Raw genomic sequence first — 57,671 nt, 5'->3', positions numbered from 1 at the left:
ATGCGACCACTAATAGCCCAACTCCCATTCCTGCAATCGCCCCTTGCTTCGTAATAATTTGACGTGGAAACAAGCTACATACAAGTGCAGGGAAAAGTTGTGTAACGATACTGTATCCCATTAATAGAAGTGCTCCTATTGTTTCTCCTCCTTTAAATGTAAATAAAACTGCCACGAGCGTTACTACAGGCACAAATAATTTTGCCATCTTAGCAACTTGTCTATCTGAAGCAGATGGAACTATCGTTCGATAAATATTTTTCGCTAACAGTGTAGAAGCCGCCATAACAAGCATCGAACCTGGAACCAATGCCGTTAATACTCCCGCACTACCAATAATTCCAATAAACCAAGGGTCAAACGTTTGAAGAGCAAGTCTGAACAATGAAAGGTCTACATCCGCTCCTTTTAATCCCGGAACCTGTAATATAGCAGCAAATCCTGCAAAAAATACGAAAAGTAAAACTAAAGAATACAATGGCATAATTGCTGCATTTTTACGAAATACTTTTTCATTTTTTGCAGAAAAAGCAGAAGCAAATGTATGAGGCCACATATAGAAACCGAGGGCCGTTAATATAATAGTAGAAACAAACCAAGAAATACTCATTCCTTCTTCAGGTAAAGATAAAAATCCCGGTTTCGCTGCCTCTACAGCCTCAAACATCGGCTGAAATCCTCCATAATAATGATAAGGTAAATATATACCTAAAAACATAACGATAAACAGTATCATAATATCCTTCAAAGCGGCCGTCCAAGCCGAACCATGTATACCTGAAACCATTACATATATAGTTATAACAATAGCACCAATCCAAACCGCAACAACAGGTGACACCCTTCCGTAAGAAGCTTCTGAAACGATAATTCCCAGTCCTTTTAACTGTAAAACAAGATATGGGATGATGGAAACAACACCAACAATTGAAACAATAATCCCAAGCGCTTTACTTCTATATTTCTTCGCAAAAAAATCCGACTGTGAAACAAGGTTATGCTCTTTCGCATACTTCCAAATCGGTGGCAATAAAAAATACGATAAAAGATAAGCTAAAGCGCCATAGCCTAAAATATAAAAGGTAGGTGCTCCTTTACTATACGCCCAGCCACTTCCTCCCAAAAATGTAAACGTCGTATAAATTTCACCTGCCATAAGGAGAAAAACAAAAATAGTGCCAAACCCTCTTCCCCCAACTGACCATTGCTCTAAATTCATATCTTTTCCATGTTGTGCCCGAATCCCTAAAAATAGTGCGAGAAACAAAAATAAAATAATGATAAGTAATGCAGTCATTTTACATCCTCCTTATTAGCAGGATCAAACACGTACACAAGCCCCATACAAAAAGATGTAATAAACACTGATAATAATACCCAAAATAATAAAAATGGCATCCCTAATACGTAAGGAGTAACTGAATTCACAAATATTGGCCCAACTACTAAACAAAGAACTGGGATAAGCGCTAGAATGTGTATTTTCTTCATCTCATTCTCCTTTACTTATAAATTTCATAATGGCTGATACAAAGACTTCCACTCCAATCGGTAATGCATCTTCGTCAATCGTAAAACGAGGGTGATGGTGAGGATATATAATACCTTTCTCTTTATTTCCCGCTCCGATAAAAAAGAATGTCCCCGGTGCCTTTTGTAAAAACGCTGAAAAATCTTCTCCAGCCATCGTCGGCTGTAAACGAACAACTCTATCCCTTCCATAAAGTTGTAATGCCGTTTGTTCAATAAGCTCTGTAGCTTCATAGTCATTTACAACTGGTCGATACCCATATTCATATGAAAATGTATATTTCGCTCCGTAAGATTCCGTAATATGCTTCACAATCCGCTCAATCTTCTTCTCTGTTTCACCTCGTAATTCATGTCTTAAACTTCTCACTGTCCCTTCAATCTCGGCTTGCTCTGGTATTACATTATGAGTTGTCCCCGCATGAAATTGCGTAACAGATATTACGAGAGAATCTAATGGATTCGTGAGGCGAGATACAATTTGCTGAAGTTGCGAAACGACTTGTGTTCCGATTGCAATACTATCCACCGTTTCATGAGGGATTCCAGCATGTCCACCTTTTCCCTCTATCTTAATTTTAAAAACATCCGGTGCAGCCATTGCAGGACCATAAATAACACCTATTTTCCCAACCTCTAACGACGCCCAAAGGTGAGCACCAATAATATAATCCACACCTTCCATTACACCTGCAGCAACCATCTCCTCTGCACCACCAGGAAAATTCTCTTCAGCATGTTGGAATAGAAAACGAATCTCCCCTTTAATCTTCTCTCTTTCTTCTACTAACTTATATACAACCCCAAGTAATATCGCTATATGTCCATCATGACCACATGCATGCATTACACCTTTATATGTAGAAATAAAATCAAACTCATTTTCTTCATGAATAGGAAGAGCATCCATATCGGCGCGAATCGCAACTGTTTTGCCCGGATGTTTACCTACTAACTTTGCCATCACACTATATTTAGTCGGCCGTGACACTTCTAAACATGGAAATTTCCGAAGTATATCGAACACAAACTGCGATGTTTTTTCTTCTTGAAAAGATAACTCTGGATACTTATGAAAATGCCTTCTCCACTCAACTAACTGATTTTTTGACAAAACAAGTTCCTTTGCAACATCCATTTCTCTTCTCCCCTTCTTCACCAAGTTAAATGTTATTATAACGTGAATTGTTAACTTTTAAAAGAATATTCTGAATTTTCAGTGATGATAAACTAAAAAGAAAAAGCCATCCAAAAGATGACTTTTTCATTATTATAAAATAGTAATTGCTTGTTTTCCCATTTGCTCCCAAGCTTTCTCAAATTCTGCTCGCGGAACAGCCAAACGTGGATTATTTTTAAGAGGATCATTTACATATACAAAGTTTTGATCATATCCAATTACTACTGCACTATGCTCATAATATGTAATTTTCACTTCGCCTGAACTCGTATTCCATGTTTCAAAACTACTTTCAGCTAGCGGCTTAAACGTCGTATTAATAATGACCCATACCGGAGAGCCTGAACTAATTACTTTATATATATCTTGCATGTCTCTACCTGTTAAATTAATTACTTTTTCAGGAACATATTTTTCTGCTAAATCAAAGATTGGTTTATTGTACACACCATATCCAGGCTCTGCCTTTGTATAAATATTTCCCACAAATCCCTCGTAAGGATTTCCACGCAAACCATTTTGTTCAAATGGAACACGATGAATTTCGCTAGCAAGTTGCATCTTATCTACTTGTACACCTTTATATTGCAGCAACATAGCTAAACTTGTCACTTCACATCCTCGAGGTAATTCTGGTAATTGTTTAATAAACGGAACATCTTCAATCATAGCTGCTTCTTTCATTTCAGATAGAAATTCTAGGCGTAGAACTTGCGCCTTTTGCATGATTTTATCTTTCCCTATAAAAAACGCAGCAGCAATTATAATCCCAAAAACAAAAAGATATTTTAACTTTTTCATTATAAACAAAACTCCATTAATTATTATTTTACAGACACAACTCTTATCATTGTACCCTTCTTCTTACTAGTTTGCTAGAAAGATCATGTGAATTATCGCTCATAGAATGAATTATAAAAATTCTAATTATTTTTAATAAAAAGAAAAATAAATATACATTTCCAGAATATTTTGCTAAAATCAAAATTGTTAACATAGTGAAGATATCACCATGTTAACAAACATTCTTAGAGTATTTAGTCATAGTTCGTTTTTTACATACTCCATTCATTTCATAGCAAATAAACCGAGTGTGTTTTGCATCCCCCACTAATGATTAAAAACTCAGAATAAAACGAAGTTTACACATTCAAAAAAATACGGGGTGAGGGGCATATGAATCAACAAATTGAACAAACAGATTTAAAACGAACAATGAAAAGTAGACACCTATTTATGATTGCACTCGGCGGTGTTATCGGAACCGGGCTATTTATGGGATCTGGTCAAATCGTCCATAATGCCGGACCTGGTGGTGCTATTCTTGCATTTTTAGTCGGTGGATTTGTTATGTATTTAACGATGTTATGTCTTGGTGAATTATCCGTTGCTATGCCAGAAGCAGGTTCATTCCAAAGTTATGCAAGCAAATTCATTTCACCTGGTTTTGGATTTGTTGTCGGTTGGATGTATTGGTTAAATTGGGCTGTTACAGTTGGCGTAGAGTTAACAACTGTAAGTATTTTAATGAAACGCTGGTTTCCAGAAGTTTCTTCCTGGATTTGGTGCGTTACATTTGCAGCAGCACTCTTCCTCGTAAACGCTTTATCAGCAAAAGCATATGCAGAAGCAGAGTTTTGGTTCGCAAGTGTAAAAGTCGCGACAATTGTCATTTTCATCGTGCTTGGTGGCGCTGTTATGTTCGGTCTACTAGACTTTAATGGAAAGCCAGCTCCAATGCTTCATAATTTCACTGAAAATGGCGGGCTATTTCCCAACGGTGCATTAGCTGTTCTTCTTACGATGATTACAGTAAATTACTCCTTCCAAGGAACAGAATTAATTGGAATCGCTTCAGGAGAAAGTGAAAATCCTGAAAAAACAATTCCAAAAGCAATAAAAAATACAATTTGGCGAACTCTCTTCTTCTTCGTCTTAGCGATATCAGTTGTTGTAGGTTTACTCCCATGGCAAGAGGCTAATCTAGTTGAAAGTCCCTTTGTACTTGTATTTGATGTAGCCGGTGTCCCATATGCAGCAGACATTATGAACTTTGTTATTATTACAGCTGTATTATCCGTTGCTAACTCTGGTCTATACGCAAATTCTCGTATGCTGTGGGCGATGGCAAAACAAGGAATGGCAAGTCCAGCATTTACGAAATTAACTAAAAAAGGTGTACCGCTAAATGCATTAATTTTCAGCCTAATTTTCGCTAGCCTGTCCTTACTAACAAGTGTATTTGCGGCAGATACTGTCTTTCTAGTTTTAACATCTATTGCAGCAATGGCTGCCGTTGTAGTTTGGATGTCAATCGCCGCTTCACAGTTTTTCTTCCGTAGAAATTTCGTGAAAAATGGTGGCGACATAAATGATTTAAAATATCGTACACCGCTCTATCCACTCGTTCCAATCGTAGCGTTCTCGCTCAATTTCATTACATTTGTTAGTTTGGCTTTCATTCCAGATCAAAGAATTGCTCTTTATTGCGGCATTCCATTTATGATTATTTGTTACATTTTATACCAAGTTAAATATAAAAAAATTGTCACACTTGAACAGCCACGAACTGTCACACGAGAAATAAACTAAATATACAAAATATTCAGCTATCTTTCTTATAATAAGATAGCTTTTTTCTATTTCTTGGATATCCTGGTATAACTTTATTTATCTTAAAATTTTCACAATCACGTTTTTCTCTGGAAAATAGTTTACAATGTAATCAAGTTACAAATGATATTCACCTTAAAAAGTGTGCATTTGTGTCTATTTTTTAACAATATATCAAAAACTATTGCCTTCTATAAATTAATAGGTTTATATTGTTTTATTGGCATAGTTTCAATCCAAGGAGAAAGGAGATTTTCAATCGTGCAACTAAAGAAAGCGTTTTGGAAGTTGGCTTCGCTTCTTCCGTTATCATTACTTCTGTTCCTCGGTGGCTGTGATAAAAAACTCGCAGTATTAAATCCGCAAGGACCTGTTGCAAAAGCACAGTATGATTTAATTGTTTGGTCATTCTTGCTTATGTCATTAATTATCGCAATTGTATTCATTCTGTTTACAGTCATCTTGATTCGTTATCGTGAAAAACCAGAGAATATGGACTATGAGCCACCTGAACAACACGGTAACACATTACTAGAAATTATTTGGACGCTTGTTCCTGTTATTATCGTTATCGCATTATCGATTCCAACAGTAAAAGCAACTTATGCTTCGGAAGAGGTTCCGAAAGAGTCCAAACATATTAAACCAGTTGAAATTTATGTTACATCTGCAAACTGGAAATGGTTATTCAGTTACCCAGAGGAAAAAATTGAAACCGTTAACTATTTAAACATCCCAGCTGGTGTACCAATTCAATTCAAACTGACTTCTGTCGGCCCAATGAATGCTTTCTGGGTACCAGAACTTGGTGGTATGAAGTACACAATGGATGGCATGATTATGGATCTTTATTTACAAGCTGATAAGCCAGGTTCTTACCTAGGTCGTAGTGCGAACTTCTCTGGTGAAGGATTCACTCACATGGAGTTCGAAGTTGAAGCGAAAACTAAAGAGAAATATGACAAGTGGGTTAAAGAAGTACAAGAAACTGCTCCTAAACTAACAGAAGCTAAGTACAACGAAATTGTTAAACCTGGTGTAGTTGGTCGTATGACATTCTCTAGTCACCACTTAAGTTATGTAGATCCAAAATCACTTGAATATTGTGATTACAACTACTACAAAAACAAAAAATAATAGCTATTATTCCAACAGATTGGAGTGAACACAGTGAAGCTTGATGAATTCTTTGTCACAGGTGATCCGATTATTTACGGTGCAGACGCTTCTATCGTTCTTGTGACATTAGCAATCATTTTCGTACTAACAAAGTATAAAAAATGGAAATGGCTTTGGGACGAATGGTTAACAACTGTTGACCATAAAAAAATCGGAGCTATGTATATTATTTCTGCGGTTATCATGTTATTCCGTGGTGGTATGGATGGTTTAATGATCCGTGCACAATTAACATTCCCAGAAACAACTTATTTAAACGCTGAACACTATAACGGGATCTTTACAACACATGGTACAGTAATGATTCTTTTCATGGCAATGCCATTCGTTATGGGATTAATGAACCTTGTAGTACCATTACAAATTGGTGCTCGTGACGTTGCATATCCGTTCTTAAATGCTTTAAGTTTCTGGTTATTCTTTGTCGGAGCAATGTTATTCAACATCGCTTTCGTAATTGGTGGTTCTCCAGACGCTGGGTGGACTTCTTACTTCCCAATGGCAGGTACAGAGTTTACTTCGGGCGTAGGAAATAACTACTACGCAATTGCATTACAGATTTCAGGTCTCGGTACGCTAATGACCGGTATTAACTTCCTTGTTACTATCTTAAAAATGCGTACACCTGGTATGACTTTAATGAGAATGCCAATGTTTACTTGGTCAATCTTAATTACAACAATTATCATTATTTTCGCTTTCCCAGTATTAACAGTTGCTCTTGCATTAATGACATTTGACCGTCTATTCGATGCTCACTTCTTTACGATGGCGAGCGGCGGTATGCCGATGTTATGGGCCAACCTGTTCTGGGTATGGGGTCACCCTGAAGTATATATCGTTATTTTACCGGCATTCGGTATTTTCTCTGAAATCATTAGTACATTCTCACGTAAGCGTCTATTCGGTTACAGTGCGATGGTATACTCAATGGTTGCAATTTCTTTACTAAGTTTCGTCGTATGGCTTCACCACTTCTTTACGATGGGTGCAGGTCCAGCGGTTAACTCATTCTTCTCGATTTCGACAATGGCGATTTCGATTCCAACCGGGGTTAAGATCTTTAACTGGTTGTTTACACTGTATAAAGGACGTATTCGTTTTACAGTTCCAATGCTTTGGTCATTGGCATTTATTCCAAACTTCGTAGTCGGTGGGGTTACAGGGGTTATGCTTGGAATGGCAGCTGCTGATTATCAATACCATAACAGCTACTTCCTAATCGCTCACTTCCACTACGTATTAATCGCAGGTACAGTATTCGCTATGCTTGCTGGATTCACATTCTGGTATCCAAAAATGACTGGTCATATGTTAAATGAACGCCTAGGTAAATGGACATTCTGGATCTTTATGAGCGGATTCAACATCTGTTTCTTCCCAATGTACTTCTTAGGTTTAGACGGTATGACTCGTCGTATGTACACTTACTCTGAAAGTCTTGGATGGGGATGGCTAAACCAAATCGCATCTGTTGGTGCGGTAATGATGGGTATCGGCTTCCTACTTCTTTGCTACAACGTAATTTGGAGTGCACGTCACGGTGAACGTGACACAACTGGAGATCCATGGGATGGTCGTACACTTGAATGGGCAACTCACTCTCCTGTACAACATTACAACTTCGCGAAGCTTCCTGAAATTAAAGAAGCTGATGCTTTCTGGTACATGAAAAAACGCGGAGAAACAGTTACACCAGCAGCAGAAGATATCAAACCAATTCACATGCCAAGTAACTCTGGTGTGCCTATTATTGCGTCTGGATTCTTCGGTCTTGCAGGTTTCGCATTAGTATTTAGCTGGTTCTGGCTTGCAGCAATCGGTGGAGTTGGTATTTTAGCTTGCTTAATCTATCGTTCATTCGATTATGATGAAGGTTACTATATCAGTGTTGATGAAATTAAAAAAACAGAACATATAGCATGAGAGGTGAAATGACATGGCGGCTTTAGATAAAAGCTTACCTTTGGAATATCAATCCGAACAAAGCAGATTGAATATCCTAGGATTCTGGATTTTTCTTGGGGCTGAAATTATGCTGTTCGCAACACTTTTCGCCTCTTATCTAGTCCTTGCTGGTCGTACGGCAGATGGCCCAACACCAGCGCAATTGTTTGAACTTAAAACGCTTTTAATTCAAACATTACTACTTTTAACAAGTAGTTTTACATGCGGTATCGTAATTCATGAAATGCGTAAGCATAACCAAAAAGCGATGCTTGGATGGTTCGTCCTTACATTACTTTTAGGTGCAGGTTTCCTATTCTTTGAGATCGAAGAGTTCATTATGTACATTGGTGAAGGCGCAACAATTCAAACAAGTGCTTTCTTATCTGGATTCTTCGTTCTTCTTGGAACGCACGGAGCTCACGTAACAGGCGGTATCATTTGGGCAACTTGTGTTATTATCCAAATTTTAAAACGAGGTTTAACACCAGTTACAGCTCGTAAAGTATTCATTATCAGCTTATACTGGCATTTCCTTGATCTAGTTTGGGTCTTTATTTACACACTAGTTTACTTGAACGGGATGGTGGCGTAAATGGCTCAAAACAACAATCAAGCAAACGGGCATGCGCATAGCGGATTCCCTTGGTCACACGTTTTCGGATTTATTTTATCGCTTGCATTAACGTTTCTAGCGTTATACGTGGCACTTTACACAACATTGCCACTTTCAACAGTCTTAACAACTATTATCATAATGGCTGTTGCGCAAGCATTGTTACAATTAATTATGTTCATGCATTTAAAAGAAGGAGAAGGAAGAGTTCAAATTCTTACAATGATATACAGTTTCTTCGTTGCAACTGCAACAGTTGGTTTAACTGTATGGATCTTCTTCTCAATGTAATGTACATGAAAAAGACTGCTGAGATTCCTCAGCAGTCTTTTTTTATCCCCTCCCCTATTACATCCACATTACGGAATTAACAACAGAATCATGAAAAATATACTTATTATGACAAATGTTAAGAAAAATCTTTCTTTATGAAATCGAATCCATATGCGTTGCTTTTCTACCTATTATATGGCTAAATAGGTACTATATTTATTTGAAGGGAGAGAACGCAATGGAACATCATACTTCTGTTCTATCACTTATGGTTGTCGTTGCAATCGCGTTTTTCGTTCCCCTTTTGTTACAACGCTTTAAATTAAAAGCACTTCCTGTTGTCGTTGCAGAAATTATTGCAGGAATCTTTGTAGGTAAAAGTGGGTTTAATATTATTGAGCCAGATATATGGCTTCAAGTTTTATCAACATTAGGATTTATCTTCCTCATGTTCTTAAGCGGTTTAGAAATTGATTTTTCTATCTTTAAACAAAAAGGGAAAAAAAATACGACAAACGAGCCAAATACATTTCAAGTAGCAAGCATTATCTTCTTATTTATTTTCATCTTATCTTATGCCCTATCATTACTATTCGTATGGCTAGGATTTGTAGATAATGCAATGTTCATGACTTTAATTATTTCAACTATTTCTTTAGGTGTTGTTGTACCAACATTAAAAGAAAACAACCTAGGAAAAACTGCAATCGGACAAATCATTTTATTAGTTGCTGTTATCGCAGACTTAGTTACAATGATTTTACTCGCTGTTTTCGTCGGATTAAATTCCGAAAGCGGTCAAAGTATGTGGCTCTTACTTATTCTATTCGGTGCCGGTATTGTCATTTACTTTATTGCAAAACGCTTTAAAAACATTCCATACTTAGATAGTTTAAAAGCTGGTAGTGTACAAATTGATACACGAGCTGTTTTTGCACTCATTTTAATCTTAGTTGGGTTATCGGAATCTGTTGGAGCAGAAAATATTTTAGGTGCCTTCTTAGCAGGTGTACTTGTATCGTTATTATCACCAAATGAAGATATGGTGGAAAAACTTGATTCTATCGGCTATGGTTTCTTCATCCCTATTTTCTTCGTAATGGTTGGTGTAAATCTAGAGGTGTGGTCTATTTTCAAAGAACCTTCTAGCATGCTAATGATTCCAATCTTAATTGTAGGACTCTTTATTTCGAAACTCTTACCATCACTCGTCTTAAGAAAATGGTATCCACGTAATATCGTACTTGGAAGTGCAATCTTATTAACATCGACACTTTCTTTAGTTATTGCGGCTGCACAAATTGGTGAAAAACTGGAGATCATCAGTCCAAGTTTATCTGCCTCTCTTATTTTAAGCGCAGTTATTACTTGTATTTTTGCACCTATATTGTTTAAAAAAATGTTCCCAAAAGTAGAAACACCAAAACCAAAAGTAGCTATTATTGGCGCGAGCAGAATTACCCTTCCGTTATCACTAGATTTAAAACGAGAAGATTATGACGTAACGCTATATATGATGCGTCAAAACAAAATAAATGATGAAGAAGCGAAATCACATGACTTCCCTATCGTGAAATTAGATGACATCACAATCGCATCATTAACTGAACAAACAGCATTTGATGCAGATCGCGTCGTTGTTGCAACAAGCGATGATGAACAAAACTTATTATTGGCAGAACATGCAAAAGAGCTAGGTGTTGAACATGTTATTGCAAGTGTAGAAGATCCACTTCTACAAGAAAAAGCAACGCAAGAACATATCGCTGTATTCTCAACAATTAACTCTACACGTATTTTATTACGTGCACTTATTGATAAACCTAGTCTCGTTCGCTTAATTACAACAGCAAACGAAACAGTACGTGAAGTTGAACTGCGCAGCAATAAATATAACGGCGTTGCGCTTCGCCGCCTCCCGTTTTTAGGTGATGTACTTGTCATTCAAATCTACCGCGGTAACAAAGCATTAATACCACATGGTGATACAAGACTACAACACGGTGACACATTACTTGTAACAGGTTCAAAAGAACATATCGATACACTAAAAAACATATTAGAGTAAAAAAATGCCCCTCACATAATTGAGGGGCATTTTTTTAACTTCATATGGTAAAATGTTACTATCACATATTATGAGGATGGATCACATTATGTCTATTGTAACTTTAGCTCTTTTATTATTAGCAGAAATACTCGTTGCCATTATTCTCATCGGTGTTAGTATTGAGATTTGTAGTTACGGATGGAAAAAATCGAATGGAATAAAATATTCTTGCCTCCTACTTTCACTCCTTCTCGGAACTGCTAGCATACTCGGACTTCTCGCCGCACCTGCTTATTTCTTTATACAATTAACAGAAAAGGCCTTATAAGAAAGGATGTTAATATGATTATCGTGAAAAATATTGAGGGATCTGAAACTTACGTATTACGTCAAAAAATTTTACGCCCCAATCAAACATTAGCAGATTGTAAATATCCTTCCGATTATGAAACAGACACCTTCCACTTAGGCGCATTTATAAACGATGAACTAATTAGTATCGCTTCCTTCTCAAAAGAAATATACCCTGACCTACCAGCCGGTATTCATTATCGTCTACGAGGAATGGCCACATTACCTGAGTTTCGAAACAACCACGCTGGAAGCTCCTTAATTCAGAATGCAGAACAAATCTTACAAGAGCGTCAAGCAAATATGTTATGGTGTAATGGCCGAATTACTGTAGCTGACTATTACAAGCGATTAGGCTTTCAGGAGCATGGTGAAATTTTTGAAATTGAACCAATTGGCCTTCATAAAGTTTTGTATAAAAAGATATAAGAAAAGCTTTCCTCAATACGGGAAAGCCTTTCTTATATTTCAATCTTCTCTTTTTATTTTTTTCATATATATGTATATAAACAAACTAGGAACTAAAAAACAAGCAAACATAATAAGTCCTGTCATACTAATTTCCTTTATCGAAATATCTGGTGTTACAACGATACAAATAGCTAAAATCCCAATAATAATACCCACCGGAATGAATAATAGCTTCATAAAATAACGACGCGACACTCCGCCCGTATGCTCATACACTTCCACTGAATTTTTCAGATTTAAAAAGTTAATAATTATTATCCCGCCCATAAATACCATTAATAAATCCGAAACACTTTCATATCCTGCCCCTTGCAAGACATAGCGGTAAAAGACGATAGCTAGTATGACGATATTTTGTAAGATGAAAGCTAATCTAATATGTTTTAACCCTTCAATCATTAAACGTTCATCTTTCACGATTTTCATCCTACCACTCCTTTTCCTCCCAAAACAAATCATTCAACGTTTTATCTACTGCATAACAAATTTTTAAACATAAATCTAAAGATGGATTGTATTTCCCCTTCTCAATTAAACTAATCGTTTGCCTTGTAACGCCTACTTTTTCTGCTAATTGTTGCTGTGTTAAATCTAACTGAACACGCGCGACTTTTATTTTACTTACAGCCATTCATGTTCCTCCTCCACCTTTATTGTAACATATATATTGCATTATGTAATTTATATTTTACGAAACCAATTAAGTTTTCACCTTATCCCAATTGGTGCGGGCTAATACACAGTGAGGATATCCCCTACTGCCTATAGTTTCACTTTATTATACACAAAAAGGGAGCCTCCCATAAGAAGGCCCTCTCCTATATTTATATTATAAGAATAAATGACATCCAAATAAGAATGCAAATAAGTATAGTAATGGATGTACTTCCATCCCTTTACCCTTCACAATTTTCAAGACTGGATATACTAAAAATCCAATTGCGATTCCATTTGCAATACTAGATGTTAACGGAATACCTATAAAAATTAAAAATGCTGGTAACGCATCTTCAAATTCATTCCAATTAATATCTCGAATGCTTTGTGCCATTAAACTACCTACTATAATTAATGAAGGAGCTGTAATAGCGGCTACACTTGATAAAGAAGCAATAACAGGACTAAAAAATGCCGTTATAATTGTTAGACCAACAACTACAATCCCTGTTAATCCAGTTTTACCACCTGCAGCAATACCTGCTGACGATTCAATCGTCGCTGCTGTTGGGCTTGTTCCAAAGATAGAACCTGTAGTCCCGCCAATTGCATCTGCAATAAACGCTTTACCAAAACGCTTCTCTGTATTGTCTGTAATTAAACCTGCTTGTTTAATTAAACCGAGTAATGCACCTGTTGTATCGAATAAAAGTACAAGTAAAAATGAAAATACAACGCCGTATAATCCGTATTCAATTACATCTGAAAAGGCATTGATTGGGTTTGAAACGATGATACCCTCTGGTAAATGAGGCATCGCCACAATTTTATCAGCAAACTTCAATTGCCCTGTAAAGAAGGCAATAATTCCTGTCACAATCATACTAATAAATAATGCACCGCTCACACGCAATGTCATTAATACCGCCGCTAATATTAAACCAATTAAAGTTAAAATAACAGCTGGAGAATGAAAATCACCAATCGTAACTAAATTAGACGGATGACCCACGATAATTCCAGAAAGGCGCAATCCAATAAAAGCAATAAATAGTCCAATTCCACCTGCAATTGCATGCTTTAAACTATCAGGAATTGCTAAAATTAACTTTTGCCTAAACGAAGTAAAAGATAATAAAAGAAAAATAATCCCCGTTACAAATACAGCTGAAAAGGCAACTACATATGTAATCCCTTCTGCCTTCTGTACAACAGAATAAGCAAAATATGCATTCATTCCCATAGCTGGAGCAATAACAATCGGGTAATTCGCGAAAATCGCCATACCTACTGTTCCAACAACGGTTGCAATAATTGTTGCTGTAAACGCTTGGTCAAATGGTACACCTGCATCAGATAATATTTTTGGATTGATGACAAGAATATACGCAAATGTAAAAAAAGTTGTGATGCCAGCTAAAAACTCTTGCTTCACAGAAGTGTTATATTTTTGTAATTGAAACATGCTTATGTACCCTTCCTACACCTGAATTATTATCACACATTCTTTTTCTTACTAGTATGTGAGAAATTATAATACTTAATCTTAACAATCAATAAAAAGAAGAGTCAATATATTCCCTAATAGTTCGAATTTTAAGTTTAAGTCTGACAAGTACAGATGTAGTACAGTTCATTATGATTATTTTTGTAGCATAACAGATAGAAATGTTTTATAATTTGAAATAGTTAAATATTTAGTAAACGCATTCAAATATCGTTCACTCTACAAGGGGGATTCTTCTTATGCAGCACACAAACAAATCTGGAACTTTAAATCGTGGTTTAAAAGAACGACATATTACTTTAATGTCACTGGGCTCAGCTATTGGCGTTGGGCTATTTTTAGGATCCGCTTCCGCCATTAAACTAGCAGGTCCTTCTATTTTGCTAGGCTATATGATTGCCGGTCTCGTTATTTTTTTCATTATGCGAGCGCTTGGGGAAATGGCAATTGAACAACCTGTTGCTGGTTCTTTTAGTAAATATGCATATGATTATATTGGACCACTCGCTGGTTATATTACTGGTTGGAATTACTGGTTCTTATGGGTTGTTACTTGTATGGCTGAAATTACAGCAGCTGGCATTTACATGCAGTACTGGTTCCCTGATATCCCGCGCTGGACTTGGGCATTACTTGCTCTATTATTAATGAGCGCTTTTAACTTCTTATCGGTAAAAGTATTTGGAGAACTTGAGTTTTGGTTTGCTCTCATTAAAATTGTCACAATTATCTGTATGATAGTAGTCGGAGCTGGTATTATTTTATTCGGATTCGGAAACGGTGGTATCGCTACTGGTATTTCAAATCTTTGGTCACATGGTGGCTGGTTCCCAAATGGATTTTCTGGGTTACTACTCTCCATGCAGATGGTACTATTCGCTTATTTAGGCGTTGAATTAATCGGCGTTACAGCTGGTGAGGCTCAAAATCCGAAGAAAACACTCGCAAAGGCAATTGATAACGTATTTTGGAGAATTCTACTCTTTTACGTTGGGGCATTATTCGTTATGATGGCAATTTATCCATGGAACGAACTTGGTGAGAAAGGCAGTCCATTCGTATTAACATTCCAGCAAATTGGTATCGCAAAAGCAGCAGGTATTATTAACTTTGTCGTATTAACAGCAGCTCTTTCTTCTTGTAACGGTGGTTTATTTAGTACAGGCCGTATGCTATATACATTAGCTCAGCAGAAAAAAGCTCCTGAAAGATTTGGTCGTTTAAATAAAAATGGCATTCCAAGCCAAGGAATTGTAGCAACTGCTATCGTTTTACTAATTGGTGTTATATTAAACTATCTTGTACCTGCAAAGGTATTTACATGGCTTACTAGCATTTCAACTTTCGGTGCAATTTGGACTTGGGGCATTATATTAGTCGCTCAAATTAAATTCCGTAAAAGCTTGCCTACTCAAAATAAACAAAAGTTATCATATAAAATGCCTTTATACCCATTAAGCTCATATTTCTCACTTGCCTTCCTTGCACTAGTCTTATGTATAATGGCGTATTCAGAAGATACACGAATTGCATTGATTGTCGGCCCAATTTGGCTTATCGGCTTAGCAATCGTATATTACATGAAAGGGTTTCATAAGATTGATGAAACACCTAACTCAAAAATTAGTTAAGCAAAACATCCCTTCCTTATTACTTGGAAGGGATGTTTTTATATCTATATAAATATTTCTCAACAAAATTCACGGTATTTTTACAATTTTTTAATATTTTTTATGTTTTCCGTCTTTATTTTTACAGAAAAATAAATTACATTATTAAAGCACATATATTTATTATTAGGGGGATTCTTCTATGAAGAATAAAAAATGGATTACATTTTCTTTAGCAACAGCAATTACACTAAGTATAGGGACCTCGTTCATACCGTCTACTTATGCCGAAAGCTCTGTAGACCCAGCTCCTGAAATTGCTGCAAAAGTTGTAAATCAAAACAATGGGAAGAAAGTATTATTTGATAATACACACGGTCAAACTGCTGGGACAGCTGACTGGGTTATTGACGGCGGCTTTTCTGACTTCGGAAACGGCATTGCAAAAAACGGATATCACGTAAAGGAACTTCGTAAATCAACACCTATTACGTACGAAGATTTAAAAGATTACAATGTATTTATCGTTCCAGAAGCTAATATTCCTTACAAAAAATCTGAGCAGGACGCTATGTTACAATATGTAAAAAATGGTGGTAGTATCTTCTTTATTGCTGATCATTACAATGCAGATCGTAATAAAAATCGCTGGGACTCTTCTGAAGTATTTAATGGATATAGACGCGGTGCTTGGGATAATCCAGCAAAAGGAATGTCTAATGAAGAAGCAAATTCACAAGCTATGCAAGGAGTAGAAAGCTCTGATTGGCTCTCTGACAACTTCGGTATTCGCTTCCGCTACAATGCACTTGGTGATGTTTCAGCGAAAACAATTGTATCACCTGAACAATCTTTCGGAATTACAAAAGGTGTTTCGTCTGTAGCAATGCATGCTGGTTCTACTCTAGCAATTACAAACCCAAAACTAGCAAAAGGACTTGTTTACCTTCCAGAAAATCCATCAAAATGGAATAACGCTGTTGATAGTGGCGTTTATAATGGCGGTGGTATTGCAGAAGGCCCATATGCTGCAATTGCAAAAGTAGGACTTGGAAAAGCTGCCTTTATTGGTGACTCTTCTCCTGTTGAAGATGCTACGCCAAAGTACGTTCGTGAAGATTCTGGCCAAACAAAGAAAACTTACGATGGTTATAAAGAAGAAAACGATGCTATCTTATTAGAAAACATCGTAAATTGGTTATCGAATAAAGAGACATTTACAAGTTTAGATCAAGTAAATGGTTTACAACTTGATTCACCTACAGCTCTACAGACATTTGAACAGCCAAGCTTATCAACAGAACCACAACCTGAACCTTGGGGTGCACCAAATGCAGGTTATCAATGGTTTAATACAAATACTTTCAAACCAGGTTCATACGGTTATAATGGTGCGGTAACAACAAGCGACTACGTCGTTACACACCCTAGCATTCTACCAAACAATGAAATTTTCCAAATGAAGATTCAAGTAAACAACTTACTACCTAATACAACTTATAACAACTATTCTTTAGGTATCTTCACTACTGGAGGAACACAAGTGGCTAAAGTACAAAATGCAAACGGCACTTGGCCATCTACTTTTGGATATAGCAGTGCATTTTCTTTCACAACAAACAGCTTAGGCTCTGCTGAGAAAGTTGTAAATGTACAGATTGATTCAAATACAATTGGACAAGCAACGCTTCGTCTACGCCAAAATACAACAACGAAATATAATGAAACTGTAACAATTAATAAGAAATAATAAAAAAGGCAATCCATACATGGATTGCCTTCTTCTCACTTCTCTTCCTTCGAGAAAAACATTCTTGAAATAACGATACCTATACTACCGACGATTAGGAATAACACTGCCCTAATCATCATCGATACCTCTGGTAAGTCAAGTAAGAATAACTTCCCTACCGTTACGACTAAAACGACTAAACCAGCATATAATATTTCATTCATATTTCTATTTCTTCCAAACCAAACCGCAAATAATGCATATACCATCCATAATAACGATACTGATACACTAATTACGCTTCCATCTGTAGATAAAACTTCACCGATTCTCGTAATTGTAATAAATACAATTATCATAAACCAATAGAGCACTATAGAATACATATATTTGCCGAAGCTCGCTAATACTTCTTTCGCTTCTCTCATGCAATAATAGAACGTTCCTATTAAAATAAGATGAGCAACAAAGCCTGCCGAAATAAATTGATCAAACGGGCTAAAAATAGTCTGTATCATTCCAATTGCGTAAACCGTCGCACTAACATACAATTTTATCTGTTGTTTTACTTTAATAGAAGTGACCATGCCGAGGAAACCTTGTAATAATAGTACAATCGCTGCATTCACTAAACTATACTCATATAAAATTGCTAAACTAAATGCTCCCATTGCGAAACCAAATAAGAGATTTGTAAATGTAGAATGTCTATTTTTCCTATATTCAAATACGAACATAGCGGCATGCACGATTGCACTAATAATTAATCCCCATGTTGTAAAATCAGGTATTTTTGAAATAGCTAGTATAAAGAACACTGCATTTGCACTAAATATCGCCAAACGTGGTTCTAGTATAAAACTTCTCTCCGTAAACATATGCCAAAATAATAGTAAATGAATCAAACCATATACAATCGTTAACTGTATTTGCAAGTTCTCTACTAACATTGACATAACAGCAAAGAAAACGAAAAGGACAATGGCAGCAACAGCGTAAGAAATCATATATAAGTATTTATAACGATTTTTCAACGCATACCATAATAAACTAAGTGTTAATACTGTCTCATATCCAAAGAAAATATAAGGATTAGGAGTCGTACTATTTAACAAGAATGGTACGAAGAACGCTCCGACCGCTACGAAAATAGTGAGATATTCCGATTGATATCTTTTCGCTAAATAAATACCTAAAATAACCCATGCAATATTACAGAGAAACGCGACACTTGCCGGAATAAATCCATATAAATAATGTGCTGCAAACGTTGTTAGAACAATCCCGGTAATACTTCCTCCAGCTAATACTAACCCTAACGCCTGCCGCTCTCTTTTAATTTGAATATCTCCTATATAATACAATCCGATAGATAATACGATACCAAACACAATTCGTATCGCTGGTGTTAATAAGCCAGCATCTACCCCTGCTTTAAATAACCAGATCACTCCAAGCAACATAATACCGACAAATACACGCGGTAACCATGTTTGACAAAACTTAATAATATTAAATGGCTCTGGTTTAAAAGCAGATATATCTACTTGTTTTACCTGACGTTCTTGCAAAGGCTCTTTTATCTTAACTATTTCTTCTTTTGGCTTTTCCTCCATTACCGTTTCAATATATTCTTTCTTGTTCTTACTAACATGTTGCTGAGCGTTTTCTACTTCTATTTCCCTTTGCTTCACTTTTAATTCAGCAAGTGCTTCTTGAATTGTTTCAATTGCCGTTTCGAGTGCTTCTATTTTCTTATCCAAATCCTTATTCATACGCTCCCCCCTCATTTGTAACTCTCATTAAACCTATATATTACCAATTATCTTTATCATACTCCTAGTCTATTCATTTTCAATAGTATTTTTTCCAAAAAAAGAAAGGCGTCTTCCAAAATCGGAAAACACCTTTTTACTCAGTTATTCTTATTTAAAACAATGCTAACGATGAAACCAAGACACATGCCTACAATAGCTGGAACAATCCACCCAACACCTTCTGTATAAAACGGAATGTATTTTAATGCTGACGTCCACTGATTCATCATTACATTTTTATTTAAAATATCAATTGCACTAAATATCGCTACAACCAAAACAGTTACTGCATATACGTATGCATACTTTCCAATATACTGATGGAATAACCCTAGAATAATAAGCGTTAACGCAATTGGATAAATAAATCCAAGAATTGGTACTGATACTTTTAAAATTTGCGTTAACCCTAAATTAGCTAAAATCATACTAACAACGCTTACTATAAATGCCCACAATTTATAAGATACTTTCGGAAATGCACTCGCAAAAAATTGACTACAAGACGTAACAAGTCCAATTGAAACACATAAACACGCGATAGTAAAAATAAGACCTAATAAAACGACTCCGCCCTGTCCAAATAATGTAATCATAACTTGTGCTAACACTTTCGCACCGTTATCGAATGTTCCTAATGAGCCACTAATTGCCCCCACATATCCAAGGATGACATAAATAATCGATAATAATAATCCTGCCCCAATGCCAGCAATACTCATATATTTCGCTAAACCTTTATCATCTTCAATACCCTTTGCACGTAATGCATTTGCAATAACAATTCCAAAGATTAAAGCAGCTAACGCATCCATTGTTAAATATCCATCTAAAAACCCTTGAAACATAGGAGCTTGTCCATAGTTCCCTATTGGTTCTTTCATATCTCCTACCGTTGTAAACATACTCTTTATAAAAATGAGTGCAATCATACATAATAATAACGGCGTCAAGACTTTTCCAAACAACCCCATTAATTTAGATGGAGATAAACTTAACCAGTAAACAATACTAAAGAAAATAACTGTGTAAAACAATAATAATCCGTTTCCTGCTTCAGGGAATAACTGACCTGGCCCCATTTCAAAAGCTAAACTTCCCGCACGTGGTATACCAAGCCCAGGTCCAATAAATACATACACGATACATGGAAAAATAATTGCAAATGAAGAATGAACCCTACCCGCTAACGTTTGAAAACTTCCTGCTTTTGCAATAGAGATAACACCTAATATAGGAAGACCTGTTGCTGATATAATAAATCCTACTAATGAAATCCAAACATGTTCTCCTGCTTCATATCCAAGGAAAGGTGGAAATATCAGATTCCCTGCTCCAAAGAACATAGAGAATAACATAAGGCTAATAAGTAAAATTTCTTTTTTCTGTAACAATTTCATTTCTTTCTCCTTCTTTAATTTCATCTTTTATGAAATCAATTTCACATATAAAAAGTACAATAACCCGCTTCCTTACAAAGAAAACATAGTCCATAGTCTATCACAAAAGAAACACCCATTCTATAGCTATTCCTCTTTTCCAATTTCTTCTGAAAAATCAACCTTTATTGACTTATAATAGTTAATAAGGTAAAATATTAAATGTACAAAATTATTAACTTTGTTTTTGTTTGTGTCAGGAGGAAAATAACATGGAATCAGCGATACAACTAGAAAGAGAACAACAAAGAAAAAAGAAACATCCTCCAGGTTTATACTTACTCTTCTTTACAGAAATGTGGGAAAGATTTAGTTACTATGGATTACGAGGATTATTAACATTATATTTAACGACAGCTTTAGTAAGCGGTGGTCTTGGGTTTAGTCCCGCATGGGCACTCTCTATTTACGGATTTTATACTGGAGCCTGTTATTTCACACCAATGATTGGTGGCTACTTAACAGACCGTTTTCTAGGTAGACGAAAAGCAATCACAATTGGTGGTATAACAATGGCAATCGGTAACCTTACACTATTTGCCTTGCAAAACCAATTAGGCCTATACCTCGGATTAGCGCTTATTATTATAGGTAACGGATTCTTCAAACCGAACATCTCTACACTGGTTGGAGAATTATACGAAGAGAACGATCCAAAACGTGATAGTGCATTTACCATTTTCTATATGGGTATTAACGTCGGGTCATTTTTAGCTCCACTCGTTTGCGGATTTTTATCAGAAAATTTATTCAAAACAACAGTTGATGGCGTTGTACATTACGGATTCCGTTACGGTTTCTTAGCCGCTTCAATCGGAATGATCATTGGACAAATTTTATTTACAACACTATCAAATCGCTTCCTTGGTAATATCGGTAAAAAACCAACTCGTGATTTACAAACAGCTGCTGGACAACCATCAGTAGGAGATACACCGTTAACAAAAAAAGAAAAACAACGTACCGCAGTTATCGTCATTTTAACATGCTTCGTTGTCTTCTTCTGGGCTGGCTTTGAACAAGCTGGTAGCTCATTAACATTATATACAAACAAATTTGTAGACCGCTCTGTGTTCGGATGGGAAGTTCCAACATCTTGGTTCCAATCGGTCAATCCATTATTTATTATTTTACTTGCTCCAGTCATTTCTGCATTATGGGCAAAACTTGCAACTCGCAAGCAGGGTGATTTAAAAATCCCAACTAAAATGGGACTTGGTATGATCTTACTCGGTATCGGTTATATCATTCTCGTTATCGCTACATTAAAAACAGGTAGTGATGAACATAACATTACAGAAAAAGCAAACTTACTGTTTATCGTCTTTACGTATCTTTTCCATACGTTAGGTGAGCTATTCTTATCACCTGTCGGACTATCAATGGTTAGTGCGCTTGCTCCGGTAAAATTAGCATCTTTATTAATGGGTGTATGGCTAGCAAGTTCAGGTATCGCCAACATTTTAGGCGGACAACTCGCAAGCTTCACAACTTCACTTGGATACGCTGAAGTATTCACAGTTATTGGCGCTGTGGCAATTGTATTAGGCTGTGTTTTATTATTAATTTCTAAGAAATTAGTGAAATGGATGGATTAAAAAAGATGAGGAATTTCTCCTCATCTTTTTTATGCTGTTTTACCTTTTTCTATTGCTTGTTCGTACAGCTCTTTATGTTCTTTATATTCACTTGGTACGAAACTCTTATAGAAGAATGAGAACCAGCTGTCTCCTTTTTTATACCCTTCTTCTCGAATTTCCGCTGCTTTTTTATTCGATTTAAATCCTTCAGTAAACCACTTCTTTAACAATTCATTTCGTTCATACTTAGCAGGAACTTTTAAATCATAGTTTTCAAATGCATACTTATAGCCAGCCTTTTCTACTGCCTTTTTTGTAGACTTATAGCCTTTTTCATACGCTGTTTCATATGCCTTCACGTATACTTCTTTCTCTCTATTTTCAGGATTCTTTTCAGCTAGTTCTTTCCCTGTCTTTTCCCCTAATTCAGCTTGCTCTTTTTCAATTTTTTCTGTTCTTTCTTTATTCCCTACTTTGAACCCGTCTGCAAAGTTTACCTTAAACTCTGGAGCAACTTGACTATCGTCCATCGTCTCTTGTACTAAACCTTGTTCTTTTCCTTTTTCAAAATGCGTTTTCTTCTGCTCTTCTAAAGACCATGCGGCTGCATAAGTCGCTTTAAACGCTTGTTTATATGCATCAGATTTTCCAGCTACATGCACTTCTGCATCATTTTTTCCTGCTTTAAAATCAGTTTCTCCATTCTTTTGACCTTCAAGTTGACCTTTTTCCATATCAGCTTGGCGCTGCGCTTCCTCTTGCTTACGTGCCTCTTCAGCTTTTCTTTGTTCCTCGGCTACACGTTGTCTCTCTTCTTCAGCTTTACGCTGTGCTTCTGCAGCACGTTGTTTTTCAGCCTCAGTATTGCGCTGTGCTTCTGCTTGTCTCTCAGCTTCTACAGCACTATTATTATTCTGACTAGGAGCTGGGCTCGTTGCGCCACTACTAGAAGCTGGTTTATTGTGATAATGATATTCCCCGTACTGTAATCCCCACTTCTCACAATTTGTACGACACGTATGTCCGCCATTAGCATCTGTACGCCCTGGATGCGCATAAGCTGAAATTGGAGCTACCAATAACGCTATACTCGTTGTTAAAAGAAGTTTCTTCACCTGTTGTCTCACTCTTGTTCCTCCCAAAATATAGAATTCTAACTTTATTATACATAAATAGAAGAATACTTAAATACGAACCGAAATATTCTATTATTTCTCAACATTAGTAAAAAAGAAGGTGAACTCTTTAAAGAGTTCACCTTCTTTTTTACTTCTTCGCCTTCGTTCCTACTAAATCACCAGCAACAACATAACGCTTAGAATTATCCTTTACAGATACACATGTAATAAGCGTTATCTCATCTTTCCCATGATCCTCTACAACTTCCCACTTATCAGGAGTCACTTCAGATACACCAGTAACCGCATACTCATATTCATTTTCATTGTCATACAAATAAATTTTATCGCCTTTTTTCAAAGAAGCTATATCACTAAATAAAACACCTTTTTTAGACATATTATGTCCTGCTAATGCGTAATTTCCTTTTCCCATAACTTGATTCTCTTTTACTGTCGCTGCACCTGATAATAAGTTTTTTTCAGTAGAAGCTTTTAAAACAGGCAGTTCTACTGAAACACTTGGAATCGAAATACGACCAATTACTTGTTTCTTATCTAATGATGCATTCGCTACTTCCGCCAAGTCTGGTTGATTAATTTTGGAAGCATCTACAAATTCCGTCTCATGCTTTTCATAATCCATCTTTTGAACAGCCTGCACATTTTCAGTCTGTTTCTTTTCAGCCTGATATCCATCATAAAATGGCTTTCCAATTAACACGCCACCTACAACAAATAGCAGAATTGCTACTATACTATAAATTCTTTGCTTATTCATACACAGTTCCTTTCCCTTACAAAATCTTACTCTATATAAAATGATAAAATAATATCGTCATATGTACAAGTATTAGCTGAAAAGAAACCTTCTTGCCGGTGCAAGAAGGTTTCTTTTTAAGCTAATTTATTTCTGTATAGTGATACGTGAAATACTGTCATTTGAATAAAGAAAATAGAAAATAGAATATATAATGGGTATCCAGGAAGATATTCATTAATAATAGGCGAAAAAGTTAAAAATCCAACTGCACAAGGTAACACAAACCATAACGATACAAATGTTGTTCGGCAAGCTTTATCCGTAATCGCTTTTTCACGTTCATCTTCTAGCGGAAATAATAATGGATACATCCAAAAAGATAAATTCTTATATTTTTTCTTTTGAATTCTATAAAAAATTGTAACTATAATTGCTCCAATAAATAATAAAATGAATGGTACTCCATTAAACCATACTTCAAATGGGAATTTCTCGTTTTTAATTATATCTGCTAACTCTGTAATAACACTATAAAATTCAACAAATGTCCAACATGCTAGTGCAGTATAGAGTACATTTATAATATAAGAAAAAACAATTCTATTCATCCTCTTCTCCCTCCTTATTTAAAACAAACACATCTTCCATCTTTAACTGGAACACATCACAAATCGTAAGTGCTAATAACAACGAAGGAACGTAATCCCCTTTTTCAATTGCTGCAATTGTTTGTCTCGTTACTCCAACCTTTTCTGCTAATACGCTTTGCGTAAAGTTAAAACGAGCTCTTAATTCTTTTACTCTGTTTAAAATGGTCAAATTTACCACCTCTCACCATTATTGTATGCTATTCTTAACAAAATGTAAACTCAACTTAACATTATTATTATAAAAAAATCCAACTCTACGTATTGTAAAGTTGGATTACTTGTTAGTTTAAAATTGTAACTTTAACTGTTCTTCTGCCCCAGCTACTTGATGAACCTTTATCTGGCATTAAAACATCAATTCTATGCCCTTTAATAGCCCCACCAGTATCGGCTGCAATTGCTACTCCATAACCTTCAACATTTACAGTCTTACCTAATGGAATAACATTTGGATCTACAGCAATTAATTTCATTCCTGGGTTTGCAGTTAGATTATAACCTTTACCACCTGGTCCCCATGCAGAAAATACTTGTTGACCTGGTGCATAACCATTTTCCCCTGGATCAGCTGTATAAGCTGTAGCTTCTACATAAATTTCTTTCCCACCAGCAGTTGGCTTAGAAGATGGTTCAGGTTGTGCAGGTTTTGCAGGTTCTACCTTCGAATTATTATTAGCAACTGGTTCAGCTGGTTTACTAGCTTTTTCCTGCTTTTGCTTTTCAGCAATTTCTGCTTGTGCTTTCGCTAAAGCTTCTTGCTCTGCTTTTGCAGCTGCTTCTGCTTTTGCACGCTCTTCCGCTGCGATTCTTGCTGCTTCTTGCTCACGAGCAATCGTTTCTTGTACTGTCTTCATATTTGATTCAATTTTAGCTTTTTCTTCCGCTGCTAAATTAAGTTGACTTGCAACTTCATTATATTTAGCTTGAACTGTTTGTAAGTTATCTTGACGCTTTTTCAAGTTATCTTGCAGTTCAGCTTGCGCTTTTGCTAATTTTTGTTTGTCTACTACTAAAGATGCTTCTTTTTCGTCAATTGTTTTCTTATCTTCTTCAATTTGACGAAGATCTTGTTCTTGTAGACGTAAAATTTCTTTATCAGCTTCTAGAATAGTAGAAACTGCGTTCATACGTTGTAAGAAGTCTGCAAAGTTTTTTGATTCTACTACAACTTCTACTACTAAACTTGTATTTGAACTGTTTTGAACAGAAACCATACGTTTTCTCATAATATCTTTACGAGCAAGGACTTTATCCTCCAAAACGACAATTTCTTGCTTTTTTTGCTCAATCTGCTTATGTGTTTCATCGATTTTACGTTGAATAGCAGCTTGATCCTCTTTATTTTTTGCAATTGTATTATTTAAATTATGTAGTTCGTTTTCGATACCTTTAATTTCTTTACTAACAGCTTGCTTCTCTTGCTCTTTCTTTTGCATTTCTGCATCGTTTTGTTGCAATTGCTGTTGCATGTTGTTAAGTTTCTCGTCGTTTGACTCTGCTTTAACAGCGACTGTACTAGAAAGACCGATAATTCCTGCTAATACTAGACAGCTGATTCGCTTAAAATAGTTCATAATCCGACTCCCTTCTTATACAGTTATACATGATTTATTTTACAGTTTGTTTACAAAACGATTAAATACAGTTTATTTTTCGTGACGAAAAAAAGAGAATTATGAATAAAATGTAATAGATTCTTAAATATTTAACAATTCCTATATTTAAAAAATACAAAAGATGCTAAAATCCAAATATAGAGAAAATATAACTTTCGAAGGCGGTTGAAATAAATACATGTTTACTCAAAAAAAATCACTCCAACATACAATTGCTCAATTACAAGAGCGTATACAAGAATTAGAAGCAGAATTAAAACAAAAAGATATCGAAAAGCAGGAGACTATTTCTACTATCCACGATCGTGTACAAAGCGTTATCCAAGAGCATCAACTTGTAAATAACCAACATAATACACTTCAAAATTTAGTTCAACAATTAAGTTCATGTTTCGAAAATGTTTCAACACGTACGACACATTCCAATGAGTTAAATAATGAAATGTTACAAAAGGAACAAAGCTTAATTCAGTCTATTGCAGAAATTATTGACTGCTCTAATGAAGGAAAAGAATCCGTTCACCGCTTACTTATTGTAATTAATAAATTAGGTGAACAATCTCAACGCACGTCTAATAGTATGAATCATCTAAGCGAACGCTCAAAGGAAATCGAGCAAATTGTAGAAGTCATTCAAAACATTGCAGCACAAACAAATTTACTTGCATTAAATGCGAGTATTGAAGCCGCGCGTGCTGGAGAGCACGGTAAAGGATTCGCTGTCGTTGCCAATGAAGTAAGAAAACTAGCGGAAAGTACAGCAGAAAGTACAAAAAACATCGGCAACTTAACGAAAAAAATTCAAGAAGAAATTGAAAAAGCATATGATAACACAAAAGATAATTTACATTTAGTCGATGAAGGTGTAGAAATGAGCGCCGATACAAATGCTAGAATTGAAAATATTTTAGTTATGATTCAAACGTTACAAAATGGTGCTACAAATGTTATTAAGGCTATCGAAAACCAAAAGTCTTGTAATGATGACATATTACGAGAATTTGCTAACACACAACAAATGTTCCAAAAATTAAATACTACTATTATGAATCATATTCATGATGCTGAAAAAGTCGATGTTCAATTGTCTAAAAGTCTTCAAGGAACAGTGACTTCTTAATTAAAATTAAGAATCCCTTATACTGCTATAAGGGATTTTTATTTTATTTTGAATATTTATTTCTTTTCAATATTCATCCATATCTTTGTTATAATGGAAAAGTTGTTTCTTTCAACTAATAAACAAGGAGGTTATTATGGAACAATTTTACTACGTTTTAAAATATTTAATTCTCGGTCTGTTCCAAGGACTAACAGAACCAATTCCGATTTCTTCAAGTGGTCATCTCGTTTTAGCACAACATTTGCTAGGACTAAAAATAGAAGGGTTTAGCTTCGAACTACTTGTTAATTCAGCTTCATTATTAGCTGTATTACTTATTTATAGAAATGATTTAATTCGTCTAACGAAGAATGGTCTCTCTTATATATTTACAAGAGCAGAAGACGCAAAATCAGATTTCTTCTTTATTATTTATCTTGTTATTGCAACCATTCCAGCAGGTGTTATTGGTGTTTTATTTAAAGATTACATCGATCAGTACTTAAAAGGTGTGAAGATGGTTGGGATTTCCCTTCTTATTACTGCTGTCGGCCTTTGGATTATTAGAAATTTACGCGGTCGTAAAAATGATGGCGACCTTTCTATGAAAGATGCAATCATCGTCGGATTAGCACAAGCTTGTGCACTGATTCCCGGAATAAGCCGATCTGGTGCCACAATCGTAGCAGCAATGTTACTTGGTATGAAGCAAGAAACAGCTCTTCGCTTCTCATTCTTACTATACATTCCTGTTAGCTTAGGTGGCTTATTGTTAAGCATTACAGACATTGCAAATGACCCAAATCTAGACACATTATTCGTACCATATGTCGTTGCATTCATCGCAACATTTATCATGACGTATATTTCACTAAAATGGTTTATGAACATTATGGCAAAAGGAAATTTAAAATATTTCTCTTTCTATTGTATTATCGTAGGTGTACTTACTCTTATTTTCTTATAAAGTAAAACTTACAAATTAAAAGCGAGTCATCTAGTGTAATAGAATGACTCGCTTTTTTATACCTTTATTCAGTTAAAACCTATTATTTACTTATAATTTTCAGAATAGTATAATATTTATCGAGTTCACTATTACAGTAATTCTATCTTTCCTACTATTATCGTAAAAGAGGTGTTTATATGTTTATAGTTACTAAACTCATTCACATTAAGTACGAATATGAAAATGAGCTACTTTATGGGCTTAAACAATATTATCCTTTCCCCGGAACGAACGGTTGTATTAACATAGAGTTTTCACCTGTTCATCGTACAAATGATAAGGCAGAGTATATGATTCGTATGTTATGGAAAACACAACAAGATTACCATACATGGCTTTCTCAAAAAGAAGGCAATGAAACTTTGAAGCACAAAATACAAGGCTATATCCTTTCTTCCAAATCAAATGCTACCTATGTGCATTAATCCTTCTCTTTTTATTCCTTACGAGGGCCAAAATGATAAAGTTAAATTAATCAGCCCTCATCAATTGGGCTGTTCACAAATAACGAGATAAGGACCCTCTTACTTTTCATACTGTAAGAGGGCTTCTCTTATGCATACACTTTCTTCTCTTGACAATACAAACGAATAACATGTTTATTTTGTTGAAATACATCATGCGTCAGCCGAATAATAATAAAGTTTCGTTTTGTTTGATCATCATGAACAAAAATCTGTTCTCCCTCCTGAAAACGCCATGCACTTTCAAAAGTCGTAATATGATCCCCACTTACAGAAAAAAGTTCATATCGCATCTCTTGTACCCTCTCTCAACTTATATAATCACAATATCCTTATATTAAATTTATTATAACTTAATCCCTATCAAATTAGTAATTTTTTCTATTTCGAAAGGTTTTAACTTTGTATTTAAATATTTTTAGCGCTATAATGATAAACGAATTTTTATTGAAAGGAGTTTTACTTTGACTGCATATTTATTTCCAGTGAAAACAGCATTTATTTTATTTCCTTTTTTAGCAATGTTTCTTTTAATCCCTTTTTTAATATTTAATTATCGAAAATACGGTTATTTAAATAAATGGCGCTCATTTATTTTATACTCATTATTACTTTACTTATTAAATGCCTATTTTCTTGTTATTTTGCCGTTGCCACAAACGTTTGATACTTGTAGCCTACAACCGGCTAATACACAACACATGCAACTCGCACCATTTTATTTCATACAAGAGATTAGTAGTCATACATCGGCAGTTTTAACGAAACCAGCTACTTATTTCTACTTATTAAAAGAGTCTGCGTTTTTACAAGTTGCCTTTAACGTTCTATTAACTGTTCCATTCGGTATTTACTTACGTTATTATTTCCGACGTAGTTTCTTACAAACAATTTGCATTTCCTTTTTCCTTTCACTATTTTTCGAGCTAACACAAGTGACTGGATTATACGGTATATACAATTGTGCATACCGATTATTTGATATCGATGATTTGTTTTTAAATACATTAGGTGGCGTAATTGGTTTTATCATTGCACCAATATTTACGTACTTCCTTCCGAAGACAAACGAGTTAGATAGTCATATTGATTTGGAAACGAAACCAGTCGGATTCATTCGTCGCCTTATCGCGATGCAAATTGATTGGATTTTCTTATCTATCGTTGTACCTGTCGTTAAAAACAAAGGAAATTCTTTCTTCGTTTCTAATATGCAATCTTACACCAATATGTATGAACTCATTTTCATTACGTGTTCAATCCTTATTTACTTTATTATTATTCCATACTTTACTAACGGAAAAACAATTGGGAAAGCATTGCTTCGCATTCACGTGAAAGGAAAATCAAATCGTATTACATTAAAAGAACTATTTATTCGCTACGGTATATTTTATTTTGCGTTAGGTGGAATCAATTATATTCTTTCTAGTAGCTCTATTTTAAATCACACAGAGCCTTTAGTATTACTCGTTACATTATTATTCCTATTCATCATTAACGGCCTATTTATTATTCATGTTTTACTACATGTATTTAGCCGTGATAAACTACTATTTTATGAACATATTAGTCATACAAGAAATGCAATTACACTAAAAAAAAGCTGACAAATAATTATTTGTCAGCTTTTTCATATACATAATGTGAAACTTTAATTAGCCCTCACCTAACTTCTTTGCTTCCACTGAATTTTGACGTAGGGGTCTTACTGCCTGACAAATAGCGGGATAAATAACTTCTCCGCATAAGGATTAAAAAACATTCCAAGTTCATCTAGAGATTTCCTCACCTGTAAAAACGAATGAAACTCTGGATATATATATTGTAATTGCTCATACGATAATGTATGCATTTTCCCCCAATGTGGACGCCCTTCATACTTCAGAAAAATCTTTTCCACTTCGCCAAAGTAAGCAGCATATTTCATACCTTTATACATATGAACAGCGATATATGCTGAATCTCTTCCATAGGCCGGACTAAGCCATATATCATCCCCTTTCACATAGCGGCATTCGATTGGGAAGTGCACCTTATACTTTTTCTTTTCAATAAGATTTGAGATTTCTTCTACAACCGTCCTCATATACTTTGAAGGAATGCTATACTCCATTTCATAAAATGGCACCGTACGTGATGTAGCAAATACTTCATAGCTCGGGCCAATTATTTTTGTGTTTGGTACAGCTTTAGCTGATAATCGACTCACTCCTTTACTTATAGAAGGAAACCATTTACATCCTTTAGATAGTAAAGAGAACATCCTATTTTCAAGTAACTCTACCTTTAGTTTATGCCATTTCAAATCACTGCCTTTATTCGTTGTTTCGTTCGTAAGTTTCACTTGTACTTCATCAGAATAAGGAAAAACGAAAAATTCAAAATGACGATGCTTCTTATATTCTTCTAGTTTGTTCATTACAGTGGATAATGACTGTTTTTCACTTTCATAAACGAGTGAATACGCTGGAATAACCTTCAATTTTATCTTTACAATGATACCTAACATTCCAAGTGACAACTGAAACGCTCTCCAATATTCTACGTTCTCAGCTTCCGAACAAACTATACTCTCACCATTAGATAGAACTGCCGTAATCTCTATAACTTGTGTTGATAAACTCCCAAAGGTAATACCCGTTCCATGAGTCCCCGTACTAATCGCTCCTGCAATAGATTGCGAATCAATATCCCCTAAATTTTCTTGCGCATAACCTTTTTCCTCAAGTAACTTCCCTAAATCATATAACTTTGTTCCTGCCCATACTTCAGCAACCATCTTCTCTGCATCAATATTCACAATACCCTTCAATTCATCTAAAGAAACTAAAACTTCTTCCGTTTTCACAAGGGGGGTAAACGAGTGTCCTGAACCGACAACACGAATTTTCTTTCCCTTTTTTCGCGCAAGCCCCACAACTTCTACTACATCTTGTATACTTTCTGGATACATCGTATAATGCGGCGTTCCTTCTACATTCCCTGTCCAATTTCTCCACTTTTGTCCCTTTATAGAAAGCATTGGCCATCCCCCCGATATGTTGAATACTCCCCGACAATCTCTCCTTTTTTAACACGATACAAAAAAGGAAAGCGTTCACATAATTCACCAGCCTTACTATGACGAAACAAAATGGTCTCTCCTATATCCACTCGTTCCTTGCCGTTATAAAAAATTGGCGTTTGTACCTCGCCAGCACCTTCTAAAGCTAATAATTTTGCACCCTTCGGTCTCCAAACTTCAGGCTCTTTATCTTTTCCAACTGCTCCTGAAGCAATATATCCACCACCTAGGCAAGTGTAAATAAACGGGACTGGTTTACGCACAACTGGTAAGGCAAATCCGACCGCTGGATGAAATTTCACCTCTTTATAATAATCAAACAGCTTCGGAGAATAAAAAGCAGAACCTATTGTAATCTCTGAAACTGAATTATCTTTCTCGGTTGTTTTTATGCTTCCTGTTCCGCCTCCATTTACAAACCTTAGCTCAATACCAATGTTTTGTATTGCTTTTACAATATGTTCTCTTCTTTCTTTAACTTCTAGCACTGATTTCTGCTTTAAATACGAAATCACTTTACTTTTCAACCATTGATTCGGTATATAATCGCCCACCCCGGCAATTTGAGCTTCATATCCCATTACACCATCTAACATTAAATATGATGACCTTCTCACCTTTTCTACTACTTTCAACGCATCCTGCACATTTTTTACTGGGGACCTTTGTACACCAAAATGAAATTGAAAGAAGCGACTACTCATATCAATATCCAAACAAACACGAAAACATCCTTTAGATTGCTCAGCAATGTTTTCTAAATACACAATATGCTCTTCACAATCCACCATACAAGTTATAATGAAACCTTTCTTTGTTAACAAACTAATTTCATACAGAGCTCTTTCATCGTAAGCAGGATATCCAAGCAATAAATCATTAAATCCTTGTTCTATTAAAAATAAAATCTCTCTAGGTGAAAAGCACATAATACCTTGAAATCGATCATTTGCAGCTAGTATCTTTTGCATAATCGGAACAGAGCGTAACGATTTACTCGCTATACGAATCTTTTTATTTCCACTTAACTCTATAATCGATTGAATATTTCTATCTAAAGCCACTTCATCCAAAAATGCACACGGTAATGGAACTTCTTTAAAAATTCCTCGATCCACATTTTTCTCTCCTCTTCTCAATATGTCTTATACATATTGGAAAGAAAGTGTGATTTTCCTGTTTGCAAATAAAAAAAGTTTCTTCTTTACGAAGAAACTTTTTGAAACTACTTCATAGAAATAGTCGCCTCTACTGGATAATGATCAGAGTAATCATTATACGTATATTTTTGGAACCATGATGTAACAGTCCATTGTGGAGATTGCGGCTGTAACACCTTATTCTCTATATACGATGGGTTCGCATGGTCTTTACTTGCAATAATATAATCTAAATACTCAGCAGGACTATCAGGGAAATTATATTTTGCAATACTGTTTGTCGTTGCGTCCCAAGTCGCTGTATGTCCAGTATAAGATGGTACAGAAGCGTTCAATGTTTTAAACATAGATGCATACTCTGAGTCATTCTTGTTCTCTGCATTTATTTTATTTACGTTCATATCACCACCAATTAACACATACTCATTATTTGGTATATTTTTATTTTTAATAAAGTCTTGAATTTCTTTTAATTGGTCTGTACGTACAGATGCAGGTGAAGTTTTTCCGCACATACTATCTTCCGCTTGCAAATGCGTACCAATTACATGAACAAAGCGATCATTTTTCTTAATTTTCGTGTATACAAATCCTTTATTCGATAAATTATCTGGCCCGCATCCTTTTGCAAATACATATTGAATCTTTTCAGCGATTGGCCATTTGCTCACAATCGCAACGCCACCATCTTCAGGAGTTGAAGATGAATAGTTTCCTAACGTTTTATCCCATTCACTTCCACTACTACGACCTAATACTGCTGTTTGATTTGGATATTCTTTCTTCAAATTCCCTAATAAACGATCTGATGCGCTATTATCAAACACTTCATTTAATATAACTACGTCTTGATTCTTTATATAATCTGCCGCCCCGATTAAATCAGCACGCTCAGTTTGTCCCCAGTTCGGATATAAGTTTGTTGATAGCATATATACATTATGCGTCATCACTTTTAATGTATCGTTTTGATTTGTAGACGCTTCTCCTTGAGCTGACGTTCCACTATATAAAGCTCCTAGACCAACACCTAAGCTAAGTACACCTTTTAGCAATTTACCTTTCACGTTTCATACCTCCATGTATTGTATAGTGATAAAAAGGCCAAATACTCTATTCTGAGATTTGACCTTTTTTAAATACTTAACGATTTCCGTACGTATCAAACCAAAGCTGAATATATCCAGCAGTAACACGTTGTGCATCCATTAAACGCTTACCTGTCATTGGTGTAACTTCAGCGCGCCATTTATCTGCATATTCTTGTGATACAGCAGCTCTCACGAACCAATCTTTCGTATTATCATTTACAATGCCAGCGTAATCTTGTTTCGCAACTACTGCCGCTCCATGAATCCAATCTTCTGGATTCGTACCTTTCCAGTTCCAATATCCATTTCCATCCGTTACTTTATAGTTATCTTTTATCGTATCTACAAAGTTTTCATATTTAGAATGGAACCCTTGTGGATACGAAAGGTTCGTAAAGTTTGCTGCATGCATCGGTTGGTTTACATCCCCTAGATAATGAAGAGATAATCCTAAATAGAAGAATGCTTGTTTCATATCTTTATTTTTGTAAGACTCACCAGCTAATTTAAAATACTTAGCTCCAGTTTCCTTTGCCTGCTTTGCATACGGAATATAAGTTTTCCCATTGTCAGGGTCATAGAAATGTGAAGCAAATGTGCTATTATCATAATAAGGATTTTCATAGTCAGCAGCATAAATACCGTTCTCTAACTCCGTACGCCATTCATTTAATAGTGCAACTCGATCTTGTTTTACAAGTGTTGTATTACGAGACATAATATCAATTGCACGGTTTACAATCCATAAATGAGAATTCACGCCTTCTTTATGTTTATCTTCAGCAGACCAGCGCGGAATAACTCCAAATCTCTGTCCCCCATCATTTTCATGAGCAAATGCAACACTTTGTAATGGAGCAACTAATGTAATAGCTGCCGCTAAAGCAAGTACTTTCTTTTTCATATAAAATCCTCCATTTTATAATTGAATTATTGTAAACATTTTGTTAGGATCCTATGATGTCGTCCGGTTAACCTATGACTAGAATATCCCACCTTTCACGAAATTTCTATCAATAAATTAAAATATGCAAATGTTCATATCATTATAACTTTATACACAGTGAATATAATGAATGAATACACTTTCATTTTAATAAACTATTATTAAGGCTTGTCTAAACTAATGTAAAAAAAGAGTAAAGCATCTGAACGCTTTACTCTTTTTTTCTATTCGATAATATACTTGGCAATTGTACATTAACTGCTAACTTATGAATAAATCCAAACACTAATCCAATCCCAATAAATATGTATAAGATTGTAAATATCTTTCCGAAATCAGTTTGCGGACTAAAATTCCCATCACCGACAGTCGTCAACGTGACCACACTAAAATATAAAGCGTCAATAGGACGTAATTCTTCAACTGTACTATAAAAAATCGTACCCGATATTAAAGTCAAAATTGTTAATACGAATAATACTTGAAATTCTTTATCTTTCCACGCTCGTAAACAGGCTCTTAACATTCGCTTTAAAGTTAACAAAAATGAAAGCATTAGATTCTCCCTTCCAAACAAAAATACATTTAGTCAAAGGAAAGTCTATCACCTTTCAGTATAGAAAAAAAGTAGCCCTCTTCTATTTCTAGAAAAGGGCTACTCTATTCGATTCTATCTTATTTAGGTGAAACAAGAATTTTTACTTGTGTTTTATCTTTTACAAGTGCTTCAAATCCCTCTTCAACAACTTGATCGACTGTAATTTTTTTCGTAATTAATTTCTCTGCTTGAATTTGACCAGAGCTAATTAATTTAATAACAGCTGGGAAGATGTGACGGTATCCTAAAATACCAATAACTTCTTTTTCTTTTAATACTAAGTTATTTGGAGTAATTGTTGCGTCTTTTTCCCATACACTAACAATTACAGTTTGTCCTTCGAAGCTTGTACTTTCAATCGCTTGTCGTAGTACAACTTCAACACCTGTTACTTCAAAGCTAACATTTACACCTAAACCATTTGTTAAGTTACGAATTTCAGCTAACACATCTTGAGTTGCTGGATTTAATACATAATCCGCACCTGCTAATTTCGCTAACTCTTGACGTTCTTTAGAAAGTTCAACTGCAATAACAGGAGTCGCTCCTGCTGCTTTAGCTGCTTGGATAACAAGAAGTCCAATTGGACCGCAACCAAATACTGCTACAGCTTCCCCTTCTTTTAATTTACTTTGACGTACTGCATGAACTGCTACTGCTGCTGGTTCTACAAGCGCACCTTGTTCATACGTCATTTCATCTGGAATGTGATGAACCATATCTTCTGGTACTACTGTATATTCAGAGAAACCGCCGCCTTCTCCGCCAAGACCGTGGAAAACAAGTTGTTCACAAACATTGTAATGTCCATGTTTACAAGCTTCACATTTACCACAAGAATAAATTGGTTCTACAACAACGCGGTCTCCCACTTTATGAGATGTAACTCCTTCACCAATCTCTATTACCTCACCACTAAACTCATGACCTAAAATAACAGGTGCTTTCACATGTGTTAATGGATGTTCTTCTGTTGGAATAAAAATAGGCCCTGCTAAATATTCATGCAAGTCTGTCCCACAAATACCACACCATTTAACTTTGATTTTCACTGTTCCTGGTTTTACTGTTGGTTCTGGTACTTCTTCTACTCGTACATCACGTTGATTATGCCAAAGTAGTGCTTTCATTTTATACATCCCTCTCTATGTATATACTTAACCTGGTGAAGTTTACAATTCTATTATAATACTTCTATCCATATATTTCAAAAAAACAATCGCATCTCTACTAATTTTTTACAAATAACGTTCAATATTTTGTCACTTTGTACTTTTTTCCACATCTGTTAATTCAATTTCATTGCAGGTGAAATTAGCATTATGCCATAATAGCATAGGAGAGGTGAATATCGCTTGAAATATTTTATTTACTTTATCGTTATCGTGGCATTTTTAGATACATTTTCACAATTACCTATTATGAGTACTTTCGCTCAAAGCCTTGGAGGAACCCCTCTTATTATCGGGCTAGTTGTCGGTATGTACTCATTCGCTAATATGATCGGTAATATTATTGCTGGAGCAGCTGTCGATAAATTTGGTGCAAAAAAAATCCTTTATATAAGCATGGGAATTACGAGTTTCATAGTCTTGTTATACACCGTTGTTCAAAGTGGTGAACAACTATTAGTTGTTCGCTTTATGCATGGATTTAGTGATGGCTTTTTAATTCCTGCTGCCTTTACATTTTTATCAAAACAAACAAATGCAAAAAGACAAGGAAAAGCAATGGCTCTATCTGGTGCTGCTGTTGGAACAGCCGCAATCGTAGGACCGGCTTTCAGCGGTATTATGAAAGCAACAGCTGGCGTAGAATGGGTCTTCATTACTATTTCTATTTTAATGGCTCTTGGTACGATCGTATCTCTATTCTTCTTACCAAATAACGTATCAAGAAAAGATACATCAAGAACGCAAATGATGAACAAAGAAGATATGGTTGAACTTTTAAAATCAGAACCGTTATTACAAGCATATATTGGTGCTTTCACATTAATGTTTTCACAAGGAATTGTCACTTATATGTTACCAGTAAAAGTTGAGGCATTAGCGCTTAAAGCATCCACAACAGGCATGATGTTAAGTGTATTTGGTATAACTGCTATCCTCTTCTTCTTGCTTCCAACAAATCGTATTTACGATCGATTTAATCGTTCGAAACTAATGCTAATCGGAATTGCAGTTATGGCATTCGCATTATCTTTACTCGGATTATTTGCTACAAAAGGTATGCTCTTTATCGTAATGATAATTTATGGAATTGGATTCGCAATCCTCTTCCCGTCTATTAACGCTTTACTCGTTGAAAATACTACAGACGATAATCGCGGAAAGGCATTCGGATTATTTTATGCCTTCTTCTCATTAGGAGTTGTTGCTGGCTCCTTTACAGTCGGCGCAATCGGAGCATCACCTAGCATCAGCTTCATTATCGGGACAGCATTTTTATTAACATTTGCTGGGATGATTTATGTAAGAAGCAAAGTAAAAAAGACAATGATGGGATAATCCATCGTTGTCTTTTTTAAAATGCATATTGATATAATCCGTAATATAATGGAAGCGTTGGAATAATTCCAATTACTTTAAATATAAAAGGTAACGGCTCATCTCGCTCTTCATATAAACGAAAAACAAAAACTGCAGTTAAAGTCCAAATGACGCTAAACAAGAAGATACATTTCCAAACAATTGAGGTTAATATTTGTATATCAAATACAAAACCAAAGAGCCCTATCCACGTAATAATAGAAACTACAAAGTCAAACTTTTGAATTGGTGTTTGAAACATGCCCCTTACTAACGAAATAATAGCTAACATTGCTACAATAACTAAATATATTTTCCAAAGCATTATGATAATCTCCTATTCAATTCAACTTTTAACTTTCAATAAGCCGTATTTAATAAACAATATAGCATTATATTTTTCATAGAAATAATACAATGGATAACAAAATAAGAAGAAAATAAGTACAGTTGGTACATCATCTATAATAGAAAAATATTTTACTAGTAATTCCTTAATACTCTCTCCAATTATAATAAACAGTGGAATGATACAAATTGCTGCTAATATTAAGCACGGTGTGATTCTCATTTCTTTTAACCTCACCTTGCAGTGTGGACATCTGAATGAAAAAGGATGCGGGAGATCAATAATATGTTGCACAGTAATCTCTCCTTCACACTGTGGACATTCAATTATTTCTTTCATTTAACTCAACTCCTTTCTATCTACAAAAAGAACACTATCCAATAGCGCTCTTTTACTACCGAATATATTACTTTTGTGTATAACCAAATAACAATGTAAATAAATTGAGCCGTAAAGGCAATAATACATCTCTTCTTTTAAACAGAAAGTTTATAAATACTGACGATACTTCGACAATTTCCTCGGAAATATTTCCTTTCCCCACATAATTTGATACACTACACATGAATAAAAACTTGTATTACATAAACTAAAATAATAACTTACTGTACAAATTAAAAAGCACACTCTTCATATGAAGAATGTGCTTTTATGTTATTAACGTTTAATCCAAACAGCACCTGCCGATTTATCTTCTGCCTGTCCAACAACTTGGAATTTAAGTCCAAGGTTTGGAACTTTTCTTCCTGCGTCTGCAATTTGCTTGTTACTATATACTTTTGAATCATCAAAAGTTGTAACACCTTGTAATCCAGAATAGTTAAACTGACCACGTGTTAATGAATTTACACTCCATGCTGGTGTTTTATCAAATGAAAATGCAGCATCTGCAATTTGCATGCCCGTATTACCGTATGCTGGTTTCCCGTTTAAATTACCAACTAGCGCTTCTGGATGAGAGTCAACAACACCAAGGAATCCTTCACCTGGATGCATCCCAACCCAGTTATCTTTAAAACTATCATCTGCATACCAAACGACAAGACCTGTATTATACACTGGACCTTTTCCTGCTTTTAATCCATTATCTGATCCCGCATAGTTTCTCCATTCTAAGTAGTAGTAATGAGCTTTCTTCTCTGTCCCATCAGAAACAACAAAACCATTTAAATTCATTTTAGACTGTCCTTCTGCATCATCAGAAAATACAACTTGTCCATCAACAGTTACATTTACATTATCCATCGCAAAACCTTTATATGTTACAGCCGGATCTGTAATATAGTCGAATTGTAGTTTCACTTTTTTGCCTTTAAATTGACTTAAATCATATGATTTATCAATCCATTTCCCATCTGTTGTATCTTTATCTCCTTGGACTACTTTTTCTCCAAGTCTATCAATTAACGTCTTCGTTCCATCTTCTGTTACTGCATGTACTTCGACGAAATCGCACTCTGCTTCTAACTCATAATTTGCTTTATAATCGAATTTTGCATTTGTTCCCTTTGTTAAATCAAAGAATGGTGTCTCTAACGTTGTATGCATATCATCGCCTCTTGTACTATAATATGCATGCTTTCCAAACTCCGGTTTAATCGTTTCAACACTTTTACCTGGTAAGTTAACACGTACAACGCCTGGACGATTTGATTTCGTAACACTTTGATCAATATAGGTAGGAACTCCCACACCACTCTTAATTTTATCGTAATCTACTTCTAATATTTTTGCCCAGTTGCCACCCATATTCTTTTGTAAGAAGTCTTTATTTTGTGGTGAAAAACTAGTCGGCTCTGTTCCTGCGATTTTCCCTGTCCAACTACCTCCACTCATTAATGACCAAGCTTCGACTGGTGAACCATTTCCAGTATATTTCGTGTCATATTCATCTGGTAATCCAAGATCATGTCCAAATTCATGTGCAAACACACCTACAGCTCCATCTTCTGGTTCAATTGTGTAATCATGTGCTGCTACTTTACCACCAAAGTAATCTACCTTTGATTTCGTACCTTCAATCGCTACTGGATCTACTGCTAATTTTGAACGATGTGACCAGATCGCATCATCACCTAATTTACCGCCACCAGCTTCTTGACCAACACCAGCATGGATTACCATTAAATGATCAATTACACCGTCAGGTTCATTTTGATTCCCGTCCCCGTTTGTATCATATCTATCAAATTGATCAAACTGGGATAAATCTAGTCCTTTCTCAGCAGCTGCATGCAAAGCTTCTTTCACTAAATCACGTGCACCTTTCGGACCTTTATTATCGTGACCACTGCTACCATCAGCTCCATAATCAGATGCTTTTCCTGGAACAGTTAGCCACTCCGTTACATATCCATCTGTCGTATAACTACCACCAGACTGCTCTTCATAGTATTGTTTAAACGTTTTTACTTTTGAACCATCAAATAAAGTATAAGGCTCATTACCGAACAACATCTTTTGATAATGTTCTCTACTAAAGTCTTTCGAATACATATAACCTGGTGTTTGATCAATATTATTATGTTTATAATCACTAAATTCAACGAGTAGCACTAATACTTTATCCGATCGAACAGATCCCTTATATGGAGCTTGCTTTGCTTTTGAAGTTGGAACTTGCCCATTCAATTGATTTTTATTTGGTTCTGGCTTTTGCTCAAGGCTAACATTTTTTTCAGCCTTTTTTACATTTTCCTTTTCTTCCATCTTTTTCTCTTTTACTTTTTTTGTGAAATCAGACGTTTCTTGTGAGTGAGCATCTGGAAGAATTTCTTTATTCGCCTGATCTCCTTGTTTCTTTTCAATATATTGCTCAACAGCTTTTTTCGTCTCTTCTTTAGAAGATGATGGATTAATTGTTCCTCTTTCTTTCAGTGCTTCCGCTAAACGATCTTCTTGAATTAAATTGTAATCAATTGGTGTTGTAGATACATTATCTTTCTTTTTTGCTGCCGTTTCTGCATATGCTAACGGAGCACTCATTACAGATGTACATCCGATAATTGCCGCAATTGCTAATGATGACAACACTTTAAATGGTGCTTTTCTTCTCATTCCATTTCTCCCCTTTTATAAAACTTAAAATTCAGATAAATTGGTGCATTTTTGTCAAAATCTCTGTTTACTACCCTCCCTATATAAAAAGACATAATTCTATAAACATTAAGCTTTTTGTTATAGAATCATGCCCTCCAGTTTTCTGGTCAGACCCTCTATCTTTTTATCCCTTGGTTCAATTAATAATCAGTGGGGGGATGAACAAAGCCCCCACTGATTAAAGTTTCACTTTATGTCGAAATATGAAAAATAAAGAGTTATGTGATATATATTAAATATCTTATATAACAAATTTAAAAGACAATATGCAAAATTGCATGAAAATTCTTTTAAATAAAAAAAAGAATCCTAGTCAATTAAACTAGGATTCTTGCTTTTCTATTATTTCTCTTGTGTTTTTTCCCAATCAGCTAAGAATTTCTCAATTCCTTGATCTGTTAATGGGTGCTTCACTAATGAAGCAATTACGTTTGCTGGGATTGTTGCAATATGTGCACCGTTTAATGCTGCGTCAGTTACGTGAACACTGTGACGTACAGATGCTGCAATGATTTCTGTTTCGATGCCATGAATTGCAAAGATTTCTGCGATTTGACGAATTAAGTCCATACCGTTATGACCGATATCGTCTAAGCGACCTAAGAATGGTGAAACGTATGTTGCACCAGCACGAGCTGCAAGTAATGCTTGAACTGCTGAGAACACTAATGTAACGTTTGTACGAATTCCTAAATCAGAGAACGCTTTTACTGCTTTTAAACCTTCTGTTGTCATTGGAACTTTTACTACAACGTTTGGAGCAATCTTCGCTAGTTCTTTTCCTTCTTCAATCATCTTATCAGCTTCTAAGCTAATTACTTCTGCACTTACAGGTCCTTCTACAACGTTGCAAATTTCACGAATGCGTTCGTGGAAGTCTACGCCTTCTTTTGCTACAAGTGATGGATTTGTCGTTACTCCAGCTAATACACCTAATTCATTTGCCTCTTTAATTTCGTTAACGTTTGCTGTATCAATAAAGAATTTCATTTGTTGTTCTTCCTTCCTAATTTTCATTTTATATTTATTTATTTTTCTTAATAAGCTCTAATTCAATCGGAATAGATTTGTCCACTTTTTTACCTTGTGTTATCTCTTTTGCTGTTTGCATCGCCTTCTCCCCGATTAATTCCGGTTTTTGAGCAACTGTTGCAGCCATACGCCCATCGTTAACCGCTTTCACTGCATCGTCTGTTGCATCAAATCCAACAACGACTACATCTGTTTTTCCAGCAGACTTCAATGCTTCAAGTGCACCTAATGCCATCTCATCGTTATGCGCAAACACGGCTTTAATATCACCATTTGCTTGCAAAATGTTTTCCATAACAGATAATCCTTTCGCTCTATCAAAATCAGCTGCTTGTTTTGCAACTACTTTTAAAGACTTATCGGCTACGTTATGGAATCCTTTCCCACGTTCACGAGCAGCGGAAGATCCAGGGATTCCTTCTAACTCAGCAACGTTTGCTCCTTCGCCAACTAATTCACGAATGTAATCACTAGCCATTTGACCACCTTCGATATTGTTAGAAGCAATGTGAGAAACAACCTTACCTGAATTCGCAACGCGGTCTACTGTAATAACAGGAACATTTGCTGCATTTGCCGCACTTACTGCTGAAGCAACAGCATCTGAATCGGTCGGATTAATAACAACTACATCGACACCCTTTTGAATTAAATCTTCAACATCGTTCGTTTGCTTTGCTGCATCATTTTGTGCATCAACAGCAATTAATTCGATGCCACTATCTTTCGCTTTCTTTTCTGCACCCTTTTTCAAAGTTACAAAAAAGGGATTATTTAAAGTTGAAACAGAGAATCCAACTTTAATAGTTTTATTTCGACCTTTATCGCTAGAATCCTTTGCCCATTCTGGCGGTTCCATTGAACAACCAGCAGTAATGACCATAATACATGCAACGAGTATAAGTAACCATTTCTTCATGAACTGTCCCTCCATTACGCTTCTTTTCTGCGATCAATTAATACAGCTAGTAAGATTACAAGTCCTTTTACAACTTGTTGGAAGAAAGAAGATACACCTAATAAATTTAAACCGTTATTTAATACACCGATAATAAGTACACCGATGAATGTACCAACAATCCATCCTCTTCCCCCAGAAAGACTTGTTCCGCCTAATACAACTGCTGCAATTGCATCTAATTCATAAGAAGTACCTGCAGTCGGCTGTGCAGAATCTAATCGTGATGTTAAGACAATACCTGCAAGCGCTGCCAAAATTCCGGAAAGACCGTAAATCATTACTTTAATTCTCGTAACATTAATACCTGATAGTGCTGCTGCTTCTTCATTTCCACCAATTGCAAATGTACGGCGACCAAATGTCGTTTTCTTCAAAATGAAGTACAGTACTGCGAAAGCGATCATCATTGTAACAGCTGGTACCGGAATACCAAGAAAATAACCGCGGCCAAACATTTGGAACATTAAATGATCACCAAGACCAGTGATCGGACGTCCGTCCATATAAACAAGCGTCAACCCACGAAAAATAGTCATTGTTGCCAAAGTTGCAATAAATGGAGCTACTTTTCCTTTCGCAATGATGATACCGTTTACAATTCCCATTACAAGACCTGCTAATAATCCAACTGCCATTGCAAGGAACGGATCCATGCCACTTGCCATCATTCCAGCAACAAGTGCACTTGATAATGCTAAAATAGAACCTACCGATAAGTCAATACCCCCTGTTAAAATTACGAAGGTCATTCCGAATGCAATAAGCGCATTAATCGATACTTGACGCAGTATATTAAATAAATTTGGAATTTCAATAAACGCTGGATTTAAAGCTGTAATTACGACGATAATTAATACTAAACCGATTAAAGAACCGAGTTGTTGTAATACATTCCCCTTCTTAGCCATCCTTACTCTCCCCCTGTAGCTAGTGCCATAATAGACTCTTGTGATGCCTCATCTTTCCCTAAAATTCCGCCGACTTTTCCTTCATGAATAACAAGAACTCGATCACTCATCCCTAAAACTTCCGGAAGCTCAGATGATACCATAATAACGGCATCGCCTTGCTCTGTAAGCTTATTCATAATAGAGTAAATTTCTTTTTTCGCTCCAACATCAACACCTCTTGTTGGCTCATCTAAAATGAGTAATTGCGGATGAATGCCTAGCCATTTTGCGATTACAATCTTTTGCTGATTTCCACCAGAAAGAGATTTCACTGCCTGCTCTCCGCTAGATGCTTTCACATTAAGAAGCTTCATCATATCCTCTGTAAACTGTTGTTCTAGCTCGTTGCTTAGAATACTTCCCTTTGAAAGACTTTCTAAATTCGGTAAAGCTAAATTTTCTCGAATTGAAAAATCTAACACTAATCCTTCAGACTTTCTATCTTCTGTAATAAAAGCAATTCTTTGTCTAATTGCATCTATTGGACTATCAATCTTTACTTCTTGTCCATTTATAAAAATTTGTCCAGAGTCTAAAGGTTCATAACCAAATATCGCTTTCATAATATCAGTGCGACCAGCCCCCATCAAACCAGCTACACCAAGGATTTCACCTTTCCTCACTTGAAACGAAACATTTTCAAATTTCCCTTTCTTCGTTCCGTTACGCATTTCAAAAATGACATCACCAATTTGACTATTTCGCTCTGGGTAACGTTCACCAATGCTGCGCCCCACCATCATACTCACTACTTCATCAAATGATGTTTCTGGAATTAATCTCTTTCCGACGTATTCTCCATCACGCAAAATCGTAATAGCATCACATATTGAGAAAATCTCTTCCATACGATGCGAAATGTACACGAATGAAACACCTTCTTTACGTAACTTATTGATTACTGTAAAGAGCGTTTCGATTTCACGATCCGTCAGTGCCGCAGTAGGTTCATCCATAATAATAACGCTCGCGTTTGTCATTAATGCTTTCGCAATTTCGATAATTTGCTGTTGTCCAACCGATAATTCCTCTGCTAACATAGCGCCTCTTACATGCAACCCTAACTCCGCTAGTTGCTGCTGCGCAATCGCATTCATTTGGCGAGTGCGTAAAATACCTGTTTTCCCATACATTAACTCTTTACCGAGAAACATATTTTCAGCTACTGTTAAATTCGGCAATATGTTTAGTTCTTGATGTATAAATGCGATGCCGTACTCTTCAGCTTCTTTCGCATTTTTAAAGGTGCGCTCTTGCCCATCAATTGTGATTGTCCCACCATCTTTTTTGTATACACCTGTTAAAATCTTCATGAGCGTTGATTTACCCGCTCCATTTTCCCCCATCAATGCATGGACTTCTCCTGTTTCAATCATAAACTGTGCATTCTTCAAAACAGGATTTCCATTGAACGCCTTTGAAATGTTTTTCATTTCAATATGCATTCCCATCACTTCCCTTTATTAAAAAATCACGCCTGCATGTAAAATTACATTTGCATAAGGCGTAGCCTCGCCTGTACGAATAATCGCCTTCGCTTTCTTTGTATGCTCTTTAAATTGCTCATGAGATACATACTCAAATGCTGGCTCTATTAATTTCTGCTCTATTTCTTTATTTACTTCCGCATTATTTATAATGACTTCTTCTGCTAACGTCACTTTTTCGATTGCCATATCATCAGCTACCACTTGCAATACATCTAAAAAGCTAGGTTTTCCAATTTCAACAGCTAAATCAATTCTTTTTACTCCGTCAGGAATTGGTAAACCGCAATCAGCAATTACAATCGTATCCGTATGCCCAAGTAAAGCAAGGATTGATGCAATCTCACTGTTTAATACGCCGTGTTTCTTCATCCAACAATCACCTGCACTTCACGTACTTTATCTCTCGTTGGCATGCCGCCTTGCGCCCCAAGTTTCGTTACAGAAAGACCACCGGCAATATTCGCGAAACGAATTGCTTTTTGAAGTGTCTCTCCTTCAGAAAGTGCAACTGCTAACGCACCATTAAATGTATCACCAGCTCCAGTTGTATCCACTACATCAACAGCAATGCTAGGAACATGTACAATCTCCGTGCCATTATGGAAACGAACACCGTTAGAACCTTCTGTCATCAATAATTTATTGGGATACTTCGCCAATAAATCTTCAATTGGTGATGTAAAATCATCTAATACGATGCGGCACTCATGTTCATTTGGCGTAATATAAGTCGCTTTTTCTAAAATTTCTTCTGATAAAACTTGTGCTGGCGCTGGATTCAACATAACAGGAATATTATGTTCCTCACAAATAGCCAATACATATTTTACTGTTTCAAGTGGAATTTCTAGTTGAAGAACAACCATATCCGCTTTTACAAGAAGGTCTTTGGAGCGATCTACAACTGACTTATTTACAAGAGCATTCGCCCCTTGTACGACAACAATACTGTTATCTTCTTCTGCTAAAACGATATGAGCAATTCCTGTCGTTCTATCTGTAACCGGTACCACATAATCGATAAAAATGCGTTCGTTCTCTAGATTTTTTCTAACTACTGTTCCATAATCATCATTTCCTACCGCTCCAACCATTGCTACATTTGCTCCTAATCTAGCTGCAGCAACTGCTTGGTTTGCTCCTTTCCCTCCTGGAATTGTATGAAACGCTTCACCAATTACTGTTTCTCCTGCTTTCGGCCGTTTTTTTGAAACAGCCACTAAGTCCATTGAAATGCTCCCTACTACTGCAATATTTGGCATCTGTTTCATCTCCTTACTTCGTTGTATTTCGTTCTATAATTTCAATCGGCAAACGATAGTGTTTCTCTTTTAATGTATTTCCTTCCATTTGCTCTAACAACAATTCTGTTGCAATTTTCCCCATTTCATATATTGGTTGTGCAACTGTCGTAATAGATGGATACATCATTTCCGTTAAAGAAATGCCATCAAATCCGATAATTTGCAAATCATTTGGAATGACAATCCCCTTTTGAAGTGCAGCCTTTACAATACCGATCGCAATTAAATCATTCCCAGCAACAATACCATCAATATGCGGGTATTCTTCTAATAATTCCATCGCTACACGCTCACTATTTGCTGGATCAAACGTACTCTCTGCAATCATATACGAAAGATTATTTTGCGTAATAACGTCTACAAAACCTTCAAAGCGTTCATTTGCAGTACTCACATCACGTGGACCGCGAATATGTGCAATATGTTTACATCCTTTATCTAGTAACAACTTTGTCGCAGCCTGACTTCCTGCATAGTTATCTGCATATACAGTAGGAATACGCTCATTAAACATACGGTCAATCGCAACAACTGGAACAGATACATTCATGTAATTAACACTATTTTGTGGATTCGTTGCTACAATAAATCCATCTACATTATTTTGTCTAAGTACATCAATATATTGTTTCTCTTTTTCTAAACTTTCATCAGAGTTACAAAGGACAACTGTGTAACCTTGTTTATGTGCTACATCTTCTACGGCACGTGCAACTTCCGGAAAGAATGGATTCACGATATTTGGAACAACTAAGCCAATTAAACGAGACTTTTTATTATACAGTGAACGCGCTACTGTACTAGGCTTATAATCTAACATCTCAATTGCACGTTCTACCTTTTTTAATGTATCTTCGTGAACATATCCATTTTTATTTAGAACTCTGGAAACGGTCGCAACAGATACTCCCGCTAATTTCGCAACGTCTTTGATCGTACTCATTCTCTTTTCTCCTCATTTCATGTAACCGTTTACAGAAAATAATATAACGTATTTCTAAAAATACGTCAATCATTTCTCACTAAAAAGCTTTTAAGGTTATACTCAAAAAAGCACCGCCATAAGGCGATGCTTCTTCATTACGAGTATGATACAGTTTTTTCTTTTTCTTCTACAACAGGCTCTTTAGCATCTTTTTTACGATCTGATAATTTAATTTTTTGTAAGAAAATCGTAAAGATGGCACCTACTACGATAAATACTAATCCTGTTAAGAATACAGTATGAAGCGAGTCTACTAAAGAGTTTTTCAAAATAGGTACAATACTGTTAGCGAACGCTTCTGGCATTTGTTTTAATGCCTCTGGGCTAAATAGCATCGAATATAAACCTTGTGGATCTGTGTGAATCATATCTTTAAATTTCGTTACCATTTGTCCCGCTTCTTTCGGGAATGTATCTAATACAGGTACTAAATTCTTTGTTAATGTCGTACCTGAAGTGTTATTCATAATTGATCCTAAAATTGTAATACCAAATGTACCACCGATTTGTCGGAAGAACTGACTTGATGATGTTACAACACCAAGGTCTTTTTTCGGGAAGCTTTCTTGTAACGCTAATGTTAATGTCGGCATTACAAGACCCATTCCTAAACCGATAACCATCATATAAGAAGTAGCTGTAAGCTTCGTTGTGTGCATATCCATCGTTGTTAATAACCAGAAACCACCGGCCATAATAAGCATACCTGCGATAATTTGTGGTTTTACACCAACTTTTAATACAAGTTGCCCACCGATAATACTCATCACAATCATTGTAATCATCATTGGAGTCATAATTGTTCCTGATTCAGCAGCACTTACTCCTACAATACCTTGCATGAAGAATGGTACGAACATAATCGCGCCGAACATTCCAATACTCATAAAGAATCCAATCGCATTCAGTATTGTAAATGTGCGATTTTTAAAGAAATGCATTGGTAAAATTGGCTCTTCAGCTTTCGTTTCAACGATAACAAAGCTAACGATACCAATTACAGCTAGTGCAAATAAACCGATAATTTGCCAAGAATCCCATGCATAATCTTTTCCGCCAAACGTTAGCGCAAGTAATAAACTTACAACACCGAGAATCATCGTAAAGATTCCAGCGATATCGATTTTAATTGGTCCTGTTTGTTTATGCGATTTTAATCCCATTGCAATAAAGATTGTTGCTAAAATACCAACCGGTAAGTTAATGTAGAATACCCATCTCCAGTTCACTGCATCTACAATCCAACCACCAACTTGCGGTCCAATTACAGAAGCAAGACCGTATAACGCACCAAAAATACCTTGCCATTTCGCACGTTCTTTTCCCGTGAACATATCTCCAATAATAATCATAGCCATTGGCATCATAATACCGCCACCAAGACCTTGAATACCACGGAAAATAATTAATTCTGTCATACCATTCGCCATACCACATAACGCCGAACCAATCATGAAAATAACTAGCCCTGTTATATATACGTTACGACGACCAAGTAAATCCGCTAATTTACCTGCAATTGGTACAACTGTCGTTGATGTTAACATATAAGCTGTCGTTAACCATGTCATTAAACTTAATCCGCCTAGGTCACCGACGATACGTGGCATTGCTGTACCAACAATTGTTCCATCTAATGCAGCAAATAGCATCGCGATTACTAAACCGATTAACAACAACTTTCTATTTTGATTTTCTTGTTGCTCCATGTAATCTCCTCAATTCCTCTTAGTTATTCTCTTTTTTCTCTTGTGTCCCGCAAATAATGGTTTCTAACTTCTCAAAGAGACGTAATAAATCTTCTCTTTCTTGCAACTCTAAATGTGAAAAGTATTTTGCAATATGCTCGTTACGAGCTGTCATTGCCTCTTCTACTCTAGCTTTCCCCTTTTTTGTTAACTCGATGATGACAACGCGACGGTCATCTTTGTCGTGATAGCGTTCTACAAGTTCTTGATCGATTAGACGATCAATCATCACTGTAATCGCGCTAGGCTTCACATACATCTTTTTCGCTAATGTTGTCGCTCTTGAAGCCCCATAATGATCTAAAATCTTTAAAATATAAAACTGCGGTGGTGTAAGTCCTGTCGCTTGCATTTGTTCTAATAACTCCGTCTGCATTTTCTTTCCAATCGAAAAGGCAAGAGCTTGAATTTTATCGATATGCGTCATATCATTTGGCATGTTATCCACCTCTTATTTAAACAATAAAATATTTAATGTATTTAAATATTAATCCCACGAACAAAATCCGTCAATACTTTTATTCATAAAAACGTTTACATTTTTGTCACAAAGTTGTATAATTTTCGACGAAGTTAATATTGACAGTCACGGAGAAACGGAGTACACGGCTATGAATCATAAAAAAGGAAACTTTTTTATATTTCATGGCCTTTTTATGTTCTCTGTCTTAAAACGCTTCGAATTAATTAGGGGAGGATTTTCATTTTATGTTTTTCACACAATTATTTAAACCTGCGCCCCACGCGGAACGCTTACCAGCTGATCGCGTTGATAGCGAATACCGTAAATTACGTTTACAAGTATTCTTAGGTATCTTCATCGGTTATGCAGGTTACTACTTTGTTCGAAAAAACTTTTCACTAGCAATGCCATACTTAATCGAGCAAGGCTTTAGTAAAGGGGAACTTGGGGTTATCCTTTCAGCAGTTTCTATCGCTTACGGATTAAGTAAATTTCTTATGGGTATCGTATCCGATCGTTGTAATCCTCGCTACTTTTTAGCAGCTGGGCTATTTTTATCAGGTATCATTAATATTATTTTCGGCTCATTTTCTTTCATTACAACGAGCATTATACTTATGTTTGTACTTCAGTTTTTAAATGGATGGGTACAAGGTATGGGATGGCCTCCTTGTGGTCGTACGATGGTTCACTGGTTCTCTATTAGCGAACGTGGTACAAAAATGTCTATTTGGAACGTCGCTCATAATGTTGGCGGAGCGCTTATGCCTTCACTTGTAACATTAGGCTTATACTTCTTCGCAGATGACTGGAAAAGTATTTTTTACTTCCCAGGTATTCTTTCAATTTTAGTTGGTATTTATGTATTAATTACGATGAAAGATACGCCTCAATCCTGTGGACTACCTTCTATTGAAGAACATACTGGAGAATATCCACCAGATGAAAAAGTAAAAGACCGCGAACGCGAGCTTTCAGTAAAGGAAATTTTATTTAAATACGTATTAAACAATAAGTTTTTATGGTACATCGCTATTGCGAACGTTTTCGTATATTTCGTACGTTACGGCGTTGTAGACTGGGCTCCTACTTATTTAGTAGAAGAAAAAAGCTTTACTCATAGTAGCTCACGTACTGCTTACGCTCTATATGAATGGGCTGGTATTCCAGGTACACTTCTTTGCGGATGGATGAGTGATAAACTATTTAAAGGACGTCGTGCACCTGCTGGTATTCTATTTATGGTCGGTGTATTTATCGCAGTTCTTGTTTACTGGTTAAACCCTCCTGGTAATCCAATGGTTGATAGTATCGCACTTGTCGCAATTGGATTTTTAATTTACGGACCGGTTATGTTAATTGGTCTACACGCTCTAGATTTAGCACCAAAGAAAGCTGCTGGAACTGCAGCAGGCTTAACTGGATTCTTCGGTTACTTAGGCGGAGCCGCTTTCGCTAGTGCAGCTATGGGCTTTATCGTGGATGCATTCGGATGGGATGGCGGATTCATCTTATTACTTGCATCTTGTGTACTTGCAATGTTCTTCCTTGCTCTTACTTTAAATACAGGGTCAGTAAAACAAAAGCAAGCTTAAATAATATATAACAAGCATAAAAATAGCTCTTAGCATTTACATACATGCTAAGAGCTATTTTTTATTTTCATTGCTGTTCCTACTAATGATAACAACCAATTCCTTCCCTACTATAAGATTAAAAGATTTGATGAAACACCTTTATTAAAACAGCTAACGTAACAGATGCAGCAAATCCCCCTAAACAAATAAGACTGACACCTTGGCTATATGACAAATTTTGAAATGATTTCATTGCTTCCATCCTCCCTATCTCCCCTTTGATACTTTTATTTTACCAATGGGAAAAATTTCATAACATCGATTTCTCTAACAACTAACTTACAAATTTGTAAGTTAACATCTTTTCAACTTATATATCTAGTATTTCCACAAATAAGAGTCATTTATACATAAAAAAAGACCTCAGTTATACTAAGGTCTTCGTTACATTCTATTTCATTTTACAATCATCACTGGACATTTCACACGCTTTGCTATTTTATGACTTACACTTCCAAGCACCATTTCTTGCAGTGTATTGAGCCCTCTACTTCCAGCAATGACAAGATCTATATCTCCTGTATTTACATATTGAACAATTGTATCTCCAGGATCACCATGTAATATCGTAATTGTATAAGAAATGTTCTCTTTCTTTAATAAACCTTCAATCTCTTTTAATTTATCTTTTCGACTAGCCGATATTGTTTCTAAATCTGTTTGACCTTGTATAATATCTGATTTTGCCGTTCTATTATCTACTACGTACACAACTTCAACATTTGTTTCTTCGCTACATTTCGCAATATAGGTTGCATGCTCCGCTGCTCGAAGTGCATGTTCAGAACCGTCACATGCTAATATAATTTGTTTGTACATATGCTGAATCCCCTTTTCGTTATCCTATTCGTATTATATAATAAAGCCCCCTAAAAAGGAGGCTTTTAACTAGCAATTCTTTTATTATAAGTAGCTAAATTTGCAACAAGTTTTGAACTACGTTCATTTAATCCTGTTATAGTTACTTTCACACCACTTTGTTCATACTTCATGATAACTTTATCAATTGATGCCACTGCCGAATCATCCCATACGTGCGCATGAGTAAAGTTCATTTCGATTTCTTTTACATCTTCATTAAATGAAAAATTATTTATAAAGTCGGCTGTAGATGCAAAAAAAAGTTGACCGTGAATTTCATATATTTTCTTATTTTCAATATATAAATGTTTCACGTGAATCTTTGCCATATTGAATGCAAATAAAACCGCACTAATTACTGTTCCGATAATTACACCTAATGCTAAATTATGTGTAATTAGGACAATCACAACTGTTACGATCATAACAAATGCGTTTCCTTTTGGTACTTTATGAATTGTTGTTACAGAGTTCCAATCAAACGTTCCGATTGAAACCATGATCTTTAACGAGCGTCACCATTAATAATGCCATTGCACCTGTTGCAGCTGAAATCATCCCAGTTCTTCCGCCAACAAATGAAATGGTAACTGCAATACAAAAGGCTGCGTATAACCCAACGGTCGGATCCACACCAGCGATAACAGAGAAGGCTATCGCTTCAGGAATTAATGCTAAAGCAACGACAATTCCTGATAACACGTCCCCTCTCACATTAGAAAACCAATCATTTTTTATCGTTTGAAACAAAATACCACTCCTCTACTCCTTTATCATTTGATTTTCTCCATAAGAAAATCAGCCGACTGCACGAAAGCTATTATATAACGAGTAGAAGATTTTTTACTATGTAAAAGTTTCCTAAAAAAGATATTACCTTCGTAGCTTCTTTTCTGAGAATATCAGGAAGACTTTAAATATACTATTACCTATTGTTGACTTATCGTACAATGATTTCGGATTCTACCGTATGTCAAATGAAGAGAACTTTGTTTGGATGGATGCAAAATGCACATGTAATTCAGCTCATTTAATTGAATAGTCCAAGGATCAAGATATTAGCTACCAAGGAAATTCATTTACAGTTCTATAGATATTTCCACTTCATATATGAGGTTTAGTTTTGAGGGTTTAGGATTAGAGGAGTTTATGCTAATTTAATGAAATTAGTAAAAGCACTCTTTCGAGTGCTCATTTTATGCAGATACAGTTGCTTTATCCTTACGGAATATGCCCATTAACCCACCGATTAATAATAATACGCCTGGTAATAAGTAAATTATAGAAATACAAATAAATCCACCGATAGCAGCCACAGTCATCATAATACCGCCAACCTTCGCTTTACTTCTTACCATAACAGATCCAACAATTCCTAAGATTGATAGAGCCACAGCTCCCCAACCTAAACCAATAACAGTATTCGCTCCATCAGCTTCAAAAGCAGCTCCCATACCGCCGATCAATAAAGCAACAAATGCACAAATAATACCAAAAATACCTCCAATAAGACCTAATACAAATTCAGCTGTTCTCTTCATTTTAATCTCTCCTTATTTAGCAACTTCAAATTCAAATTTCACTGATTTCTCGTCAAATGTAAATGTAGGTTTAAATGTACCAACAAACTTATCGCCTTCTGGTACATCAAATAACATTTTGTTTGTAATTTGGTTACCTGGCGCAATATTTTCGTTTATAAACGTATTTTCCCCACCAAAGTACTCTTTGAATTGGTTGCCGTTAGTATCAGCAATTTTTAATTCAGAAGTTCCAAAATATATATCTTTTTTGCCATTATTTTTAGCATTAAAAGCGATTTCTAGTACTTTCCCTTTTTCAGCTTTTACGTATTCGTTAGGCTCAACGAATTTAGCTGAACTGAAAGTAAGTTGTAAGCCATTAACTTCTACCGTATCTCCAATTTTATAAATCTTGCTTTCAGCTTTTTCCTTTTTATCTTTCTTTTCAGCCTGTTTAGGAGCATCGTTTTTACTCACTTCTTTAACTTCAGTTTCACCACAAGCAGATAAACTAAAAGCAAGTGCACCTGTTAAAGCAATAGTACCCAATTTTTTATACATTTCTTTTCCTCCGATTATGTAAAATGTAAGATTTCCGAAACTATCATAACAGAAACAGTTACAACTTTTTTGTCATATTTTGTCGAGGAAAATAAAAAAAGACGCTATATCAGTAGCGTCTTTGCTCATTTCATTAATGTCCACCGTGTCCTTGACCACTTTCCTGAACAATTTCTAACCTCTCATCTAGTATTCCTTGTGTTTCAAATGAAATATCACTCGTACTTCCTAATAAGAAGCCATGATTATATGGTCCAAGTGTTGGATTATCTTTAAACTTCGGCTGAATGCTTGCAAGGAAGTCATACACTGGTTGTGAAGCTTTCCCTTCTTCTAACAAGACAACAGGTGCGTGTTTACCCATATGTGAAAAAGGTGCCCCAGCAACTGCTAAATCTGGTGTTTTGCTTGAAACAAATGATAAACCGTGACCAGGTTTTGTGAATCCCCAGCCAAATTTTGTTTTTTCATCTTTAAATTTCGCAAACGCAACCGAATTTTCTGTTGGAGTCTCTCCACTAATACGCGTTACTTTCCCGTATTTGCTCAGCTCTTTTTCCACTTCTTTTGAAACAATTTTTTCTGGCCCTAATACATATATATTTGCTTTGTCTTTTCTCATTTTTAATGCCTCTATTGTCGCTTCTGGCACTTTATTCTTTTCTGTATAGAGTAGTGGTTCCGGCATATGAGAAATCCAATTTACAGCGGGTGTTGTATATAAACGGCCTTCTTCTGCAGACGAACCAATAATAACACTATTTGGGTAGCTTCCTGTTATATCGGCATACTCCTTATCAACATCCTTCGCAAATATAGCTGGGTCCGTTTCTTTTATTTGTTTTACTTTATAACCTTTTAATTGTTCAAGCGCGCTAGTACCTACATCTCCCATCACCATAATTTGTGTTCCGTCTTTCGTTCCGATTGGATTTAATCGTTTTATTTCTTTTAACGTCATTTCCGGTATCTTTTCTTTTTCTATAAATAAAATCGGCCCGTTATTCGGATGATGAATAAGGTCTGCACTCGCAATACCTAATTGCCACTCGCTTGCTGGTACTAAAATAACAGCACCTGGCTGGTTCTCCTTATGAGTTGCTGGCCATATCGTTTGCGAAGTTAATACTGCCATTTTTAGGGGGTCATTTGTATTTAACCTCGTCACATTTTTTAGACTTGTCGTTAATAAATCATTAGATGCACCTTCGTTCATTTCTTTTGGCGCCGTTACCTCCTGATTCATTTTCATTTCCTTTTGCTCTGTTTTCTTCTCTTTTGTAGATTCATGGTTTTTATGGTCTGTATTCGTTTGTCCGCATGCAGCAAGACCAACTGCTGTAATTATTGTTATCCCAAAAATTCGGGTCATTTTTTTCACTATACCGCCTCCGTATTAATCATTTTTGAGCCAATATGATTACCTAAAATGTAATTTCAACTCCACAATAACAAGCAATTCTGAAGAAATTATGCAGACGCATCATAATCTGCACCATTTCTTCATGATTTTGCATTACACTTTAAGTAACGATTATAAATATGGAGGGCTCTCTATGATTGATATACTGCTCGTAGACGATGAACCGAGAATGCTTGAATTATTAACGCTTTATCTTACCCCAATTGGATATAACTGCGTATGTGCGACTTCAGGAGAAGAAGCTATTTTACATATAGAAAATCGAAACTTTAAATTTGTTTTACTCGATATTATGATGCCAAAGATGGACGGATGGGAAACGTGCAAAAAAATCCGATCTTTTAGTAACATTCCTATTATTATGGTTACAGCTCGTGATCAAACAGTAGATGTCGTTCAAGGATTAAAACTTGGAGCCGATGATTACGTAACGAAACCTTTCCATGAAGAAGAACTTTTCGCAAGAATTGAAGCCGTTTTAAGACGTACAAATGAACATAAACAAATCCAATATCACGGTATTGTATGGGATGAAACAAAACACTTCGTTTCTGTCCATAGTGAAGAACTCCTTCTCACACCAATTGAATTTTCTTTACTCGGATTATTTTTACGCCA

At 35.7% G+C, this 57,671-nt stretch carries 55 protein-coding genes and 2 pseudogenes (2 of these 57 cut by a window edge); 18 read left to right on the top strand and 39 right to left on the bottom strand.

Annotation, left to right across the window (positions count from 1 at the left end; all coding sequences use genetic code 11):
* From AB6801_RS26275 to AB6801_RS26260, 4 genes are all read right to left on the bottom strand, one after another.
* Nucleotides 1–1,297, bottom strand: partial view of a sodium:solute symporter family protein gene (locus tag AB6801_RS26275; RefSeq protein WP_000125932.1) — the 5' portion only. Its footprint begins 176 nt before the window's first position; the window shows 1,297 of its 1,473 coding nt (coding positions 1–1,297); the start codon lies at nucleotides 1,295–1,297; its stop codon lies beyond the left edge, outside the window.
* Nucleotides 1,294–1,491: a DUF3311 domain-containing protein gene (locus tag AB6801_RS26270; RefSeq protein ID WP_000719837.1), complete on the bottom strand. Its 198-nt coding sequence runs from the start codon at nucleotides 1,489–1,491 to the stop codon at nucleotides 1,294–1,296. Before AB6801_RS26270 ends, AB6801_RS26275 begins: the two co-directional genes overlap by 4 nt.
* A gap of 1 nt (nucleotide 1,492) precedes the next feature.
* Nucleotides 1,493–2,668 (bottom strand): amidohydrolase, encoded by a 1,176-nt coding sequence (locus AB6801_RS26265; protein ID WP_016117179.1) that lies wholly within the window; start codon nucleotides 2,666–2,668, stop codon nucleotides 1,493–1,495.
* 132 nt (nucleotides 2,669–2,800) lie between these two features.
* Nucleotides 2,801–3,511, bottom strand: a complete 711-nt coding sequence (locus AB6801_RS26260) for a C39 family peptidase (RefSeq protein WP_000734482.1) — start codon at nucleotides 3,509–3,511, stop codon at nucleotides 2,801–2,803.
* 375 nt (nucleotides 3,512–3,886) lie between these two features.
* Between AB6801_RS26260 and AB6801_RS26255 the strand changes: the two genes are divergently transcribed.
* From AB6801_RS26255 to AB6801_RS26220, 8 genes are all read left to right on the top strand, one after another.
* Nucleotides 3,887–5,302: an amino acid permease gene (locus AB6801_RS26255; protein ID WP_087964873.1), complete on the top strand. Its 1,416-nt coding sequence runs from the start codon at nucleotides 3,887–3,889 to the stop codon at nucleotides 5,300–5,302.
* A 282-nt stretch (nucleotides 5,303–5,584) separates the two neighbouring features.
* Nucleotides 5,585–6,460: a cytochrome aa3 quinol oxidase subunit II gene (locus AB6801_RS26250; RefSeq protein WP_001176165.1), complete on the top strand. Its 876-nt coding sequence runs from the start codon at nucleotides 5,585–5,587 to the stop codon at nucleotides 6,458–6,460.
* 33 nt (nucleotides 6,461–6,493) lie between these two features.
* Nucleotides 6,494–8,428 carry a cytochrome aa3 quinol oxidase subunit I gene (gene qoxB, locus AB6801_RS26245; RefSeq protein ID WP_000762367.1) on the top strand — a complete coding sequence of 645 codons (1,935 nt, stop codon included), beginning with the start codon at nucleotides 6,494–6,496 and terminating at the stop codon, nucleotides 8,426–8,428.
* Between the two features lie 13 nt (nucleotides 8,429–8,441).
* Nucleotides 8,442–9,044: a cytochrome aa3 quinol oxidase subunit III gene (qoxC, locus tag AB6801_RS26240; RefSeq protein ID WP_000729318.1), complete on the top strand. Its 603-nt coding sequence runs from the start codon at nucleotides 8,442–8,444 to the stop codon at nucleotides 9,042–9,044.
* Nucleotides 9,045–9,356, top strand: a complete 312-nt coding sequence (qoxD, locus tag AB6801_RS26235) for a cytochrome aa3 quinol oxidase subunit IV (RefSeq protein ID WP_000068425.1) — start codon at nucleotides 9,045–9,047, stop codon at nucleotides 9,354–9,356. It begins immediately after the preceding gene.
* A gap of 220 nt (nucleotides 9,357–9,576) precedes the next feature.
* Entirely contained in the window at nucleotides 9,577–11,406 is a 1,830-nt protein-coding gene (locus AB6801_RS26230) for a monovalent cation:proton antiporter family protein (protein ID WP_000399972.1), read from the top strand.
* Nucleotides 11,407–11,458: 52 nt separating this feature from the next.
* Nucleotides 11,459–11,716, top strand: a complete 258-nt coding sequence (locus AB6801_RS26225; protein WP_044129536.1) for a DUF4022 family protein — start codon at nucleotides 11,459–11,461, stop codon at nucleotides 11,714–11,716.
* Nucleotides 11,717–11,730: 14 nt separating this feature from the next.
* Complete coding sequence (locus AB6801_RS26220; RefSeq protein ID WP_000587679.1) at nucleotides 11,731–12,168, top strand: GNAT family N-acetyltransferase; 438 nt, start codon at nucleotides 11,731–11,733, stop codon at nucleotides 12,166–12,168.
* A 39-nt stretch (nucleotides 12,169–12,207) separates the two neighbouring features.
* Here AB6801_RS26220 and AB6801_RS26215 read toward each other — a convergent pair whose 3' ends face one another.
* The 3 genes from AB6801_RS26215 to AB6801_RS26205 all read right to left on the bottom strand — a co-directional run bounded on the left by AB6801_RS26215 (nucleotide 12,208) and on the right by AB6801_RS26205 (nucleotide 14,332).
* Nucleotides 12,208–12,636, bottom strand: a complete 429-nt coding sequence (locus AB6801_RS26215) for a hypothetical protein (RefSeq protein WP_000706629.1) — start codon at nucleotides 12,634–12,636, stop codon at nucleotides 12,208–12,210.
* A 1-nt stretch (nucleotide 12,637) separates the two neighbouring features.
* A complete protein-coding gene (locus tag AB6801_RS26210; RefSeq protein ID WP_000301183.1) occupies nucleotides 12,638–12,841 on the bottom strand; it encodes a helix-turn-helix transcriptional regulator in 204 nt (67 codons plus the stop codon).
* 198 nt (nucleotides 12,842–13,039) lie between these two features.
* Nucleotides 13,040–14,332, bottom strand: a complete 1,293-nt coding sequence (locus AB6801_RS26205) for an NCS2 family permease (protein ID WP_000487197.1) — start codon at nucleotides 14,330–14,332, stop codon at nucleotides 13,040–13,042.
* A gap of 281 nt (nucleotides 14,333–14,613) precedes the next feature.
* On the opposite strand from AB6801_RS26205, the gene AB6801_RS26200 reads away from it, so the two are divergent.
* Nucleotides 14,614–16,005 (top strand): amino acid permease, encoded by a 1,392-nt coding sequence (locus AB6801_RS26200; protein ID WP_001164895.1) that lies wholly within the window; start codon nucleotides 14,614–14,616, stop codon nucleotides 16,003–16,005.
* 181 nt (nucleotides 16,006–16,186) lie between these two features.
* On the top strand, nucleotides 16,187–17,734 hold the full coding sequence (locus AB6801_RS26195; RefSeq protein WP_000791508.1) for a DNA-binding protein: 1,548 nt from the start codon (nucleotides 16,187–16,189) through the stop codon (nucleotides 17,732–17,734).
* 35 nt (nucleotides 17,735–17,769) lie between these two features.
* On the opposite strand, the gene AB6801_RS26190 is transcribed toward AB6801_RS26195, so the two are convergent.
* Entirely contained in the window at nucleotides 17,770–19,491 is a 1,722-nt protein-coding gene (locus AB6801_RS26190; protein ID WP_016112162.1) for a DUF2339 domain-containing protein, read from the bottom strand.
* Between the two features lie 140 nt (nucleotides 19,492–19,631).
* On the bottom strand, nucleotides 19,632–20,933 hold the full coding sequence (gene brnQ1 / locus AB6801_RS26185) for a branched-chain amino acid transport system II carrier protein BrnQ1 (protein ID WP_000771691.1): 1,302 nt from the start codon (nucleotides 20,931–20,933) through the stop codon (nucleotides 19,632–19,634).
* Between the two features lie 251 nt (nucleotides 20,934–21,184).
* Between brnQ1 and AB6801_RS26180 the strand changes: the two genes are divergently transcribed.
* Complete coding sequence (locus tag AB6801_RS26180) at nucleotides 21,185–22,570, top strand: peptide MFS transporter (RefSeq protein ID WP_000443143.1); 1,386 nt, start codon at nucleotides 21,185–21,187, stop codon at nucleotides 22,568–22,570.
* 29 nt (nucleotides 22,571–22,599) lie between these two features.
* Here the strand turns inward: AB6801_RS26180 and AB6801_RS26175 are convergent, their stop codons facing one another.
* The 5 genes from AB6801_RS26175 to AB6801_RS26155 all read right to left on the bottom strand — a co-directional run bounded on the left by AB6801_RS26175 (nucleotide 22,600) and on the right by AB6801_RS26155 (nucleotide 26,657).
* On the bottom strand, nucleotides 22,600–23,679 hold the full coding sequence (locus AB6801_RS26175; protein WP_097999567.1) for a YHYH domain-containing protein: 1,080 nt from the start codon (nucleotides 23,677–23,679) through the stop codon (nucleotides 22,600–22,602).
* 139 nt (nucleotides 23,680–23,818) lie between these two features.
* Nucleotides 23,819–24,451 (bottom strand): class A sortase, encoded by a 633-nt coding sequence (locus tag AB6801_RS26170; RefSeq protein ID WP_001041724.1) that lies wholly within the window; start codon nucleotides 24,449–24,451, stop codon nucleotides 23,819–23,821.
* A 116-nt stretch (nucleotides 24,452–24,567) separates the two neighbouring features.
* Nucleotides 24,568–25,041 carry a DUF2178 domain-containing protein gene (locus AB6801_RS26165; protein WP_001080043.1) on the bottom strand — a complete coding sequence of 158 codons (474 nt, stop codon included), beginning with the start codon at nucleotides 25,039–25,041 and terminating at the stop codon, nucleotides 24,568–24,570.
* A complete protein-coding gene (locus tag AB6801_RS26160) occupies nucleotides 25,034–25,252 on the bottom strand; it encodes a helix-turn-helix transcriptional regulator (protein WP_000154019.1) in 219 nt (72 codons plus the stop codon). The genes AB6801_RS26165 and AB6801_RS26160 overlap by 8 nt, the downstream gene beginning before the upstream one ends.
* 112 nt (nucleotides 25,253–25,364) lie before the next feature.
* Nucleotides 25,365–26,657 carry a 3D domain-containing protein gene (locus tag AB6801_RS26155; RefSeq protein ID WP_025966745.1) on the bottom strand — a complete coding sequence of 431 codons (1,293 nt, stop codon included), beginning with the start codon at nucleotides 26,655–26,657 and terminating at the stop codon, nucleotides 25,365–25,367.
* Between the two features lie 661 nt (nucleotides 26,658–27,318).
* Between AB6801_RS26155 and AB6801_RS26150 the strand changes: the two are divergent.
* From AB6801_RS26150 to AB6801_RS26140, 3 genes and pseudogenes are all read left to right on the top strand, one after another.
* Nucleotides 27,319–27,819, top strand: a pseudogene (locus AB6801_RS26150) (methyl-accepting chemotaxis protein); the annotation flags it as partial.
* Between the two features lie 136 nt (nucleotides 27,820–27,955).
* Nucleotides 27,956–28,768 carry an undecaprenyl-diphosphate phosphatase gene (locus tag AB6801_RS26145; protein ID WP_000434794.1) on the top strand — a complete coding sequence of 271 codons (813 nt, stop codon included), beginning with the start codon at nucleotides 27,956–27,958 and terminating at the stop codon, nucleotides 28,766–28,768.
* A 179-nt stretch (nucleotides 28,769–28,947) separates the two neighbouring features.
* Entirely contained in the window at nucleotides 28,948–29,235 is a 288-nt protein-coding gene (locus AB6801_RS26140) for a hypothetical protein (RefSeq protein ID WP_000471237.1), read from the top strand.
* Nucleotides 29,236–29,363: 128 nt separating this feature from the next.
* On the opposite strand, the gene AB6801_RS26135 is transcribed toward AB6801_RS26140, so the two are convergent.
* Nucleotides 29,364–29,567, bottom strand: a complete 204-nt coding sequence (locus AB6801_RS26135; RefSeq protein ID WP_001268332.1) for a hypothetical protein — start codon at nucleotides 29,565–29,567, stop codon at nucleotides 29,364–29,366.
* A 171-nt stretch (nucleotides 29,568–29,738) separates the two neighbouring features.
* Between AB6801_RS26135 and AB6801_RS26130 the strand changes: the two genes are divergently transcribed.
* Nucleotides 29,739–30,884, top strand: a complete 1,146-nt coding sequence (locus tag AB6801_RS26130; protein ID WP_086391917.1) for a VanZ family protein — start codon at nucleotides 29,739–29,741, stop codon at nucleotides 30,882–30,884.
* A gap of 98 nt (nucleotides 30,885–30,982) precedes the next feature.
* Here AB6801_RS26130 and AB6801_RS26125 read toward each other — a convergent pair whose 3' ends face one another.
* From AB6801_RS26125 to bdhA, 6 genes are all read right to left on the bottom strand, one after another.
* The gene (locus tag AB6801_RS26125; protein ID WP_097999566.1) at nucleotides 30,983–32,299 is read right to left on the bottom strand and encodes a D-arabinono-1,4-lactone oxidase; all 1,317 of its coding nucleotides are present in this window, start codon (nucleotides 32,297–32,299) and stop codon (nucleotides 30,983–30,985) included.
* A complete protein-coding gene (locus AB6801_RS26120) occupies nucleotides 32,287–33,459 on the bottom strand; it encodes an amino acid deaminase/aldolase (RefSeq protein ID WP_097999565.1) in 1,173 nt (390 codons plus the stop codon). Before AB6801_RS26120 ends, AB6801_RS26125 begins: the two co-directional genes overlap by 13 nt.
* A gap of 107 nt (nucleotides 33,460–33,566) precedes the next feature.
* On the bottom strand, nucleotides 33,567–34,568 hold the full coding sequence (sph, locus tag AB6801_RS26115) for a sphingomyelinase C (protein ID WP_097999564.1): 1,002 nt from the start codon (nucleotides 34,566–34,568) through the stop codon (nucleotides 33,567–33,569).
* Between the two features lie 76 nt (nucleotides 34,569–34,644).
* Nucleotides 34,645–35,496, bottom strand: coding sequence for a phospholipase CerA (cerA, locus tag AB6801_RS26110; RefSeq protein ID WP_000730997.1), 852 nt, complete (start codon nucleotides 35,494–35,496; stop codon nucleotides 34,645–34,647).
* Nucleotides 35,497–35,749: 253 nt separating this feature from the next.
* Nucleotides 35,750–36,094, bottom strand: coding sequence for a potassium channel family protein (locus AB6801_RS26105; RefSeq protein ID WP_000948209.1), 345 nt, complete (start codon nucleotides 36,092–36,094; stop codon nucleotides 35,750–35,752).
* 119 nt (nucleotides 36,095–36,213) lie between these two features.
* Nucleotides 36,214–37,266, bottom strand: coding sequence for a (R,R)-butanediol dehydrogenase (gene bdhA / locus AB6801_RS26100; protein ID WP_000645827.1), 1,053 nt, complete (start codon nucleotides 37,264–37,266; stop codon nucleotides 36,214–36,216).
* A 225-nt stretch (nucleotides 37,267–37,491) separates the two neighbouring features.
* Between bdhA and AB6801_RS26095 the strand changes: the two genes are divergently transcribed.
* Entirely contained in the window at nucleotides 37,492–38,646 is a 1,155-nt protein-coding gene (locus AB6801_RS26095) for an MFS transporter (protein WP_000873270.1), read from the top strand.
* A 16-nt stretch (nucleotides 38,647–38,662) separates the two neighbouring features.
* Here AB6801_RS26095 and AB6801_RS26090 read toward each other — a convergent pair whose 3' ends face one another.
* The 12 genes from AB6801_RS26090 to AB6801_RS26035 all read right to left on the bottom strand — a co-directional run bounded on the left by AB6801_RS26090 (nucleotide 38,663) and on the right by AB6801_RS26035 (nucleotide 51,024).
* Nucleotides 38,663–38,992: a hypothetical protein gene (locus tag AB6801_RS26090; protein ID WP_000964467.1), complete on the bottom strand. Its 330-nt coding sequence runs from the start codon at nucleotides 38,990–38,992 to the stop codon at nucleotides 38,663–38,665.
* Between the two features lie 21 nt (nucleotides 38,993–39,013).
* Nucleotides 39,014–39,355, bottom strand: a complete 342-nt coding sequence (locus tag AB6801_RS26085; protein WP_000658668.1) for a hypothetical protein — start codon at nucleotides 39,353–39,355, stop codon at nucleotides 39,014–39,016.
* 318 nt (nucleotides 39,356–39,673) lie between these two features.
* A complete protein-coding gene (gene inhA2, locus AB6801_RS26080; protein ID WP_001252962.1) occupies nucleotides 39,674–42,073 on the bottom strand; it encodes a M6 family metalloprotease immune inhibitor InhA2 in 2,400 nt (799 codons plus the stop codon).
* 384 nt (nucleotides 42,074–42,457) lie between these two features.
* Nucleotides 42,458–43,105, bottom strand: coding sequence for a fructose-6-phosphate aldolase (gene fsa / locus AB6801_RS26075; protein ID WP_000667698.1), 648 nt, complete (start codon nucleotides 43,103–43,105; stop codon nucleotides 42,458–42,460).
* A gap of 34 nt (nucleotides 43,106–43,139) precedes the next feature.
* A complete protein-coding gene (rbsB, locus tag AB6801_RS26070; RefSeq protein ID WP_000758974.1) occupies nucleotides 43,140–44,066 on the bottom strand; it encodes a ribose ABC transporter substrate-binding protein RbsB in 927 nt (308 codons plus the stop codon).
* Between the two features lie 14 nt (nucleotides 44,067–44,080).
* Nucleotides 44,081–45,016, bottom strand: a complete 936-nt coding sequence (locus AB6801_RS26065; RefSeq protein WP_001074641.1) for an ABC transporter permease subunit — start codon at nucleotides 45,014–45,016, stop codon at nucleotides 44,081–44,083.
* A 2-nt stretch (nucleotides 45,017–45,018) separates the two neighbouring features.
* Complete coding sequence (rbsA, locus tag AB6801_RS26060) at nucleotides 45,019–46,503, bottom strand: ribose ABC transporter ATP-binding protein RbsA (RefSeq protein WP_001986250.1); 1,485 nt, start codon at nucleotides 46,501–46,503, stop codon at nucleotides 45,019–45,021.
* 18 nt (nucleotides 46,504–46,521) lie between these two features.
* On the bottom strand, nucleotides 46,522–46,917 hold the full coding sequence (gene rbsD, locus AB6801_RS26055; RefSeq protein WP_000716154.1) for a D-ribose pyranase: 396 nt from the start codon (nucleotides 46,915–46,917) through the stop codon (nucleotides 46,522–46,524).
* Nucleotides 46,914–47,810, bottom strand: a complete 897-nt coding sequence (gene rbsK / locus AB6801_RS26050; protein WP_001132864.1) for a ribokinase — start codon at nucleotides 47,808–47,810, stop codon at nucleotides 46,914–46,916. The genes rbsD and rbsK overlap by 4 nt, the downstream gene beginning before the upstream one ends.
* Before the next feature lie 13 nt (nucleotides 47,811–47,823).
* Nucleotides 47,824–48,795, bottom strand: a complete 972-nt coding sequence (rbsR, locus tag AB6801_RS26045; protein ID WP_047385621.1) for a ribose operon transcriptional repressor RbsR — start codon at nucleotides 48,793–48,795, stop codon at nucleotides 47,824–47,826.
* Nucleotides 48,796–48,932: 137 nt separating this feature from the next.
* Nucleotides 48,933–50,546: an MDR family MFS transporter gene (locus AB6801_RS26040; RefSeq protein WP_000437646.1), complete on the bottom strand. Its 1,614-nt coding sequence runs from the start codon at nucleotides 50,544–50,546 to the stop codon at nucleotides 48,933–48,935.
* 19 nt (nucleotides 50,547–50,565) lie between these two features.
* Nucleotides 50,566–51,024, bottom strand: a complete 459-nt coding sequence (locus AB6801_RS26035) for a MarR family winged helix-turn-helix transcriptional regulator (protein WP_001132365.1) — start codon at nucleotides 51,022–51,024, stop codon at nucleotides 50,566–50,568.
* A gap of 269 nt (nucleotides 51,025–51,293) precedes the next feature.
* Between AB6801_RS26035 and glpT the strand changes: the two genes are divergently transcribed.
* Entirely contained in the window at nucleotides 51,294–52,643 is a 1,350-nt protein-coding gene (glpT, locus tag AB6801_RS26030) for a glycerol-3-phosphate transporter (protein WP_000466384.1), read from the top strand.
* A gap of 118 nt (nucleotides 52,644–52,761) precedes the next feature.
* On the opposite strand, the gene AB6801_RS26025 is transcribed toward glpT, so the two are convergent.
* From AB6801_RS26025 to AB6801_RS26000, 6 genes and pseudogenes are all read right to left on the bottom strand, one after another.
* Nucleotides 52,762–52,878, bottom strand: coding sequence for a DUF4027 family protein (locus AB6801_RS26025; RefSeq protein ID WP_000834733.1), 117 nt, complete (start codon nucleotides 52,876–52,878; stop codon nucleotides 52,762–52,764).
* A 203-nt stretch (nucleotides 52,879–53,081) separates the two neighbouring features.
* Nucleotides 53,082–53,504 (bottom strand): universal stress protein, encoded by a 423-nt coding sequence (locus tag AB6801_RS26020; protein ID WP_000277999.1) that lies wholly within the window; start codon nucleotides 53,502–53,504, stop codon nucleotides 53,082–53,084.
* A 65-nt stretch (nucleotides 53,505–53,569) separates the two neighbouring features.
* A pseudogene (locus tag AB6801_RS26015) lies at nucleotides 53,570–54,296 on the bottom strand (SulP family inorganic anion transporter).
* 446 nt (nucleotides 54,297–54,742) lie between these two features.
* Nucleotides 54,743–55,087, bottom strand: a complete 345-nt coding sequence (locus AB6801_RS26010; protein WP_000831286.1) for a DUF4064 domain-containing protein — start codon at nucleotides 55,085–55,087, stop codon at nucleotides 54,743–54,745.
* A 12-nt stretch (nucleotides 55,088–55,099) separates the two neighbouring features.
* Complete coding sequence (locus tag AB6801_RS26005) at nucleotides 55,100–55,630, bottom strand: DUF4352 domain-containing protein (RefSeq protein WP_000277062.1); 531 nt, start codon at nucleotides 55,628–55,630, stop codon at nucleotides 55,100–55,102.
* Between the two features lie 133 nt (nucleotides 55,631–55,763).
* Nucleotides 55,764–57,011, bottom strand: coding sequence for a hypothetical protein (locus tag AB6801_RS26000; protein WP_000738868.1), 1,248 nt, complete (start codon nucleotides 57,009–57,011; stop codon nucleotides 55,764–55,766).
* A 175-nt stretch (nucleotides 57,012–57,186) separates the two neighbouring features.
* On the opposite strand from AB6801_RS26000, the gene AB6801_RS25995 reads away from it, so the two are divergent.
* Nucleotides 57,187–57,671, top strand: the 5' portion of a protein-coding gene (locus AB6801_RS25995) for a response regulator transcription factor (RefSeq protein WP_000565484.1). The gene runs 193 nt beyond the window's last position; only the first 485 of its 678 coding nucleotides appear in the window; its start codon is at nucleotides 57,187–57,189; its stop codon lies off the right edge, out of view.

Source organism: Bacillus sp. RCC_6_1, from assembly GCF_041360755.1.
In the GTDB taxonomy this organism is placed as follows: domain Bacteria; phylum Bacillota; class Bacilli; order Bacillales; family Bacillaceae_G; genus Bacillus_A; species Bacillus_A cereus.
The sequence above is the reverse complement of the archived record's forward strand: the minus strand, read 5'-3'. Positions and strand labels throughout refer to the sequence as shown.

Coding starts and splice junctions, on each gene's coding strand:
- rbsB (WP_000758974.1), bottom strand. CDS start 44,066: ATGAAGAAATGGTTACTTATACTCGTTGCATGTATTATGGTCATTACT.
- AB6801_RS26195 (WP_000791508.1), top strand. CDS start 16,187: ATGAAGAATAAAAAATGGATTACATTTTCTTTAGCAACAGCAATTACA.
- AB6801_RS26270 (WP_000719837.1), bottom strand. CDS start 1,491: ATGAAGAAAATACACATTCTAGCGCTTATCCCAGTTCTTTGTTTAGTA.
- AB6801_RS26085 (WP_000658668.1), bottom strand. CDS start 39,355: ATGAAAGAAATAATTGAATGTCCACAGTGTGAAGGAGAGATTACTGTG.
- AB6801_RS26225 (WP_044129536.1), top strand. CDS start 11,459: ATGTTACTATCACATATTATGAGGATGGATCACATTATGTCTATTGTA.
- AB6801_RS26005 (WP_000277062.1), bottom strand. CDS start 55,630: ATGTATAAAAAATTGGGTACTATTGCTTTAACAGGTGCACTTGCTTTT.
- AB6801_RS26180 (WP_000443143.1), top strand. CDS start 21,185: ATGGAATCAGCGATACAACTAGAAAGAGAACAACAAAGAAAAAAGAAA.
- AB6801_RS26025 (WP_000834733.1), bottom strand. CDS start 52,878: ATGAAATCATTTCAAAATTTGTCATATAGCCAAGGTGTCAGTCTTATT.
- AB6801_RS26020 (WP_000277999.1), bottom strand. CDS start 53,504: ATGTACAAACAAATTATATTAGCATGTGACGGTTCTGAACATGCACTT.
- qoxC (WP_000729318.1), top strand. CDS start 8,442: ATGGCGGCTTTAGATAAAAGCTTACCTTTGGAATATCAATCCGAACAA.
- AB6801_RS26165 (WP_001080043.1), bottom strand. CDS start 25,041: ATGAATAGAATTGTTTTTTCTTATATTATAAATGTACTCTATACTGCA.
- rbsK (WP_001132864.1), bottom strand. CDS start 47,810: ATGCCAAATATTGCAGTAGTAGGGAGCATTTCAATGGACTTAGTGGCT.
- AB6801_RS26260 (WP_000734482.1), bottom strand. CDS start 3,511: ATGAAAAAGTTAAAATATCTTTTTGTTTTTGGGATTATAATTGCTGCT.
- AB6801_RS26155 (WP_025966745.1), bottom strand. CDS start 26,657: ATGAACTATTTTAAGCGAATCAGCTGTCTAGTATTAGCAGGAATTATC.
- rbsA (WP_001986250.1), bottom strand. CDS start 46,503: ATGCATATTGAAATGAAAAACATTTCAAAGGCGTTCAATGGAAATCCT.
- AB6801_RS26265 (WP_016117179.1), bottom strand. CDS start 2,668: ATGGATGTTGCAAAGGAACTTGTTTTGTCAAAAAATCAGTTAGTTGAG.
- AB6801_RS26135 (WP_001268332.1), bottom strand. CDS start 29,567: ATGCGATATGAACTTTTTTCTGTAAGTGGGGATCATATTACGACTTTT.
- glpT (WP_000466384.1), top strand. CDS start 51,294: ATGTTTTTCACACAATTATTTAAACCTGCGCCCCACGCGGAACGCTTA.
- AB6801_RS26170 (WP_001041724.1), bottom strand. CDS start 24,451: ATGAATAAGCAAAGAATTTATAGTATAGTAGCAATTCTGCTATTTGTT.
- AB6801_RS26220 (WP_000587679.1), top strand. CDS start 11,731: ATGATTATCGTGAAAAATATTGAGGGATCTGAAACTTACGTATTACGT.
- AB6801_RS26040 (WP_000437646.1), bottom strand. CDS start 50,546: ATGGAGCAACAAGAAAATCAAAATAGAAAGTTGTTGTTAATCGGTTTA.
- AB6801_RS26205 (WP_000487197.1), bottom strand. CDS start 14,332: ATGTTTCAATTACAAAAATATAACACTTCTGTGAAGCAAGAGTTTTTA.
- cerA (WP_000730997.1), bottom strand. CDS start 35,496: ATGAAAAAGAAAGTACTTGCTTTAGCGGCAGCTATTACATTAGTTGCT.
- bdhA (WP_000645827.1), bottom strand. CDS start 37,266: ATGAAAGCACTACTTTGGCATAATCAACGTGATGTACGAGTAGAAGAA.
- AB6801_RS26190 (WP_016112162.1), bottom strand. CDS start 19,491: ATGAATAAGGATTTGGATAAGAAAATAGAAGCACTCGAAACGGCAATT.
- AB6801_RS26255 (WP_087964873.1), top strand. CDS start 3,887: ATGAATCAACAAATTGAACAAACAGATTTAAAACGAACAATGAAAAGT.
- AB6801_RS26230 (WP_000399972.1), top strand. CDS start 9,577: ATGGAACATCATACTTCTGTTCTATCACTTATGGTTGTCGTTGCAATC.
- AB6801_RS26035 (WP_001132365.1), bottom strand. CDS start 51,024: ATGCCAAATGATATGACGCATATCGATAAAATTCAAGCTCTTGCCTTT.
- AB6801_RS26200 (WP_001164895.1), top strand. CDS start 14,614: ATGCAGCACACAAACAAATCTGGAACTTTAAATCGTGGTTTAAAAGAA.
- AB6801_RS26210 (WP_000301183.1), bottom strand. CDS start 12,841: ATGGCTGTAAGTAAAATAAAAGTCGCGCGTGTTCAGTTAGATTTAACA.
- AB6801_RS26140 (WP_000471237.1), top strand. CDS start 28,948: ATGTTTATAGTTACTAAACTCATTCACATTAAGTACGAATATGAAAAT.
- rbsR (WP_047385621.1), bottom strand. CDS start 48,795: ATGAGTACGATCAAAGACGTTGCGAAATTAGCGGGAGTATCTGTTGCG.
- inhA2 (WP_001252962.1), bottom strand. CDS start 42,073: ATGAGAAGAAAAGCACCATTTAAAGTGTTGTCATCATTAGCAATTGCG.
- qoxD (WP_000068425.1), top strand. CDS start 9,045: ATGGCTCAAAACAACAATCAAGCAAACGGGCATGCGCATAGCGGATTC.
- AB6801_RS26215 (WP_000706629.1), bottom strand. CDS start 12,636: ATGAAAATCGTGAAAGATGAACGTTTAATGATTGAAGGGTTAAAACAT.
- brnQ1 (WP_000771691.1), bottom strand. CDS start 20,933: ATGAAATTGTTACAGAAAAAAGAAATTTTACTTATTAGCCTTATGTTA.
- AB6801_RS26065 (WP_001074641.1), bottom strand. CDS start 45,016: ATGGCTAAGAAGGGGAATGTATTACAACAACTCGGTTCTTTAATCGGT.
- AB6801_RS26010 (WP_000831286.1), bottom strand. CDS start 55,087: ATGAAGAGAACAGCTGAATTTGTATTAGGTCTTATTGGAGGTATTTTT.
- rbsD (WP_000716154.1), bottom strand. CDS start 46,917: ATGAAGAAACACGGCGTATTAAACAGTGAGATTGCATCAATCCTTGCT.
- AB6801_RS26125 (WP_097999566.1), bottom strand. CDS start 32,299: ATGCTTTCTATAAAGGGACAAAAGTGGAGAAATTGGACAGGGAATGTA.
- AB6801_RS26145 (WP_000434794.1), top strand. CDS start 27,956: ATGGAACAATTTTACTACGTTTTAAAATATTTAATTCTCGGTCTGTTC.
- AB6801_RS26090 (WP_000964467.1), bottom strand. CDS start 38,992: ATGCTTTGGAAAATATATTTAGTTATTGTAGCAATGTTAGCTATTATT.
- fsa (WP_000667698.1), bottom strand. CDS start 43,105: ATGAAATTCTTTATTGATACAGCAAACGTTAACGAAATTAAAGAGGCA.
- AB6801_RS26105 (WP_000948209.1), bottom strand. CDS start 36,094: ATGCTTTCATTTTTGTTAACTTTAAAGCGAATGTTAAGAGCCTGTTTA.